At 63.8% G+C, this 55,429-nt stretch carries 54 protein-coding genes and 1 pseudogene (1 of these 55 cut by a window edge); 28 read left to right on the top strand and 27 right to left on the bottom strand.

What is annotated here, in order from left to right:
* The 3 genes from AB7535_RS23980 to AB7535_RS23970 form a co-directional block, all read left to right on the top strand.
* Positions 1–314, top strand: partial view of a MarC family protein gene (locus AB7535_RS23980; protein WP_071911716.1) — the 3' portion only. The gene continues 313 nt to the left of window position 1, outside the view; only the last 314 of its 627 coding nucleotides appear in the window; the start codon falls outside the window, past its left edge; its stop codon occupies positions 312–314.
* A 170-nt stretch (positions 315–484) separates the two neighbouring features.
* Entirely contained in the window at positions 485–1,138 is a 654-nt protein-coding gene (locus tag AB7535_RS23975; protein ID WP_439037009.1) for an L-fuculose-phosphate aldolase, read from the top strand.
* Positions 1,139–1,151: 13 nt separating this feature from the next.
* Entirely contained in the window at positions 1,152–2,939 is a 1,788-nt protein-coding gene (locus tag AB7535_RS23970; protein ID WP_135215162.1) for a chloride channel protein, read from the top strand.
* Positions 2,940–3,005: 66 nt separating this feature from the next.
* Here AB7535_RS23970 and AB7535_RS23965 read toward each other — a convergent pair whose 3' ends face one another.
* A complete protein-coding gene (locus tag AB7535_RS23965; RefSeq protein WP_014493668.1) occupies positions 3,006–3,263 on the bottom strand; it encodes a DUF2798 domain-containing protein in 258 nt (85 codons plus the stop codon).
* A 289-nt stretch (positions 3,264–3,552) separates the two neighbouring features.
* Here AB7535_RS23965 and AB7535_RS23960 point away from each other — a divergent pair, with 289 nt between their 5' ends.
* The 3 genes from AB7535_RS23960 (at position 3,553) to AB7535_RS23950 (ending at position 7,070) form a co-directional block, all read left to right on the top strand.
* A complete protein-coding gene (locus AB7535_RS23960; RefSeq protein ID WP_135215161.1) occupies positions 3,553–3,948 on the top strand; it encodes a hypothetical protein in 396 nt (131 codons plus the stop codon).
* 258 nt (positions 3,949–4,206) lie between these two features.
* On the top strand, positions 4,207–6,132 hold the full coding sequence (locus AB7535_RS23955; RefSeq protein WP_085405704.1) for an AI-2E family transporter: 1,926 nt from the start codon (positions 4,207–4,209) through the stop codon (positions 6,130–6,132).
* A 437-nt stretch (positions 6,133–6,569) separates the two neighbouring features.
* On the top strand, positions 6,570–7,070 hold the full coding sequence (locus tag AB7535_RS23950) for a hypothetical protein (RefSeq protein ID WP_071911727.1): 501 nt from the start codon (positions 6,570–6,572) through the stop codon (positions 7,068–7,070).
* 532 nt (positions 7,071–7,602) lie between these two features.
* On the opposite strand, the gene AB7535_RS23945 is transcribed toward AB7535_RS23950, so the two are convergent.
* Positions 7,603–7,818, bottom strand: coding sequence for a hypothetical protein (locus AB7535_RS23945; RefSeq protein WP_085405705.1), 216 nt, complete (start codon positions 7,816–7,818; stop codon positions 7,603–7,605).
* Here AB7535_RS23945 and AB7535_RS23940 point away from each other — a divergent pair.
* The 5 genes from AB7535_RS23940 (at position 7,799) to uraD (ending at position 10,691) form a co-directional block, all read left to right on the top strand.
* Complete coding sequence (locus tag AB7535_RS23940) at positions 7,799–8,044, top strand: hypothetical protein (RefSeq protein WP_135215160.1); 246 nt, start codon at positions 7,799–7,801, stop codon at positions 8,042–8,044. The genes AB7535_RS23945 and AB7535_RS23940 overlap by 20 nt on opposite strands.
* 27 nt (positions 8,045–8,071) lie before the next feature.
* On the top strand, positions 8,072–8,359 hold the full coding sequence (locus AB7535_RS23935; RefSeq protein WP_085405707.1) for a hypothetical protein: 288 nt from the start codon (positions 8,072–8,074) through the stop codon (positions 8,357–8,359).
* 89 nt (positions 8,360–8,448) lie between these two features.
* Entirely contained in the window at positions 8,449–8,862 is a 414-nt protein-coding gene (locus AB7535_RS23930; RefSeq protein WP_014493672.1) for a DUF3830 family protein, read from the top strand.
* Positions 8,863–9,798, top strand: coding sequence for an allantoinase PuuE (gene puuE / locus AB7535_RS23925; protein WP_085405709.1), 936 nt, complete (start codon positions 8,863–8,865; stop codon positions 9,796–9,798).
* Positions 9,799–9,803: 5 nt separating this feature from the next.
* Positions 9,804–10,691 (top strand): 2-oxo-4-hydroxy-4-carboxy-5-ureidoimidazoline decarboxylase, encoded by an 888-nt coding sequence (gene uraD / locus AB7535_RS23920; protein ID WP_135215159.1) that lies wholly within the window; start codon positions 9,804–9,806, stop codon positions 10,689–10,691.
* On the opposite strand, the gene AB7535_RS23915 is transcribed toward uraD, so the two are convergent.
* Positions 10,688–13,414: a molybdopterin-dependent oxidoreductase gene (locus AB7535_RS23915; RefSeq protein ID WP_135215158.1), complete on the bottom strand. Its 2,727-nt coding sequence runs from the start codon at positions 13,412–13,414 to the stop codon at positions 10,688–10,690. The genes uraD and AB7535_RS23915 overlap by 4 nt on opposite strands.
* Positions 13,411–14,238 (bottom strand): FAD binding domain-containing protein, encoded by an 828-nt coding sequence (locus AB7535_RS23910; RefSeq protein ID WP_135215157.1) that lies wholly within the window; start codon positions 14,236–14,238, stop codon positions 13,411–13,413. Before AB7535_RS23910 ends, AB7535_RS23915 begins: the two co-directional genes overlap by 4 nt.
* 151 nt (positions 14,239–14,389) lie before the next feature.
* Between AB7535_RS23910 and AB7535_RS23905 the strand changes: the two genes are divergently transcribed.
* The gene (locus AB7535_RS23905) at positions 14,390–15,739 is read left to right on the top strand and encodes an 8-oxoguanine deaminase (protein WP_135215156.1); all 1,350 of its coding nucleotides are present in this window, start codon (positions 14,390–14,392) and stop codon (positions 15,737–15,739) included.
* A 108-nt stretch (positions 15,740–15,847) separates the two neighbouring features.
* Here AB7535_RS23905 and AB7535_RS23900 read toward each other — a convergent pair whose 3' ends face one another.
* The 4 genes from AB7535_RS23900 to AB7535_RS23885 all read right to left on the bottom strand — a co-directional run bounded on the left by AB7535_RS23900 (position 15,848) and on the right by AB7535_RS23885 (position 20,553).
* On the bottom strand, positions 15,848–16,924 hold the full coding sequence (locus AB7535_RS23900; protein WP_038957603.1) for a BMP family ABC transporter substrate-binding protein: 1,077 nt from the start codon (positions 16,922–16,924) through the stop codon (positions 15,848–15,850).
* 78 nt (positions 16,925–17,002) lie between these two features.
* Entirely contained in the window at positions 17,003–17,920 is a 918-nt protein-coding gene (locus AB7535_RS23895; RefSeq protein WP_135215155.1) for an ABC transporter permease, read from the bottom strand.
* Positions 17,907–18,998, bottom strand: coding sequence for an ABC transporter permease (locus AB7535_RS23890; RefSeq protein WP_135215154.1), 1,092 nt, complete (start codon positions 18,996–18,998; stop codon positions 17,907–17,909). The genes AB7535_RS23895 and AB7535_RS23890 overlap by 14 nt, the downstream gene beginning before the upstream one ends.
* Positions 18,982–20,553: an ABC transporter ATP-binding protein gene (locus AB7535_RS23885; RefSeq protein WP_439037008.1), complete on the bottom strand. Its 1,572-nt coding sequence runs from the start codon at positions 20,551–20,553 to the stop codon at positions 18,982–18,984. Before AB7535_RS23885 ends, AB7535_RS23890 begins: the two co-directional genes overlap by 17 nt.
* A gap of 574 nt (positions 20,554–21,127) precedes the next feature.
* Between AB7535_RS23885 and AB7535_RS23880 the strand changes: the two genes are divergently transcribed.
* Entirely contained in the window at positions 21,128–22,237 is a 1,110-nt protein-coding gene (locus AB7535_RS23880; protein ID WP_439037007.1) for a hypothetical protein, read from the top strand.
* Positions 22,238–22,426: 189 nt separating this feature from the next.
* Here the strand turns inward: AB7535_RS23880 and AB7535_RS23875 are convergent, their stop codons facing one another.
* From AB7535_RS23875 to AB7535_RS23850, 6 genes are read right to left on the bottom strand one after another with little or no spacing between them, the layout of a single operon-like run.
* A complete protein-coding gene (locus tag AB7535_RS23875) occupies positions 22,427–22,912 on the bottom strand; it encodes a nucleoside deaminase (RefSeq protein ID WP_439037006.1) in 486 nt (161 codons plus the stop codon).
* Between the two features lie 13 nt (positions 22,913–22,925).
* On the bottom strand, positions 22,926–24,458 hold the full coding sequence (locus AB7535_RS23870; protein ID WP_439037005.1) for an ABC transporter ATP-binding protein: 1,533 nt from the start codon (positions 24,456–24,458) through the stop codon (positions 22,926–22,928).
* On the bottom strand, positions 24,455–25,138 hold the full coding sequence (gene biuH / locus AB7535_RS23865; RefSeq protein ID WP_439037004.1) for a biuret amidohydrolase: 684 nt from the start codon (positions 25,136–25,138) through the stop codon (positions 24,455–24,457). The genes AB7535_RS23870 and biuH overlap by 4 nt, the downstream gene beginning before the upstream one ends.
* A gap of 11 nt (positions 25,139–25,149) precedes the next feature.
* On the bottom strand, positions 25,150–26,076 hold the full coding sequence (locus AB7535_RS23860) for an ABC transporter permease (RefSeq protein WP_439037003.1): 927 nt from the start codon (positions 26,074–26,076) through the stop codon (positions 25,150–25,152).
* Position 26,077: 1 nt separating this feature from the next.
* Positions 26,078–27,190, bottom strand: coding sequence for an ABC transporter permease (locus tag AB7535_RS23855; protein WP_439037002.1), 1,113 nt, complete (start codon positions 27,188–27,190; stop codon positions 26,078–26,080).
* Positions 27,187–28,299 (bottom strand): BMP family ABC transporter substrate-binding protein, encoded by a 1,113-nt coding sequence (locus AB7535_RS23850; protein WP_135215146.1) that lies wholly within the window; start codon positions 28,297–28,299, stop codon positions 27,187–27,189. Before AB7535_RS23850 ends, AB7535_RS23855 begins: the two co-directional genes overlap by 4 nt.
* 395 nt (positions 28,300–28,694) lie before the next feature.
* Here AB7535_RS23850 and AB7535_RS23845 point away from each other — a divergent pair, with 395 nt between their 5' ends.
* Positions 28,695–29,969, top strand: a complete 1,275-nt coding sequence (locus AB7535_RS23845) for an allantoate amidohydrolase (protein WP_439037001.1) — start codon at positions 28,695–28,697, stop codon at positions 29,967–29,969.
* Positions 29,970–30,070: 101 nt separating this feature from the next.
* A complete protein-coding gene (locus AB7535_RS23840) occupies positions 30,071–31,444 on the top strand; it encodes a hypothetical protein (RefSeq protein WP_439037363.1) in 1,374 nt (457 codons plus the stop codon).
* 8 nt (positions 31,445–31,452) lie between these two features.
* On the opposite strand, the gene AB7535_RS23835 is transcribed toward AB7535_RS23840, so the two are convergent.
* Positions 31,453–32,772, bottom strand: a complete 1,320-nt coding sequence (locus AB7535_RS23835) for a dicarboxylate/amino acid:cation symporter (protein WP_085405730.1) — start codon at positions 32,770–32,772, stop codon at positions 31,453–31,455.
* Positions 32,773–32,954: 182 nt separating this feature from the next.
* Between AB7535_RS23835 and map the strand changes: the two genes are divergently transcribed.
* Positions 32,955–33,707: a type I methionyl aminopeptidase gene (gene map / locus AB7535_RS23830; RefSeq protein WP_135215180.1), complete on the top strand. Its 753-nt coding sequence runs from the start codon at positions 32,955–32,957 to the stop codon at positions 33,705–33,707.
* Between the two features lie 86 nt (positions 33,708–33,793).
* On the opposite strand, the gene AB7535_RS23825 is transcribed toward map, so the two are convergent.
* Positions 33,794–34,015, bottom strand: coding sequence for a hypothetical protein (locus AB7535_RS23825; protein ID WP_439037000.1), 222 nt, complete (start codon positions 34,013–34,015; stop codon positions 33,794–33,796).
* A 365-nt stretch (positions 34,016–34,380) separates the two neighbouring features.
* Between AB7535_RS23825 and AB7535_RS23820 the strand changes: the two genes are divergently transcribed.
* The gene (locus tag AB7535_RS23820; RefSeq protein WP_028152900.1) at positions 34,381–34,563 is read left to right on the top strand and encodes a hypothetical protein; all 183 of its coding nucleotides are present in this window, start codon (positions 34,381–34,383) and stop codon (positions 34,561–34,563) included.
* A gap of 25 nt (positions 34,564–34,588) precedes the next feature.
* On the opposite strand, the gene AB7535_RS23815 is transcribed toward AB7535_RS23820, so the two are convergent.
* From AB7535_RS23815 to AB7535_RS23805, 3 genes are all read right to left on the bottom strand, one after another.
* Positions 34,589–35,968 carry a vWA domain-containing protein gene (locus AB7535_RS23815; RefSeq protein WP_439036999.1) on the bottom strand — a complete coding sequence of 460 codons (1,380 nt, stop codon included), beginning with the start codon at positions 35,966–35,968 and terminating at the stop codon, positions 34,589–34,591.
* 5 nt (positions 35,969–35,973) lie between these two features.
* Positions 35,974–36,921: an AAA family ATPase gene (locus AB7535_RS23810; protein ID WP_063982035.1), complete on the bottom strand. Its 948-nt coding sequence runs from the start codon at positions 36,919–36,921 to the stop codon at positions 35,974–35,976.
* A gap of 146 nt (positions 36,922–37,067) precedes the next feature.
* On the bottom strand, positions 37,068–37,265 hold the full coding sequence (locus tag AB7535_RS23805; protein ID WP_028152902.1) for a hypothetical protein: 198 nt from the start codon (positions 37,263–37,265) through the stop codon (positions 37,068–37,070).
* Positions 37,266–37,492: 227 nt separating this feature from the next.
* On the opposite strand from AB7535_RS23805, the gene AB7535_RS23800 reads away from it, so the two are divergent.
* Positions 37,493–38,467 carry a quinone oxidoreductase family protein gene (locus AB7535_RS23800; RefSeq protein ID WP_166100260.1) on the top strand — a complete coding sequence of 325 codons (975 nt, stop codon included), beginning with the start codon at positions 37,493–37,495 and terminating at the stop codon, positions 38,465–38,467.
* 39 nt (positions 38,468–38,506) lie between these two features.
* Here the strand turns inward: AB7535_RS23800 and AB7535_RS23795 are convergent.
* Both AB7535_RS23795 and AB7535_RS23790 read right to left on the bottom strand, forming a co-directional pair.
* Positions 38,507–38,783, bottom strand: a pseudogene (locus AB7535_RS23795) (hypothetical protein).
* Between the two features lie 98 nt (positions 38,784–38,881).
* Positions 38,882–39,490, bottom strand: coding sequence for a S24 family peptidase (locus tag AB7535_RS23790; protein ID WP_028152904.1), 609 nt, complete (start codon positions 39,488–39,490; stop codon positions 38,882–38,884).
* Positions 39,491–39,656: 166 nt separating this feature from the next.
* On the opposite strand from AB7535_RS23790, the gene AB7535_RS23785 reads away from it, so the two are divergent.
* Together AB7535_RS23785 and AB7535_RS23780 are read left to right on the top strand one after the other, a co-directional pair.
* Entirely contained in the window at positions 39,657–40,187 is a 531-nt protein-coding gene (locus tag AB7535_RS23785) for a GcrA family cell cycle regulator (RefSeq protein WP_439036998.1), read from the top strand.
* A 39-nt stretch (positions 40,188–40,226) separates the two neighbouring features.
* Complete coding sequence (locus tag AB7535_RS23780; protein ID WP_063982039.1) at positions 40,227–40,799, top strand: hypothetical protein; 573 nt, start codon at positions 40,227–40,229, stop codon at positions 40,797–40,799.
* Between the two features lie 50 nt (positions 40,800–40,849).
* On the opposite strand, the gene AB7535_RS23775 is transcribed toward AB7535_RS23780, so the two are convergent.
* Positions 40,850–41,206 (bottom strand): hypothetical protein, encoded by a 357-nt coding sequence (locus AB7535_RS23775; RefSeq protein WP_166100246.1) that lies wholly within the window; start codon positions 41,204–41,206, stop codon positions 40,850–40,852.
* A 680-nt stretch (positions 41,207–41,886) separates the two neighbouring features.
* On the opposite strand from AB7535_RS23775, the gene AB7535_RS23770 reads away from it, so the two are divergent.
* The gene (locus tag AB7535_RS23770) at positions 41,887–42,072 is read left to right on the top strand and encodes a hypothetical protein (protein WP_063982041.1); all 186 of its coding nucleotides are present in this window, start codon (positions 41,887–41,889) and stop codon (positions 42,070–42,072) included.
* A 143-nt stretch (positions 42,073–42,215) separates the two neighbouring features.
* A complete protein-coding gene (locus AB7535_RS23765; protein WP_014493705.1) occupies positions 42,216–42,557 on the top strand; it encodes a phasin in 342 nt (113 codons plus the stop codon).
* Positions 42,558–42,607: 50 nt separating this feature from the next.
* Here the strand turns inward: AB7535_RS23765 and AB7535_RS23760 are convergent, their stop codons facing one another.
* The 3 genes from AB7535_RS23760 to AB7535_RS23750 all read right to left on the bottom strand — a co-directional run bounded on the left by AB7535_RS23760 (position 42,608) and on the right by AB7535_RS23750 (position 45,638).
* Positions 42,608–42,784, bottom strand: coding sequence for a hypothetical protein (locus AB7535_RS23760; RefSeq protein WP_439036997.1), 177 nt, complete (start codon positions 42,782–42,784; stop codon positions 42,608–42,610).
* Positions 42,785–42,862: 78 nt separating this feature from the next.
* Positions 42,863–43,693, bottom strand: coding sequence for an alpha/beta hydrolase (locus AB7535_RS23755; RefSeq protein WP_063982042.1), 831 nt, complete (start codon positions 43,691–43,693; stop codon positions 42,863–42,865).
* A gap of 148 nt (positions 43,694–43,841) precedes the next feature.
* Positions 43,842–45,638: a ShlB/FhaC/HecB family hemolysin secretion/activation protein gene (locus AB7535_RS23750; protein WP_439036996.1), complete on the bottom strand. Its 1,797-nt coding sequence runs from the start codon at positions 45,636–45,638 to the stop codon at positions 43,842–43,844.
* 131 nt (positions 45,639–45,769) lie between these two features.
* On the opposite strand from AB7535_RS23750, the gene AB7535_RS23745 reads away from it, so the two are divergent.
* Together AB7535_RS23745 and AB7535_RS23740 are read left to right on the top strand one after the other, a co-directional pair.
* Positions 45,770–47,017, top strand: coding sequence for a FecR family protein (locus tag AB7535_RS23745; RefSeq protein ID WP_439036995.1), 1,248 nt, complete (start codon positions 45,770–45,772; stop codon positions 47,015–47,017).
* 61 nt (positions 47,018–47,078) lie between these two features.
* Entirely contained in the window at positions 47,079–49,823 is a 2,745-nt protein-coding gene (locus tag AB7535_RS23740) for an EAL domain-containing protein (RefSeq protein ID WP_439036994.1), read from the top strand.
* Between the two features lie 19 nt (positions 49,824–49,842).
* Here the strand turns inward: AB7535_RS23740 and AB7535_RS23735 are convergent, their stop codons facing one another.
* The gene (locus tag AB7535_RS23735; protein ID WP_071911781.1) at positions 49,843–50,103 is read right to left on the bottom strand and encodes a hypothetical protein; all 261 of its coding nucleotides are present in this window, start codon (positions 50,101–50,103) and stop codon (positions 49,843–49,845) included.
* 266 nt (positions 50,104–50,369) lie between these two features.
* Between AB7535_RS23735 and rocF the strand changes: the two genes are divergently transcribed.
* The 4 genes from rocF (at position 50,370) to AB7535_RS23715 (ending at position 53,706) form a co-directional block, all read left to right on the top strand.
* Entirely contained in the window at positions 50,370–51,347 is a 978-nt protein-coding gene (gene rocF, locus AB7535_RS23730; protein WP_439036993.1) for an arginase, read from the top strand.
* A gap of 160 nt (positions 51,348–51,507) precedes the next feature.
* The gene (gene soxC, locus AB7535_RS23725) at positions 51,508–52,779 is read left to right on the top strand and encodes a sulfite dehydrogenase (protein ID WP_439036992.1); all 1,272 of its coding nucleotides are present in this window, start codon (positions 51,508–51,510) and stop codon (positions 52,777–52,779) included.
* Positions 52,766–53,308 carry a c-type cytochrome gene (locus AB7535_RS23720; protein WP_354123883.1) on the top strand — a complete coding sequence of 181 codons (543 nt, stop codon included), beginning with the start codon at positions 52,766–52,768 and terminating at the stop codon, positions 53,306–53,308. Before soxC ends, AB7535_RS23720 begins: the two co-directional genes overlap by 14 nt.
* Positions 53,309–53,421: 113 nt before the next feature.
* Positions 53,422–53,706 (top strand): hypothetical protein, encoded by a 285-nt coding sequence (locus AB7535_RS23715; protein WP_439036991.1) that lies wholly within the window; start codon positions 53,422–53,424, stop codon positions 53,704–53,706.
* 113 nt (positions 53,707–53,819) lie between these two features.
* Here AB7535_RS23715 and AB7535_RS23710 read toward each other — a convergent pair whose 3' ends face one another.
* On the bottom strand, positions 53,820–55,187 hold the full coding sequence (locus AB7535_RS23710) for an NRAMP family divalent metal transporter (RefSeq protein WP_439035345.1): 1,368 nt from the start codon (positions 55,185–55,187) through the stop codon (positions 53,820–53,822).
* Positions 55,188–55,429 lie beyond the last annotated feature (242 nt).

The raw sequence follows: 55,429 nt of genomic DNA, 5'->3' as shown, positions 1-55,429 counted from the left end.
CCTCGGAGCATGCCTCCGACGTCGCGGTGTTTCCGCTGGCCATCCCGATGATGGCCGGTCCCGGCGCGATCGCGACCACGCTGCTGCTGACGGGCAATGCCGGCTATGGGGCCAAGCTCGCGATCATCATCGCGGTCGTCGTCTCCGTCTGCCTGCTCTGCATGCTGTGCTTCGTCTCCGCGAGCCTGATCGCGCGCACCCTCGGGCGCACCGGAAATGCCGTGCTCTCACGCGTGCTTGGCATGCTGCTCGCGGCCTATTCGGTGCAGTTCGTGATCAACGGAATTGCGGCCGTCCGGGCGAGCTTTTCGTAAACCTGCGACAATCTGCTAATATACTGATTTTACAACTGGTTTCTTGATGTAACGGTACAGCCGGCAAGGCAGCGGCCAATCCCGGCCGCTTTCTCTTGCGCTGCCACATTGCTTTGACGTACTCCCGGTCTAACAAACGCCCATCGCCAAAAAGTCGAGATGAAATCGGGATGTCGATGACAGCGGACGAACTCGCAAAGCGACAGGCCATAATCGACGCGTGCCGCCGCATGAACGCGCTCGGCATCAACCAGGGCACCTCGGGCAATATCAGCGTCCGGCATGTGGACGGGCTTCTGGTCACGCCGACCAGCGTGCCCTATGACGCCATGACGCCCGACCAGATCGTGTTCATGGCGATGGACGGTTCGCATGCCCCCGGTCAGAAGCCCTCCAGTGAGTGGCGCTTCCACCGCGACATCCTGAAATCGCGGCCCGACGTCAACGCCGTCGTCCACGCTCATCCCACCTATTGCACCATCCTGGCGATCATGGGCATGGAGATTCCGCCCGTGCACTACATGATCGCGGCCGCCGGCGGTGACAGTATCCGTTGCGCACCCTATGCCACCTTCGGAACGGCGGAGCTGTCCGAGCATGCGCTGCGGGCGCTGGAGAGCCGGCTCGCCTGTCTGCTCGACCATCACGGCATGATCACGGTCGGCAAGACGCTGGACAAGGCGATGTGGCTCGCCGTCGAGGTCGAGACGCTGGCGCGGCAGTATCACGGCTGCCTCCAGATCGGAAAACCGCCACTGCTGTCGAGTGCCGAGATCGAACGTGTCAGCCAGCGCATGGCCGGCTACGGCATGTCGGAAGGTTAGGGCGGGCAAAAAGGTGTTCGCGCGGATCAGACACATCGCCGATCGCAAGGGATCGAACCGCGTCATGGTTCGCCTGCGCGCGCTCTTGCGCAGCAACGAGTTCTACCTGATCCCGCTGGCGCTCGTGATCGGCACGCTTACCGGTGCCATCGTGACGCTGATGGCCGAGATAGCGCAGATTGCCCATATGGTGATCTACGGCATTCCCGTCGATGTTCGCCTATCCGCCCACGCCCGGGTCAGCCCCTGGGCGGCCCTGATCGCGCCCGCGCTCGGCGGACTGGCGCTCGGTATCATGGAGTGGTGGCGGCGGCGGCTGAAGATCTCCAACGCGGTCGACCCGATCGAGGCGAACGCGCTGCGCGGCGGCAATCTGTCGATGCGCGACAGCATGGTGGTGTCGAGCCAGACGCTGATCTCGAACGGCTGCGGCGCCTCGGTCGGCCTCGAGGCCGGCTACACCCAGATCGGCTCGGGGATCGCTTCACTGCTCGGCAAGTTCTTCAATCTGCGCCGCAACGATTTGCGCCTGATCGTCGGTTGCGGCGCCGCCGCTGCGATCGCAGCGGCGTTTGGCGCGCCGATCACCGGCGCGTTCTATGCCTGCGAGCTGATCGTCGGCGTCTATTCGGTCGGCAGCGCCGCGCCGATCCTGGCGGCCTCGCTTGCTGGCGCGCTGACCGCGCAATGGCTCGGCGGCGCGCCGTACTCTATCGAGATACCGAAGGTCAGCGCGGTCGGCGTCGAGCAATATCTGGCATTGATCGGGCTTGCGCTCATTACCAGCGGCGTCGGCATCGCCGTGATGCGGTCGTCTTCGATGTTCGAGCGCCTGTTTGTCTGGCTGCCGGTCTGGCTGCGCCCGGTGATCGGCGGCCTTATCGTCGGCAGCTTTGCCATCGTCACGCCGCAGGTGCTCGCGGCCGGCCACGGCGCCATGGTGCTGGATCTGTTTCACGACATGACGATCGGCCTGATCGCGATCATCATCGCCTTGAAGGTGACGGCCTGCCTGATCTCGCTCGCCTCGGGTTTCCGCGGCGGTCTGTTCTTTGCCTCGTTGTTCGTCGGCAGCCTGATCGGAAAGTTCTTCGCTGCGGTTCTTTTGCTCATCAGCCCGGAATTCGTGATCGACCCGCTGGTCGCGATGCTGACGGGTATGGCGACGCTCGGCGTCGCCATCGTTGGCGGCCCCTTGACCATGTCGTTCCTCGTGCTGGAAATGACTCGCAATGTCGACGTCACCGCCGTGGTGCTGGCCGGCTGCATCGTCACCTCGATCTGCGTCCGCTTCATGTTCGGCCATTCCTTCTCGACCTGGCGCCTGCATCTGCGCGGCGAGACCATCCGCAGCGCCAACGACGTCGGCTGGCTGCGCAACCTCACGGTCGAGCGGCTGATGCGCTCCGACGTCGGCAAGGTGCCATCGACCACGACGATCGCCGCCGTGCGCGGTGAATTCGCGCTGGGCTCGCGGCCCGGCATCGTCATCGTCAACAATGCCGACGAATATGTCGGCCTCGTCCTGCTGCCCGACCTGTTCTCCAGCGATCTCGACAGCATCGCCGACGACATCCAGGTGATCGAGCTCGCCCGCCTGACCGAGATCGTGCTGATCCCGGAAATGAACGTGAAGTCGGCGATGGCCGTGTTCGACGAGGCGGAAGCCGAGATGCTGGCGGTGGTCGATTCCACCGACAGCCGCAAGGTGGTCGGCTTCCTCACCGAGACGTTTGCCCGCCGCCGCTATGTCGAGGAGATCGACAAGGCAACGCGCGGCGTGCTCGGGGCGCTGTCGTAGGATCACTCCCGCAGGCGCAATCATGGAAGCGGGACGGCGTGCTTCGTGTGCCGCCGTCCGCGCCGGCTATCGGCCTGGTTGAGATGGGGAAGCGACGACGCACGCCACGATCCGTCGGACCAGTGGCAGCACCATCAGCAGCGTGGGAAAGGCGACGAGCCATGACAGCGCCCAGGCGCCCGGCCAGGTCGCGAGGAACGCCGGCGTCGCGCCGAGGCTCCGGAGCGTCGAAATGACCGACACCACGGCCGTCATGAGGATGGACAGCACAAATGGCATCACGATCGGCGCATAGCGCGCCGGCAGTTTGCGAACCGCAATCATCTGATTTCTCTTGAGGAAAAGGACGCGTCAGTCACGTTGAACCTGCGAAAATGCATCGATCCCGACGGCGTCGGTTGATGCGTTGGTTCACGTGAAACGCTTACGGCGACCGAAAAACGGCGCGGCTGTTCATTATCCGCTCAGGTTGAGTGGTTCAAGCTGCATCTGGTCGTTCGGTTTACAATCGTTCGAAGCGTGGCAGATTGCCGCGATCACGAAACTTTTCAATGGTTTGCACGTTGTGGATCGTTTCATATTTTGACTTTGAGCGAGAGCAAAGGACGGTGAGATGAGCGATAGGCCCGTAAATTCCAGGTTTGGCCGCAACACCGCATTGGCTGCGTTTGCGAGTCTGGCTCTGGCGACAGCTTCCGTCTCGCCCTCGTCTGCGGCAGCGGCCGGTTCGCCGACCGTCAGCGCGAACTCTGCGACGTCTAGCAGATCCGTTGCGACCGATTTCAGCGCCGCCCGCCGCCACCGCTACTATCGCCGGGGTCCAAATGCGGCAGGGCTTGCCTTCATGGGCGTGGCGGCAGGTCTGATCGGAGGTGCGATCGCAGAGAGCCGGCGCCAGGAGTACTACGAGAATCGCTATTATGACGGCCCGGGTCCTTACTATGGTGGTCAGGGATATTATGGCGGCGGTCCCTATTACGGTCCGCGTGGCTACTATCAGCCTTATTAGGCGCCTGTTCTCGCCGTAGCCCGGATTGCACGGAGCGTGTCATCGTGCGGCGGCTTCGCGCCGACCCGTTGGCTCCGTCCGGGCTACGCGTCTCTGTGTTGCCCGACGGCAAAATACCCGAGAGGGCGTCAACCCGCGCGCTATGAGACGAGCTAGCGACATTGAACGGCATGCTCGGGCTGTCGGAACAAGTTCGTTCGGTGTAGGATGGTGTCGCGAAGGAGAATTCACCCACGTATGGGATGAATGAGCCGCGCCATGGAAGAGAAATCTCCTCAAATGAGATTGGCACAGCCGCGGGGGACTGTGCTGACGAATATGGCCGTCGCAGCGTTGATAATTGCTGCGCTCTATTTCGGTCGTGAAATTTTTGTTCCCTTCGCGTTAGCAGTTCTCCTGAGTTTCGTTATGGCGCCCTTCGTGATGCGCTTACGTTCCTGGCGAATTCCGCGCACGATTTCTGTGCTGGTGGTCGTCTTCATCGGATTCTCGATCATATTTAGTCTAGGCGGTCTTATGGTTTCGCAGGCGACCCGGCTCGCCACCAAGCTGCCAGGCTATCAACAAACATTGAGTGACAAGATCGAAAGCCTGCGCGGCTTAATGGGCGGCGGCTCTGGAACATTGGAGCAGGCGTCGACAGTTCTGAAAGAATTGAAGACAGAGTTGCAGAATCGAGATGGGGCCGGTCGACCTACTGACGGCGAACTCACCAGACAGCCCTCAGACAAGCCGATACCCATACCCGTTGAGGTAAGGCAACCCGATCCTGGTGCTCTGTCGACGTTTGGCGCAATCATCCAGCCACTGATTTCACCTTTAACGACGACAGGGATCGTCGTGATCTTTGTTGTCTTTGTCCTGCTGCAACGGGAAGATCTGAGGAATCGGCTTGTCCGACTGGCCGGATCCGCGGATATTCAACGCACGACTGCGGCCCTGGACGACGCCGGTAAGCGTCTGAGCAAGCTCTTTCTTACCCAGATCGCGTTCAATGGCGTGTTCGGTCTTGCAATAGGCTTAGGTCTTGAATTCATCGGTGTCCCCTCGGCTCCGCTATGGGGTCTGATCGCGATGATTATGCGATTTGTACCGTATATCGGTGCATTGATATCTGCGGTATTCCCTCTCATTCTCGCGGCGGCGGTGGGCACGGGCTGGCAGATGCTGATACTTACGGCGGCATTGTTCGTCGTGCTTGAGTTGCTCGCAGGACAGGTCCTCGAACCCTTGATTTTTGGGCATAGCTCGGGTCTTTCCCCGATTGCAATTATCCTGTCAGCGTCATTCTGGACGTGGCTTTGGGGGCCGGTCGGACTGGTGTTGGCCACGCCCTTAACAATTTGTCTCGTCGTCCTTGGGCGGCATGTCGATCGCCTCAAATTTCTTGACGTTATGCTTGGCGACCGACCACCGCTGACGCCGCCGCAACTGGCTTATCAACGAATGCTGGCGGGAGATCCCATTGAAGCGGTGGAACAGGCACATGAATACCTGAATGACTCGTCGCTTGAGAATTATTATGACGACATCCTCTTGAAAGGCCTGAGACTCGCGGAGGCCGACCGTCAATTGGGTCACCTCGATCAGGACCGATTAAATCGGGTAGTCTCAACGGTGGAAGAATTGGTCGCTGAGCTGGGGGCACACCATGACGTGGAAGCAACAGGACCCAGTTCCCCGGATCTAAGCTCAAGCCCCGGAGCTGCCATTACATTCGAGCGAGCAGGCTCCGAGCATGCTTTGATTCCGGAGCCGCCGACCTCGTCTATTTCGGTCGTTTGCATCCCTGGTGCCGGGCGACTCGATGAGGCGACGGCGCTTGTGCTGGCGCAGCTTCTGCGGTACCGCGGGATTCAGGCAATTGCGGAAAAGGCTGATGCTTCATCAATGTCGAAATTGCTTTCGCTCGAATTGGCGAACACCGCGCTTGTATGTGTCTGCTATCTGAGTCAGCCGTCCACCGCCAAGATTCAGCACGTCGTTCGAGGGCTCAGTAAAAGGATTGGCGCAACCCGTATCCTGTTCGCTTTGCTGGGAACGGGAGCCGCAGAAACGGTGGGAAACGCTTCCAACGCGTTGGTAGCAAGCGGGTCGTTCGGTGCAGCCTTGGAAGCAGTCGTTCACGTGACCTCCGCGCAACCTGATGCGTCGGATCAGGCGAAGGCAGCTGCTCCGGCGTAAAAACGAATCTTTTGCTCCTCTGGATTGCCGGGCGTCGCTGAGCGACCATCCGCATCGGTCACCGGGTCCTGCGGAGAGCAAAAGGATGGGCGGGGACCGCGCGACGGTGACACTTGCGAATATTTGCCATCGCGCACCGCACATTTGGCCGGACCCAAAAGCTTCAGCAGGGACAATAGCGATCATTGCGACACGCGCGTGGAATGTCCACTCACGCCTCACAAGCAAAACATTCAGTTTGCACGGCCGCCATGACCCTTTGACCTAGGTCAATACTCTCAACGTGGGTTTACCTTGGAAGTAGCAACTATCGGAGCGACTGCACTCTTCGCCTGTATCTTGTGCGTAACGCCGATATCGCTCTTATGTCGCGCAAGCGAAACGTGTCGTGGTCTGTGGCAAGCAGCCTGAGCTAATCACGCAAGGAGGAGCTGTACATGGGTATCCTTGACGAGTTAATGGGCGGTGGGCAACGCCAGAAAGAGTATCGGGATTTCGTTGATCGATACGAACAAGGAAATCCGTCGGAGGGTTATTCCGATCAAGAGGTTCTCAAACGGTATGGTGATGTGTCACACGCCGTGCCGTCTGACCAGTACGCGCAGGCAGCGATAGAAGCGTTGGGCAAGCTTTCGCCGGAAGAACGGGCGGCGTTCGTGAAGATGCTGCAGGAGCGAGCCGCCGCGCGCGGCGTGGCGCTACCGGGACAAGTGGCCCCCGAACCGAAGGAACTGGGCGAGGTGCTCACCGATCTGCATGGGAGGCCCGGTCAGCTCCGGGATATCCTCGCCAGTGGCGATGCCCAGCCTCACGAGCAAGCCCAACCGTCGAACCCGATCATCGACATACTTGCGTCCCCGCAGGCAAAGGCCGTGCTCGCGGGGATCGCGGCCATGGTGGTCAAGCGTGTCATGCAGGGTTCATCCCGAACCGCGTAGCGCATGCGAGGCCCGCAGCCAAAGTCCGGTTGGGGTCATTCGGTTGACCTACCGGCAAGTCCGGGCAAGGTTCGCTATGCCGCCAAAAAAGCGGTAGCGAGTTATCCTGTCGCGACGCAACAGGAATGAACACGATGACCGAGAGCGACGGCCCGCCCATCGCCAAAGGGTCTGCGATTGTCAGCGCGTCGGCCATTGGTGCGTCTGCAGCACTCGCTGTCATCGCCCGGCTTGACCGGGCGATCTAGCATTCCAGAGAGGGCTGTGATTGAGCCGAGAGGCCGCGGCGTACTGGATTCCCCGCCTGCGCGGGGAATGACAATGGCACTTGGAGGACGCCGCCGCTGCCTCATACTCCGTCTCGTGCCCCGGACGCAGCGCAGCGCTCTTGCGGTGTGCTGCAGAGCCGCAGCCCATGTCTCCGCATTCTACCGTGTCGCTTTCTCGGTCCCGGCTCTGCGCAGCAACGCTTGCGCGTTGCAGCGCGTCCGGGACACGAGAGACGTCGCAGCAACCGCGTTCTACGCCCGTATCACCGTCCCGCCGGTGCCGACAGCGCGCCGTTGGCGTAGCGCTGCCAGTCGGGTGTGGTCGGCTGCGACGGCCAGAACGCGTTGGAGTCGCGGACCGACTGGGTGATCGGGGCGGGGTGTGCCTTGCTTCTGTGGTGGCGGTCGCTCGCGGCGGCGGTCTGGATGGTGGCGGCGGCAATCAGGGTGGCGCCGAGAATGGCAAAGGTCTTTCGCATGGTTGTTTCTCCCGTGACGGCGATTCAGGCTGCGAGAAAAATGTCGCCTGTGTTCGCGGTCGTGGCTGACATGGCGATGTGTCCTGCCGAATATCAGCCGGGCCGGTTTCACGATCCGAAGCGCGGCCATCACGTTGGGGCGAGCAAATTTTCTAGCGCCGGCCAAATATTCGGCAATCGCGCCCGCAGCGCCGGTGGACTTGCCCCCGGCAATCCGGTTCAATGAGGCGAATTGAGTTCTCAGGCGACAACGATGTCGAAATATCTGCTGGTCCTTGTCCTGATCGCCTCGCCGGCGGCCGCGCAGGTTAAGCTCACGCCAAAGACCTCGGCAGCGCATCCAGACCCGTGCGCCCCGATCGGGCGGACCGCGGACGGCAAGCTGGTCTACTCCATGAAATGCGAGAACCTGCCGGCGCCGCCTCCACCTCCGCCACAGGCGGAACTGAAGGAGGCGCCCCCTTCGGCCGCGCCTGCCGCCGAGCCCGAGCCGGAGGTGCGGCGGAGTGGTATTTTCGGCTGGTCCTACGACCGCAGATGACGGGCCGCGCCACTTGCGCGAAGCCCGATGGAATGCTCTTTGCTTGAAAATTCCCCGTGGGCCTTTGGCCCCCGATCCAGAGAGATGAGATGAGCAAACTCGTTATCCGCGCCGGCGACTTCACCTTCGATGCCCGCTTCGAGGAGCAACTGGCGCCCAAGACCGTCGCTGCGTTCCGCAAGGCGCTGCCGTTCGAAAGCCACATCATCCATGTGCGCTGGAGCGGCGAGGGCGTGTGGATGCCGCTCGGCGATCTCGATTTCGGCGTCGGCTACGAGAACCACACCAGCTATCCCGCGCCGGGTCAGATCATCCTCTATCCCGGCGGCATCAGCGAGACCGAGATCCTGCTCGCCTATGGCGGCGTGCACTTCGCCAGCAAAATGGGCCAGCTCGCCGGCAACCATTTCATCACGCTGACCTCGGGCCTCGAGAATCTCGCGACCCTCGGCAAGAGCGTGCTGTGGAAGGGCGCCCTGCCGATCCGCTTCGAGGAAGTCTGAGTGACGGATACTCGCTACCCGCGCGATCTCCGCGGTTACGGCCGCAACCCGCCGCATCCGCAATGGCCCGACAATGCGCGGGTCGCGGTGCAGTTCGTCGTCAATTTCGAGGAGGGCGGCGAGAACAACATCTTGCACGGCGATCGCACCTCGGAAGCGTTTTTGTCCGACGTCCTCGGCGCGCAGCCCTGGCCGGGCAAGCGTCACGCCAATATCGAGTCGATGTTCGAATATGGCTCGCGCGCCGGCTTCTGGCGGCTGTGGCGGGTGTTCAACGAGCGGAAGTGGCCGACCACCGTGTTCGGCGTTGCCACCGCGCTGAAGCGGAATCCCGAGATTGTCGCGGCGATGAAGGAGTCAGGCTGGGACATCGCAAGCCACAGCCTGAAATGGATCGAGCACAAGGACATGACCGAGGCGCAGGAGCGTGCCGAGATCGCCGAGTCCATTCGCGTCCACACCGAGGCGACGGGCTCGCGGCCGCTCGGCTGGTACACCGGGCGCTCCTCGATCAACACCAACCGCCTCCTGATGGAGGAGGGCGGCTTCCTCTATCTCTGCGACTCCTATGCCGACGATCTGCCCTACTGGGTCAAGGGCGCGAACGGCAAGCAGCTCATCATTCCCTATACGCTTGACGCCAACGACATGCGCTTCATCAACCCGCAGGGGTTTGCCGAAGGCGAGCAGTTCTTCACCTATCTGAAGGACGCCTTCGACGTGCTCTATGCCGAGGGCGAGACCGCGCCGAAGATGATGTCGGTGGGGCTGCACTGCCGCCTTGCCGGCCGGCCCGGCCGTGCCGCGGGACTGATCCGCTTCCTCGACTATATCGGCAAGCACGATCGCGTCTGGGTGCCGACGCGGCTCCAGATCGCGCAGCACTGGCACGACAAGCATGCCCATCTTGCCGCCGACGCATTCGAGATCGGGTGAGGACGATGGCGCAAATCTCGCTCGCCGATCTCAATGCTGCTGATAAGGCCAGCTTTGTCGCGGCCCTCGCCAACGTCGTCGAATATTCACCGTGGATTGCGGAGAAACTCGCCGGGCAGCGCCCGTTCGCCGGTATCAACCAGTTGCACTCAGCGCTGATGGCAGCGATCCAGAGCGCCGAGCCCGACGTGCAGCTCGCGCTGATCCGGGCGCATCCCGATCTCGCCAACAAGACCCAGCGTGCAGCGGGGCTCACTGCAGAATCGACCGACGAGCAGAACAGCGCCGGCCTCGACCGGCTGTCGGAGGCCGAATACGCGGCGTTCGAGCGCGTCAACAATGCGTACCGCGACAAGTTCGGCTTCCCCTATATCGTCTGCGTGCGCCGTCACACCAGGGATTCCGTGCTGCGCGACTTCGAGACGCGGCTGCGCAATATCGCCAAGACCGAGACGCGGCGTGCGATCGAGGAGATCGGCCGCATCTCGGCGCTGCGGCTCGATCAGCTCGTCGTCGCCGACGACAAGCTGAAAGTGCATGGCCGGCTTTCCACGCATGTGCTCGACAATCACGCCGGAAAGCCTGCAGCCGGCATCCCGGTGGAGCTCGTCGAGCTCGCGAGCCTCGGTGAGAGCCGCGTGATCGCGCGCGCAATCACCAATGCCGATGGCCGCACCGACCAGCCGCTGATCGGCGGCCGTCCGCTGCCGATCGGCCGCTACGAGCTCAAATTCAGCGTTGCCAAATATTACGCCGAGCGCAACGTGCCGCTGTCAGACCCGCCGTTCCTCGACGAGATCCCGCTGCGCTTTGCGATCAGCGAGCCGGAAAGCCACTACCATGTGCCGCTGCTGGTCACGCCGTGGAGCTACTCGACCTATCGCGGAAGTTAATTCCCAAACTTCTCGTGCAGCGCCGGAAACAGCCGGTCCGGCTTGAACGGCGGCGCGGTGAAGCGGATGCCGGTGGCATCCGCGATCGCATTGCCGAGCGCGGCGGTGACCGGATTGTACGGGCTCTCGCTCATCGACTTGGCGCCGAGCGGCCCGATCGTGTCGGAGGTCTCGGCAAAGAAGACCTCCGTGCGCGGAACGTCTGCGAAGGAGGGCAGGTGGTAGTCGCGGAATTTCGGGTTGGTGACGCGACCGGTCGCGTCGATCACCATCTCCTCGTAGAGCGCCGCCCCGATTGCCTGCGCGACGCCGCCCTCGACCTGGCCGCGGCACTGCATGGGATTGGCGACGACGCCGGCGTCCGCCGCCTGCACGCTCCGGAGAATCTTGATCTCGCCGGTGCCCTTGTTCACGGCGACGCGAAAGCCCTGGACGTTGAAGCCGACCGAGCGCGGCGTCCCCTCGGAATTGCCGCGGGCCGCGAACGGCTGCCCGCGTTCGCGCGCAAGCTTCGCGAGTTCTGCAAACGACATCCGCCGGACGCCGCTGACGACGGCTTCGTCGTCGAGCGTGCAGCTCGCGGCGTCGCACAGCCAGGCGCTGGCGGCCACCGCTCTCAGCTCGGTCGCAAGCTGCATAGCGGCTGCATGCGTTGCCTTGCCGGCAACGAAGGTGCCTGCACTGCCATAGGCGCCGGTGTCGTGACCGCCATGGGCGGTATCGGACTGGCGCAGGCAGATGCGGTCGACGGTGGTTGCGAGCGTCGTCGCCGCGATCTGCCGGTGCACGGTGCTGGTGCCGTTGCCGAACTCGGCGGTGCCGACGGTGAGGTCGAAGCCGCCGTCGTCGTTGAGCGCGATCATCGCATCCGCGAGATGGCCGGCCGGCGGCACCGTGTCGATCATGGTCAGTGCCACGCCGTCGCCGATCAGCCACTCCGGCGTCAGGTCCGGCTGCGGGCCATCGGCCTGCATGGCGCGTTCGACGAGGTCGAGGCACTGGTCGAGCCCGTAGGAGCCATAGAGCACGTCGTGAAATTCGGACGGCGGCGGTGACAGCATGGGATCGCCTGGTTTGACGACGTTGCGCCGGCGCATGTCGTAGGGGCTGATGCCGAGCTGCCGTGCCAATTCGTCGATCGCGGCTTCGATCGCGATCTGCGTTTGAGGCAGGCCGTAGCCGCGAAACGCGCCCGACGGCACCGTGTTGGTGTAGACGGCGAAGCCGTCGACCTTCTTGTTCGGACAGTTGTAGACGGCGATGGACTCGGACAGCGAGTGGAACATCACGGGGCCGGCATGATTGCCGTAGGCGCCGGTGTTGGAGAGCACCTCCAGCTGGAGCGCGGTGAGCCGGCCGTCGGCATCGGCACCGGCCTTGATGTGGACCCGCATCGGATGCCGCGTCGAGGTCGCGATGAACTGCTCCTCGCGGGTCAGCTCCAGCTTGACCGGTCGTCCGGTCTTGAGCGTCGCGAGCGCCAGAATGTCCTCGACGAACATCTCCTGCTTGCCGCCAAAGCCGCCGCCGACGCGTTCGCAGAACACGCGGACCTTGTCCATGGGGAGCCCAAAGATGTCCGACAGCGCGCGGCGGGTCAGGAACGGCACCTGCGTCGAGGTGCGGACATTGAGCACGCCGGAAGCGTCGAGCCAGGCGAGGCCGCCATGGGTCTCCAGTGCCGCATGCTGCACGCGGTGGCTGTGGAAGGTGGCCTCATAGGTGACGGCGGACGTGGCGAGTGCCGCCGCCACGTCGCCGTATTCGCCGTGCGTCTCCGCCGCGAGGTTACGCTGGGGATCGGCGATGCGGTTCGCGGTAGTGCGGTCAGGATGAATGACAGGTGCACCCGGTACCATCGCCTGCTCCGGGTCGATCAGCGCAGGCAGGATTTCGTAATCGACCTTCAGCCGCCGGCACGCCTCCTCGGCGGCGGCCTCGCTCTCGGCGACGACGGCGGCGACCTTCTGGCCGATGAAGCGGACGACGTCATCGAGGATGCGGGTATCCTCCGGATCCATCCAGTCCTTCTCATGCCGCGCGGTCGAGATCAGCACCGACGGCGCATCCTCATGCGTCAAGACCGCGTGCACGCCGGGCACGCGTAGCGCGTCCGACTTGTCGATCGCGACGATTTTCGCGTGGGCGTGCGGCGAACGCTGCAGCTTGATGTGCAGCAGGCCGTCGATCTGGGTGTCGAAGGTGTAGCGCGCCTTGCCGCGCACGACGTCGGGGCCTGCCGGGGCCGGAAGGCTGCGGCCGAAGGCAGCGCCGGCCTCGACGCTCTCCTCGACATTGGTCTTGCCGAGCAGTGCGTCCTCGATCGAGCGATAACCGGTGCAGCGGCAGATATTGCCCTTCAGCGCCGATCCGAGGTCGGTGCGCTGCGCCTGGTTCAGCGAGGCGCAGGTCAGGATCATGCCGGCGGTGCAGAAGCCGCATTGGAAGCCCTGCGCATCGAGGAAGGCCTGCTGCATCGGATGCGCGCCGTGGTCGCCAGCGAGGCCTTCGATCGTGGTGACGGCGCGCCCTTCGGCGCGGAACGCCGGGATCAGGCAGCTATGCACCGGCTCGCCGTCGAGCAGCACGGTGCAGGCGCCGCAATCGCCGGCATCGCAGCCCTTCTTCACGCCGAAATGGCCGAGCTCGCGCAGGAACGTGCGCAGGCACTGGCCGGCGCGCGGCTCTTGCGGGAACGTCTTGCCGTTGACCTCGAAACTCATGACGACGTCGTCCCCACGAGTTCGCCGCGAATCTCCTCGGCGAGCCGTAGCGTCATATGCTTGCGCCAGATCAGCTTGCCGTGGATGTCAGTGTGGTACAGATCATCCGGGATCTGCTGCGCGATCGCGTCGCGAAGCGCGCCCGCGTCCGGAGCCTTCTGAAAGGACAGCTGGATCGGTCGCACGGTCGATGCGGTCACCGACAGCGTCAGCGTGCCATCGCTATCCAGGCTGCCGATCAGAAGCGCCGCAGAGCGGCCGACCGGCGCCAGCGAGATCTGGCGAAAGGCCGTGCGGCGCTTCAGCGCGGCAACCGGGATATCGATCTGCCGGATCAGGTCGCCTGGCGTCAGGCGGTTGCGCTGGTTGCCGGTGACGAAGTCGACGACGGGTATCTTCTCTTCACCGCCGTTGGCCTTCCAGATGATGCAGACGCCGTCCAGCGCTGATGTGAGCGAGATCATCGGTCCCGCCGGCAGCGACATGCAGAGATTGCCGCCGACGGTCGCGGTCTTCCAGATCTTGAATGACGCAAGGAACGCCCGGCAGCACTGGCCGATCAGCGGGGCTGCGAGCCAGTCGGGCGGGCAGGCGAAACCGTCGAGCTGCGTGATGGTGCAGGTGGCGGAGATGGTGAGATGGGTGTCGGTGATCGTGAGCGCCGGCCATTTCAGGTCAGTGAGATCGATCAGCCGCTTCAGGTGGACCTGGGGCTCCGAGAACAGCCAGGTGCCGCCAGCGAGCCAAGCATCACCTTCCCCCCAGGCGGGCAGCTGCGCGCGCGTTTGCGGATGGGCCACCGTCGTGATGGTATTCAAATCCATGGCTGCGCCAAAGCTTCCGCCCGGTGAATCGTACAGATGAGTCTTGCAAGACCGGAGCCAAGTCGCAACAAGCAAGTCGTAGCATGAAGGTGATCGGGCCCACGGCCGCCTTGCCGGCCTTGTCATCAGCGGATGTGAGGAGACCACGATCATGAGCGATGCAAAGCCGATCTGGATCAGGGATCCCCTTGCCATCCTCGCTGATGGTGCCGAGCGCGGGATCGTGGTGAGTGATGGCCGGATTGTCGAGCTCGTGCCGGCCGGTGGCAGGCCTGCGACGGCGGATGTCGCGGTGTTCGACGCGGGCGAGCATGTCGTCCTGCCGGGCCTGATCAACACACATCATCATTTCTACCAGACGCTGACGCGGGCGCTGCCGGCGGCGATGGACCGCGAGCTGTTTCCCTGGCTCCAGGCGCTCTATCCGGTGTGGGCGAGGATGACGCCTGAAGCACTCGAGCTCGGCGTCACCGTGGCGATGTCCGAGCTCCTGCTCTCGGGCTGCACCACCACAACGGATCACCACTATGTGTTCCCGGCGGGGCTCGAGGAGTCCGTCGACATCGAGGTCGCAGTCGCAAATCGGCTCGGTGTCCGGGTGCTACTCACGCGCGGCTCGATGAACCTGTCGCAGCGCGACGGCGGCCTGCCGCCTGACGGCGTCGTACAGGACGAGGACACGATCCTCGCCGACAGCGCGCGGGTGGTTGCAAAGCATCACCAGCGCGGCGCGGATGCGATGGTGCAGATCGCGCTGGCGCCATGTTCACCTTTCTCGGTGACGACGTCCCTGATGCGCGCCACCGCCGATCTCGCCAACAAGCTCGACGTCCGCCTGCACACCCATCTCGCCGAGACCGAGGACGAGACCAAATTCTGCCAGCAGATGTATGGCTGCCGTCCGCTCGACTATCTCGAGCAATGCGGATGGCTCAATGCGCGGACCTGGCTCGCCCACGGCATCTTCTTCAATGCGGAGGAGATGAAGCGGCTCGGCAAGGCGAAGACGACCATCAGCCATTGCGCGTGCAGCAATCAGATTTTGGCGTCGGGCTGCTGCCCGGTGTGCGAGATGGAGGAGGCCGGTGTCGGCATCGGCATCGGCGTCGACGGTTCGGCGTCGAATGACGGATCGAACCTGATGCAGGAGGTGCGGGCGGCGTTCCTGCTGCAGCGGGCGCGCTACGGAGTGGCCAAGGTCAGCCACAAGGATGCGCTGCGCTGGGCGACCAAGGGCTCGGCGGCCTGCGTCGGCCGGCCGGAACTGGGTGAGATCGCCGTCGGCAAGGCTGCCGATCTCGCCCTGTTCAAGCTCGACGAGCTGCGCTTCTCCGGTCACGGCGATCCGCTGGCCGCGCTGGTGCTGTGCGGGGCGCATCGGGCCGACCGGGTGATGGTGGCGGGACAATGGGCCGTGATCGACGGCGCGATCCCGGGACTGGATGTTCCCGATCTCATTCGCCGCCACAGTTCCGCGGCGCGGGCGATGCAGGCGGGATAATCCGGGCAAAAAGAAAGAGGGGGCGACCACAAGTGCCGGGTGCTTCTGGCCACCCCCTCCGAACCTCCTCCGGGAGGAGCAGGTGATCTAGGCAATGCAAGAAGCGTGCTACTTGCCCGGAAGCTTGTCGTCGATGCCCTTGACGTAGAAATTCATGCCGAGGATCTGGCCGTCATCGAGGTGATCGCCACCTTTGCACTCGACCGGCTTGCCGTCCTGCCCAATGACCGGGCACTTGAACGGATGCAGCTTGCCCGCTGTGATTGCGGCCTGGGCATCCTCGGCGAGCTTCTTCACGTCGTCAGGCATGTTGGTGTAGGGCGCCATCGCGAACATATGGCTGTCGAGGCCACCCCAGCTGTCCTCGGACTTCCAGGTGCCGGCGAGCTCGGCCTTGACGCGCTCGATGTAATAAGGGCCCCAGGTGTCCAGGATCGAGGTGAGCTGGGTCTTCGGCCCGAACTTGATCATCTCGGAATCCTGGCCGAAGGCGAGCTTGCCGCGTTCGCTGGCAATCTGCATCGCCGCCGGCGAATCCGTGTGCTGCATGATCACGTCGGCGCCCTGGTCGATCAGCGCCTTGGCGGCGTCGGCCTCCTTGCCCGGGTCGAACCAGGTATTGGCCCAGATGATCTTGACCTTGATATTCGGGTTGATGGTCTGCGCCGCCAGGATCGTCGCGTTGATGCCGGAGACGACCTCCGGAATCGGGAACGAGCCGATATAGCCGAGCACGCCGGACTTCGACATCTTGGCCGCGATCAGGCCCTGGATGTAGCGGCCCTGCCACCATTTGGCCGAGTAGGTCGACATGTTCGGGTTGCGCTTGTAGCCAGTGGCGTGCTCGAAATGCACGTTCGGATATTTCTTGGCGACTTTCAGCGTCGGGTCCATGTAGCCGAACGAGGTCGTGAAGATCAGCTTGTTGCCGGCGCGGACGAGCTGCTCGATGGAGCGCTCGGCGTCGGGACCTTCGGGCACGTTCTCGAGATAGGTGGTCTCGATCTTGTCCCCCAGCTCCTTCACCAGGGCCTGGCGCGCGAGGTCGTGCTGGTAGGTCCAGCCCAAGTCTCCGATCGGACCCAGATAGATGAAGCCGACTTTCAGCTTGTCGGCGGCGGAGGCTGCGCTGACGCTTCCGGCAAGCAAAAGCCCGGCAGCCAGCGCAAGAAGTGATTTCCTCATCATCAATCTCCAAACATCAGGGGACAGCCACGATCCGCAACGTGCGCGCCCCATCGCGCCCGCCGCGGAAATGAAACGCTAGCGGTCCGGCACGAACACGGTGCCGAGCGCGGCCGGCGCGGTCGAGCCGCCGGTGCGCGCGCGTGAGAGCAGGACCAGGACGATGACGGTTGCGAGGTAAGGCAGCGCCGACATGAATTGCGAGGGAATGCCGACGCCCCAGCCCTGAGCGTGGAGTTGCAGGATCGTCACCGCGCCGAACAGATAAGCGCCGACCACGAGCCGGCCCGGCCGCCAGGACGAAAACACGACCAGCGCCAGCGCGATCCAGCCGCGCCCCGCGGTCATGCCGGGAATGAAGAACGGCGTGTAGGCGAGCGGCAGATAGGCGCCGGCAAGGCCTGCGCAGGCGCCGCCGAACATCACGGCGAAGGTGCGGATGCGCAGCACGGGGTAGCCGAGCGCATGCGCGGAGACATGATTGTCGCCGCAGGCGCGCAAGATCAACCCCGCCCGCGTGCGGTACAGGAACCACCAGACGCCGACGACGAGCGCGATGGAGAAATAGACGAAGGCGTCCTCGCCGAACAGCACCCGGCCAATCAGCGGCATGTCCGTGAGGCCGGGAATATAGAGGTGCATCGCGGGCGTGATGCGCTCGCCGACGAAGCCGGCGCCGATCAGGCCGGACAGGCCGACGCCGAGGATGGTCAGCGCGAGACCCGTTGCAACCTGGTTGACGGCGAGCCCGAGCGTCATCAGCGCGAACACCAGCGACATCAGCGTGCCCGCGACGATGCCGAACAGCGCGCCGATGAAGATCGAGCCGGTCAGCCACGCGCCGGCAAAGCCGCAAGCCGCGCCGACGATCATCATGCCCTCGACGCCGAGATTGAGGACACCGGAGCGCTCGGTGACGAGCTCGCCGGTCGCCGCGATCAGGAGCGGCGTGGATGCGGCGAGCACGGCGAGGATGATGGCTTCAACCAGTTCCACGGGCCACCTGTCGGTTCGGGAAAACCAGCTTGAAGCGATAGAGAATGAGCGAATCGCAGGCGAGCACGTAGAACAGCAGAATGCCCTGGAATACCTTGGTGACGTCCAACGGGATCTTCATCGCGATCTGCGCCTGCTCGCCGCCGATAAAGGTCAATGCGAGGAAAAGGCCTGCAATTAATATTCCAAGCGGGTTCAGCCGGCCGAGGAAGGCGACGATGATCGCGGTAAAGCCGTAGCCGGGCGAGATGCCGGGCTGAAGATGCCCGACCGGACCCGCGACCTCGATGATGCCGGCAAGGCCTGCGAGCGCGCCTGACACAGCGAAAGTCAGGATGACCAACTGGTTGGCGTTGAAGCCGCCGAACCGTGCGGCGCGCGGCGCCGCGCCGACCACGCGAATCTCGAAGCCCTTGATGGTTCGGCCGAGCAGGATCGCGGCGGCCGCGACGACGAGCAGGGCGATGATCGAGCCGAGATGCAGCCGGCCGCCTTCGATCAGCAGCGGCACCGTTGCGACCGGATCGAACTCCGCGGTGGTAGGGAAGTTGAATCCATGCGGATCGCGCCAGGGTCCACGTACGAGATAGTCGAGAAAGAGGTCGGCGACATAGACCAGCATCAGGCTGGTCAGGATTTCGCTGGCGCCGAACTTCACCTTGCAAATCGCCGGGATCAGCGCATAGAGCGCGCCCGCTGCGGCGGCGAGCACGAGCATCGCCGGCAGCACCCAGGCCCCGGCATCGGTGCCCTGCGTCTTCACTGCGATCCAGCTTCCGGCCACCGCGCCGATCAGGAATTGGCCCTCGGCGCCGATGTTCCACGTGTTGGCGAGATAGCAGAGCGACAACCCGATCGCGATCATCACCAGCGGCGTGGCCTTCACTGCGATCTCCTGGAGCGAATAGCCGTCGGTCAGAGGGGCGATGAAATAGGCATGCAGCGCGAGTAGCGGATTCTTGCCGAGGATCGCGAACAGGATGATCATGGTCACGATCGTGAGCCCGATCGCGATCAGCGGCGAGACCAGCGCGATCGTGTTGGAGCGCTCGACGCGCTTCTCAAGCACCAACTGCATGCGCGGCCTCCTTCGGCTCCAGGCTGCTGCCCCCCATCAACAGGCCGAGTTTTTCGCGCGTGGCTTCGCTCGTTGCAAGCGGCGTCGACAGCCGGCCATGGAACATCACGGCGATGCGGTCGGCGATTTCGGCGAGCTCGTCGAGATCCTGGCTGGTGACGAGCACGGCGGCGCCTGCGGTAGCGAGATCAAGCAGCGCCTGACGGATCACGGCGGCGGCGCCGGCATCGACGCCCCATGTCGGTTGGCTCACCACCAGCACCGCGGGGTTGCGCAGGATCTCGCGGCCGACGATGAACTTTTGCAAATTGCCGCCGGACAGGCTCGCAGCTTCCGGATCCCGCTTGGCCTTGCGAACGTCGAACGTTTCCGTCGCGCGATCCACGGTCTTCAGTGTCGCCGCGGTGTCGATGAAGCCGTGATGGACCATGCCGCTGGCGGCGTGGCCGGTGAGCAGCGCGTTCTCCGACAGCTTCATGCGCGGCGCGGTGCCGTGGCCCAGCCGTTCCTCCGGGACGAAGGCCGCGCCCAGTTTGCGGCGCTGGGTGATCGAGAGGTGGCCGGCGGCGATGCCTTCGATCACGACGGTGCCGGGGTCCTTCGACAGGCGTTCGCCGGAGAGCGCGGCGAACAACTCGTCCTGGCCATTGCCGGCGACGCCGGCGATGCCGAGGATCTCGCCGCCCTTCAGCTCGAATGAGATGTGCTCGAGCCGCACGCCATGCGCCTCGCTCGGCGCGAGTGAAAGGTCGTTGACGACGAGCCGCGGCACGGTGGTCTTGCGGCCTGCCGGTGCCTTCACTTCCCTGATCTCGCCGCCGACCATCATCCGCGCGAGCGAGGCCGCGGTCTCGAGCCGGGGATTGCAGGTCTCGACCTTCTTGCCGCCGCGCAGGATCGTGGCGGTGTCGCAGAGCCGCTTCACTTCGTCGAGCTTGTGGCTGATGTAGAGGATGGCGCGGCCTTCGGCCTTGAGGCGTTCCAGCACGATGAAGAGCCGGTCGGCTTCCTGCGGTGTCAGCACGGCGGTCGGCTCGTCCAGGATCAGGAATTTCGGATCCTGCATCAGCGCGCGGACGATCTCGATGCGCTGGCGCTCTCCGACCGACAATTGCCAGACCTCGCGCCTGGGATCGAGCGGCAGTCCATAGGTCTTCGACACCTGCTCCAGCCGGGCTGACATGTCCTTGAAGGATTCCCTGCCGTCGAGGCCGAGCGCGACGTTCTCGGCAACGGTGAGATTGTCGAACAGCGAGAAATGCTGGAACACCATGCCGATGCCGCGGCTGCGCGCCTCTGACGGACCCGACAGCACGATGGGGTGGCCCTGCCAGCGGATCTCGCCGGCGCTGGGCTGGATCAGCCCGTAGATCGCTTTGACCAGCGTCGACTTGCCGGCGCCGTTCTCGCCGAGCAGGGCATGGATCTGTTTCGGCTGGATCTCGATGCTGATGGAGTCGTTGGCGAGGAAATCACCATAGCGCTTGGTGAGCCCGATCGTCTGAAGCAGAGGGGGCTCGCCGGAATGCAGGTCGTTGGACGTCTGATCTAACATTCGCTGATGCGCTGGCACGGGGTGAAGTGCCTCAATTGTGGGCTAGTTTGAACCGTCGCGTAAGATGTGAAAAAGCGTCATCCCTTGCTCAACGCTTCGGCAGGCGGTCTATGTCGCGAGTCGCGGCCCTTGTCAGTCGATGATCGTCTCCAACCGACATTCGGGAGAGCCATTGCGGCGGCCTCCTGCGAGAGACGCCTGTTGCAAATTTGTGACGGCTCAAACCAAATCGGAACCCGCTGTGCAGGCCTGACGTGAAGTTGAGCAAAGTCGCACCTGCGCGCGTATGCAATTCCCGACCGGGCCAACGGCCGCTGTCGTCAATTGTGTCTGCATTCTTGCGCCGCCACAAAAGACAAATGAAATCAAACGGGAATCTTCGGCATCGCGTCACCGCACGCACGCAGCAGCGAAACGGAAAAAATCCTCGAATTCCTGGGTTGAAAGGCCGCCTCCTGCCGAAACAAGCGGCATGCCTTGAAAAAAGTTGAGGCTTCTCACTCCGGGAGATCGGCGCAAGTGTCGCACCCAAGGGGCGTTCATTTTTACGTGTCCAAACTTGGGGGTATTCAGGATGTCGTTTGGTTTCAAGGCAATCGCAGCCGCGGCGCTGTCGATTGCTACACTCGCTACCAGTGGCGTGGCTCAGGCAGCGGACCTGCCGGTCAAGGCTGCCAAGAAAGCGTCGGACGTCCCGTTCTTCCTGGTGATCGACAACCGCGTCACGTTCTCCTGGATGCCCAAGGGCACTGACCCCGGCATGTGGAGCGTCAATCCGAACGGCAGCATCAACGGTACGACCGCCAAGCAGGTCTATTCGTTCACGCACTTCGACCTCTGGGCCTACGGCACCAACTTCTTCACCATCTCGATGTTCAAGTCGGGTCATAACGACCCTGCTTCGCCCTGTATCGCACCTGGTCTGTCCTCCTCCTTCGGTGCAGCCGACTGCGCCGGCGCGACCGAGATCTACGGCCTGTTCCGCTCGACCTTCGGCTGGAACCAGCTCTTCAACACCAAGGCCTTCACCACGGGGCCGCTGCAGAACATTTCGTTTGAAGTCGGTATGGATGGCAATTCCGAGAACACTTTCTTGGCGCCCGCGAAGCGGGACGTCGTTGCCGGTCTCCAGTTCGCCTTCGATCTTCCTTACAAGGGCTACATCAACGTCGCGCCCTTGATGTACTGGGAGTTCTCCAACCACAACGCCTTCACTCAGTGCGGCAGCGGTTTTGCTGGCCCCCTCCCGGGTGTGAGCTGTAACTCCGATGGCAATGTCAGCTACAACCCGACCTGGGCCGTCGAAATCAACTACTACATGGACCTCGGCTTCCTGCCGCCGGGCATGCAGTTCTGGTCCATCAGCGGCCGCGCGGGCTGGTATGGAGCGAAGGGCGACTCGAACGGCCTTCCCGCGCTCTCCGGCCCTGGCCGGTTCTCTACTGCTTCCAAGGTCGAGTTGAACAGCGAACCGATCCGTCTGACCTTCGACGCTTCGAAGGCCGCCTGGGGTGACAAGTACTCGCACTTCGTCGACCTCTGGGTCGCCTACCGCTACTGGCAGAACAAGTTCGGCCTCGACCACAACGCCATGCCCGGCGTCTGCACGGTCGCCGCGACCGGCCAGAGCACCAACAGCTGCACCGAGTCCACGGTGTACGGTGGCGTCACTGTGAAGTTCTGATCGGCCGAAGGTCTTCAGGTTAGGATGGCGCCGCGCATGTCCGCGCGGCTCCATCGGCGTTTGTGAGAGCGTAGGGTGGGCAAAGGCGCAACGCGCCGTGCCCACCATCTCTCCGAGCGGTTGGGATTGGTGGGCACGCTTCGCTTTGCCCACCCTACGAAGCCTACGAAGCCGAGTATGTGGCGCCGCCTACCTCGTCCACACGCCGTCGTGCAGCGCTTCGGCTTCGTCCTCGAGCAACGGCCCCACAACTTCCGTCGGCCTCTGGCCGCTGGCAAAGACCTCGCGGCACGGCAAATCGAGCGTCGGGTTCTCCGGATGGTTGCCGGTGACGCCGCGCAGGCGGTGCTCGCTGAGGCCGTAAACCACGCGGCCGATGCCGGCCCAGTAGATCGCACCGGCGCACATCGCGCAGGGTTCTGCGGAGGAATAGAGCGTGGATGTCGCCAGCACCTCGCGGCTGAGCGTACGGCAGGCCTGCGTGGCCGCGAGGCGCTCGGCATGCGCAGTGCCGTCGTGGTCGGGCATGTAGCCGTTCTCGGTCTCGATCAGCGCGTTGCCCTCGGCATCGACGACGACGCAGCCGAACGGATGGTTGCCATGGGTGAGCGAGCGGCGGGCGACCGTGAAGGACAGGCGGAGGAAGTGTTCGTCGCGCTCGGATCCGCCGCTCATCGCTCGTCCCTGGTCAATGCCCCGCCATATGCCGGCCGACCACGGTCAGATCGGCTTCGCTGGTTCGTGCTTCATACACGAATTCGCCGTGGAACATCACCACCAGCCGATCGGAGAGTTCGAGCAATTCGTCGAGGTCCTCGCTGACGAGCAGCACGGCGGCGCCACGGTTGCGAGCGGCCATGATCTCGGCGTGGATCTGCGCCACCGCCGCGAAGTCGAGGCCGAAGCAGGGATTGGCCGCGATCAGCACCTCGACGTTGCCGCCAAGCTCGCGCGCCAGCACGGCGCGCTGGACGTTGCCGCCCGACAGCGCCGCGATCGGCGTATCGGGCGTGCGGGTCTTGATCTTGTACTGCACGATTTTCTTCTTTGCATCGTCCCGGAAGGCGCCGCGGTTGAGCCACCAGCCGAGGCTGGCGAAGGGCGCGCGGTCGAATTCGCGGAAGGCGATGTTGTCGGCGACGCTCATGCCGCCGACGCAGGCGTTCTTGAGCGGCTCCTCGGGCAGGAGCGACATCTTGTGGCGGCGCATCTCCTCGCGGCTGGCGTGATAGGGATCGCCTGCGACGCGGATCTCGCCGCTCTCGGCTTCGCGCTGGCCGGCCAGCACCTCGACAAGCTGACGCTGGCCGTTGCCGGAGACGCCAGCGATGCCGACGATCTCGCCGGCGCGTACGGTGAGCGAGACGTCGTGCACGGCAATGGCGCCTGCGTCATCGAGTGCGCGGACTTTTGCCAATTCCAGCCGGGCCTGGCCGGCTTCGCCGGTGCGCGGCGGCTGCACGGTCAGCTCCTCGGCGCCGATCATGGTTCGCGCCATCGCATCCGGTGTGAGTTCGGAAACCTTGCCGGCACCTGCGAGCTTGCCGCGGCGCAGGATCGTGACGTCGTCGGCGAAGGCCATGACCTCGCGGAATTTGTGCGTGATCATCAGGATGGTCAGTTCGCCCTTGACGACCATGTCGCGGAGCATGCCAAGAACTTCGTCGGCCTCCGCCGGCGTCAGCACCGAGGTCGGCTCGTCCAGGATCAGGAAGCGGCGCTTCAGATAGAGCTGCTTGAGGATCTCGCATTTCTGCCGCTCCCCGGCGGAGATGTCGGAGACCTTGGCGCCGAGCGGCACCTTGAACGGCATCCGCGCCAGAAAAGCCTCGAGCTCCTTCATCTCCTTCGACCAGTTCACCACGGCCGGCACATCGTCGCGGGCCAGCACGAGGTTTTCGGCGACCGTCATGGCCGGCACCAGGGTAAAATGCTGGTAGACCATGCCGAGGCCGAGCGCGTGAGCGTCCTTTGGATTTGCGATCGCCTGCTCGCGGCCGCCGACGAGGATGTCGCCTTCGGTCGCGTGGTAATAGCCCATGATGCATTTGACGAGCGTCGACTTGCCGGCGCCGTTCTCGCCGAGCAGCGCGTGGAACGAGCCCGGCCGCACCTTCAGCTCGACATTGTCGAGCGCGAGGAAGTCGCCGAAGCGCATGGTCATGGCGATGGCGTCGACGCCGAAGGCGCCTGCTGGCGGCGGCGTTTCGCCGATGATCACGAAATAGCTCCGATGAAGGCGTCCGACGTCGAGACCGCGCCGAACACGCCGCCCTGCATCTTGATCATCTTCAGGGCATGGTCGTGATTGCTCTTGTCGGTGGCGCCGCAGCAATCGTGCAGCAGGACGCATTCGAAGCCGCGGTCGTTGGCCTCGCGCATGGTGGTGTGAACGCAGACGTCGGTCGTGATGCCCGTCAGCACGATATTCTCGATGCCACGCACGCGCAGGATCAGCTCCAGGTCGGTGGCGCAGAACGAGCCCTTGCCGGGCTTGTCGATGATCGGCTCGCCCGGCAGTGGTGCAAGCTCTTCGATGATGTCCCAGCCCGGCTCGCCGCGCACCAGGATACGGCCGCAGGGACCAGGATCGCCGATGCCGGCGCCGATCTGGCGCGAGCGCCAGCGCTTGTTGGCGGGAAGGTCGGAGAGATCGGGGCGATGACCCTCGCGGGTATGGATGATGTGAAAGCCTTGGGCGCGCATGGCCGCGAGCAGCTTCTTGATCGGCTCGATCGGCGCCCGCGTCAGCGAGAGGTCGTAGCCCATCTTGTCGACATAGCCGCCGATGCCGCAGAAATCGGTCTGCATGTCGATGATGACGAGCGCGGTGTTTTGGGAGCGGAGATCGCCATTGTAGGGCCAGGCGTAGGGCTCGGACTTGATATAGCGCTCGGGCATGATTTCGCTCTCTAGCGGGTGATCGACAATTCGGCCGGGGCTCCGGTCAGCGTGCGTTTCGGCGAGCAGGTGATGATCATGATCGCCAGCGTCAGGATGTAGGGGGCGGCGTTGAAGAGGTGATAGCCGGAGGTGACGCCGACCGATTGCAGTGCGGGGCCCAGGGCCGCGGCGCCGCCGAAGGCGAGCGAGGCCCACAGGCAGAGCAGGGGATCCCAGCGCGCGAAGATCACGAGCGCCACGGCGGTGATGCCTTGTCCCGAGGACAGGCCTTCGTTCCAGCTTCCGGGATAGAACAGCGACAGGAACGAGCCGCCGATGCCGGCGAGGAAGCCCCCGACCATGGTCGCGCGCAGGCGGATCAGCAACACGGAATGGCCCATCGCGCGCGCGGCATCGGAGCTCTCGCCGGCGGTGCGGATCAAAAGGCCCCAGCGCGTGGTGCGGAAGGCCCAATAGAGGATTGGCGCGAGCGCGACGCCGATCAGGAACAGGACGTTGACGCGCAGCGCGGCGCGGACCTGCGGGGTGTCGCTCCACCAGCCAAAATCGATCGCGGGCAGCCGCGGCGCGGTGGGCTCGATCAGCGGCTTGCCGAGATAGAAGGCAAGGCCGGTGCCGAACAGCATCAGCGCGATGCCGACCGCGATATCGTTGACGCGCGGCAGCGAGCAGATACCGGCGTGCAATGCCCCCAGCAGTGCACCTGTAATGCCGGCGGCGAGCACGCCAAGCCAGGGCGATCCCGTGAGATACGAGATGCCGTAGGCACTCATCGCGCCCATCACCAGCGTGCCCTCGAGGCCGAGATTGATGCGGCCGGAGCGCTCGGTGATGCATTCGCCTAGGCTCACGAACAGGAACGGCGTCGAGACGCGGATGGCGCCGCCGAGCACGGCGAGGGGGACAGTCCAGAGGCCGATCGATCCGTCTGCCATCTCAGGATTTTCCCTTCAACAATCCAATGCGGCCGTAAAGTGCATCGCTGGCCAGCACGAAGACGAAGATGATGCCCTGAAGCACCAGAACGGATGCGTCGGGCAATCCGAGGCGGCGCTGCAAAAGGCCGCCGCTGGCGCTGATGCCGCCGAGCAGGATCGCGACGGGAATGATCGCGAGCGGATTCTGCCGGGCGAGGAAGGCGACGAGAATGCCGGTGAAGCCGTAGCCCGCCGCAAGGTTGGCGTTGGTGCGTCCCTGCACCGCGGCGACCTCGACCATGCCGGCGAGGCCCGCGGCGCCGCCGGCGAGGAAGCAGATGGTCAGGATCAGCTTGCTGACGCCGAGACCGACGATCTTTGCGGCGCGGATGTTGCCGCCGGCGACGCGCGCGGCGAAGCCGAACACGGTGTGATAGATCAGGACGTAGGCGGCGATCGCGGCGATCAGGCCGAAGACGAGGCCCCAATGCACGTCGGTGCCGGGAATGCTGCCGATCATGTTGGCGGCGCCGATCTCGCGCGTCGACGGCTTGTTGAGGCTGGCGGGATCGCGCATCAGCCCCTCAACAAGATGATTGAGGATCGCGAGCGCGATGTAGACGAGCAGCAGGCTCGAGATGGTCTCGTTGACGCCGCGATACTGGCGCAGCGCGCCCGACAGCATGATCCACAGGCCGCCGCCGACTACGCCGCCGATGACCATGGAAATTTGCACGACGAGCGGCGGCATGCCCTGAAGCGCCAGCGCGGCGCTGGTCGCCGACAACGCGCCGATCAGGAGCGCGCCTTCGCCGCCGATGATGACCATGCCGAGCTGTGCCGGCAGTGCGGTGCAGAGCGCGGTGAGGATCAGCGGCGCAGCACGCGTCAACGTATTCTGCCAGGAGAACCAGGTGCCGAAAGCGCCGTAGTACATGTAGAAATAGAGGTCGAGCGGGTTCTTGCCGAACATCGCGACGAAGATGCCGAAGATCACGAGCGCGCCGGCCAGCGCCGCGCCCGGGATCAGGATATATTCGATTGTCGCGCCATGGCGCTGAAGAAAGCCGGGACCGGCGGCCGAGGCAATTGTCCCGGCCGCTTCAGTGGAATCCGCGGCTTCCGTTGTCACGAAGTCGCTCCGATCACGCCGTCGACCAGGTAGTCCATCTTCTCCAGCTCAGGATCCTTCTGGCCGCGATCTGTGCCGGCTGCGATCACCGTCTTGCCCTTGTTGTCGACCAGCCCGCCCTTGAAGATGGCGTAGCCCTCCGCCGACAGGAATTTGGCCTTGACCTCGTCGGCGTGCTTGCGCGCTTCGGCGGAGACTGCCTCACCGTAGGGCGAGGTCTTGACGATCTCTTCCTTGAGTCCGCCGCGATAGAAGTTCGGGATGTTTTCGCCGGCGGCGATCATCTTGACGAACTTCGGATAGAGCGCTTCCCAATTCCACTCGGCGCCGGTGAGATACGCCTTCGGCGCCAGCGGCGACTGGTTGGTGTGATAGCCGCAGACGAAGGCGCCGCGGCGCGCCGCGTTCTCGACCATGGTCTTCGGACCGTCGACGTGGCAGGTGAGCACGTCGACGCCCTGATCGATCAGGCTGTTGGTGGCTTCGGCCTCCTTGACCGGCATCGACCAATCGCCAGTGAAAATGACCTGCGTGGTGGCCTTGGGATTGGCGAGCCTGGCGCCGAGCGCGAAGGCGTTGATGTTGCGCAGCACCTGCGGGATCGGCTTGGCGGCAACGAAGCCGAGCTTGCCGCTCTTGGAGGTGTAGCCGGCGACGATGCCCGAAATGTACTGGGCCTCGTCGATATAGCCAAAATAGCTGCCGGCGTTCTTTGGATCCTTGTCGCTCCACAGGCCGCCGCAGTGCTCGAAGCGCAGCTTCGGGAACTTGGTGGCCATCTTGATCATGTGAGGGTTGTAGTAGCCGAACGAGGTCGGGAAGAGCAGGGTGGCGCCGTCGAGGTTGATCATCGACTCGATCGTCTTCTCGACCGCGTCGGTCTCCGGCACCTTCTCTTCCTCGACGACCTTCAGCCCCGGAATTTTCTTCAGTGCCGCCGCGCCCTGCGCATGCGCCTGGTTGTAGCCGTAGTCGTCGCGCGAGCCGACATAGATGAAGCCGATGGTGGTATCGGCCGCGAAGGCGGGACGGACGCCCGCTGCCGCACCGAGGGTCAGCGCCGCGCCGCCCTGCAACAAATGACGTCGTGAAATCTTGCCGAAATCCATTGCTCGCTCCCCTTGGCGGATGTCCCGCCTTAATCTCGCGGCCGCGCCGGTCTGGCGGAGCCTGGGGATAAGATGTCGCAAGCTTCGTGCCAGAGGCCACGGAGTGATCAATTGATCTGAAGTCGTTGAAAAGTATCGTGTTTATAAATTTTCAGAATTCTGCCGAGTAAACCGTCAGATTAATTTTTGAGCAAAATATAGAAGTTGTATGCAATGGAGTTGAACAGCCAGGCTAGGTCGCGTGCGTGCATGACGGGAGCTACGGTCTGCCGGCCGCATTCATGCTACCCACGCGCGGATCGGGACCGCGGTCGTGATTTTTTGCTGGCACCGAACTTGTATCGATCGCCGCCAGGACCGCCGCCGCGGTCCCAAGAGATGGGAAGCTCGCCGAGATGGTTGCTGGTAACGCCGTTCAGAATGCATCGCTCGGCGAGGAGATCGTGCGACGGATCGACGAGCTCGCCGCGATCTCGGAAGACGGCGACAAGCTCACCCGCATCTATCTCACCAACGAGCTGCGCAAGGCCGCTGACCTCATCCTGGGCTGGATGCGCGAAGCCGGCATGAGCGCGCATCTCGATGCGATCGGGAATGTCTGCGGACGCTACGAAGGCGAGCAGGCGGGGGCGCCCTGCCTGATGCTCGGCTCGCACTACGACACGGTGCGCGATGCCGGCAAATGGGACGGGCCGCTGGGGGTGATCACGGCGATCGCCTGCGTCGCCGATCTCAACCGTCGCGGCAAGCGCCTGCCGTTCGCGATCGAGGTGATCGGCTTTGCCGATGAAGAGGGGGTACGTTTCGCCTCGACGCTGCTCGGAAGCCGGGCGGTGGCGGGCACCTTCGACGAGAGCGTCCTGAACACGCGCGACCGCGACGGCGTGTCGATGCGCGATGCGCTCGTCGCGTTCGGCCTCGATCCCGATCACATCGGCGCGGCCGCGCGGGCCCGGCGCGAACTGCTCGCCTATCTCGAATTGCACATCGAGCAGGGCCCGGTGCTGGAAGCCCGGAACCTGCCCGTCGGGGTCGTCACTGCGATTGCGGGCGCGACACGGCTCGCTGCGCGGCTGACCGGCATGGCCGGTCATGCCGGCACCGTGCCGATGGCGTTGCGCCGTGATGCGCTCGCCGGCGCGGCCGAATGCATCGGCGCGATCGAGCAGTTTTGCCGCACCGACGCGGGCGGGCTGGTCGGCACCGTCGGCTATATCCAGGCGAGGCCCGGCGCGACCAATGTCATCCCGGGCGAAGTGTCGTTCACCATCGACATGCGGGCACCGACCGACATGCATCGCAAGCGCGCGGTCGCCGACGTCGTCCGCCAGATCGAGGCCATCGCCAAGCGCCGGCAATTGGTGCTCCAGCTCGACGTCACTCACGAGAACCGCACCGCGCCTTGCGCACCCTGGCTGAAGGACCAGATCGCGCAGGCGATCGCCGCCGAAGGCGCGTCGGTGTTCGAGCTGCCGAGCGGGGCAGGGCACGACGGCATGGCGATGATCGATATCGCCGATGTCGGCATGATCTTCGTCCGCTGCCGCGGCGGCATCAGCCACCACCCTGACGAGCACGTCGAGCTCGCCGATGCCGACGCCGGCGCGCGCGTGCTGCTGCGGGTGATCGAGAATTTCAGGCCGCAGGAGGGCCGTGCCGGCGCGAACTGATAGCATGAAGCCCGCAAGTCACCGGGTAGAGATACGAATCAGTCATGTTTAAAATGGTGGCCGCCATCACGGGGTCACGAGACATCAGCCGATTGACGCATATGAACAGCGACATCTCTTTTCCATCACATCGTGAGAACCGGTTCTACCAGGGGATGGCTGCGACCTTTGTCGCCAACGCGCTTCAGGCGGTCAATTTTCTCGGTGATCGCTTCCTGAGACAATCGCATCATGCGTTGTCGAACATAGAGGACCTCTACCGGCACTCGATGGACAGCGCCTTTTCGGTGACCGAGGCTTTCCTCGTCACGGGAGCGCCGCACGCCTCCGCCTATTACCCGCGCGACTTCGCCTGGTTTTATCCCGACGTTCTCGATCCCGAAACCATCATGGATTCGCAGGACGCAGTGCGCCGGGCGCGCCTGCTCGAAAAGAGCGTTCGCCTCCTGCTGGAGGCGGTTCGCGCCGACGTGGTCACGACGACCATCGTCCCTGCGGGACGTGGACGGTACCTCGGCGTGAATTATTTCTCGCGGCCCTCGGACACGCTGCTCGGCATTCTCGCCGGTCTCCAGCAGATGATAGGTGCCGACGAGAGAGCGTCTTCCTATCTGGCGATGTCGCAATGCGCACATGCCGGCCGCCTGTTGCTGGCCGAGTATGGCGCAGACCTGAAGCGAGCGATCCTCCGGCTTGCGAGCGAACTGGAGCCATTTGACACTGATGGCACCAGGTATTTGCTATGCGATGCCGGGGGGCCTCGCTCTGCGGCAACGGATACGCGGGCCGAGCGCAGGCGCTTCGTCACCAACGCCTGCGTCTACACGACGTTCGTGTGGGGCGTGCAGCTCGGGATCGTCGACGAGAACGAACTGAAGCGGCTGCTCGGTCGCGACCTTGCGCAGTACAAGCGAGATCTGCTCCGTTTGTTCGGCAAGGACGGCTATATCAGGCATTCGCTTGACGGCCCGGCGGGCGCACCGGTGTCCTTGGTGGCCCTGGATTTCGTCAGCGTGCATCGCGGCTTCTGGGACATGAACGATGCTAGCGAGCGGGCGCTGTTTGCGGCTACGACGGATCTGATCATCGCCGAGCCGCGATTTCGCATCCCCAGCACGTTCCACTTCCTGGTGTCCGCGGACAATCCACGGAACAAGATGATCCACAAGATCGCGGCGCCGGCCTATCAGGGGCGTTCGTCGTGGCCGACATTCAATGTCGAATTCGCGGATCGGATGCTGGATTTTGATGAAGCCTCAGGGAGCGATACCTATCGGGCTTGCGCGCAGGGGATATTGAAGGACATTCGGACCGCGACCGAGGTCCATGGCGGGTACCAGGAGCTGATCTCGGAACAGGGGCTGAAGTATCGCACCTGGGCGTATAAGGGCGCCGTGGCGCACTCCTGGTTTCCACGCTTCCTGTCGGTCTGGAGGAGGGCGTATGGAACGCCACTCCTCCAGTGGAATGATTGATCGGCGGCCTACCCCGCCGTCACGTCCACCAGTTCGCCGCCCTCCAGCACCTTGGCCGCCTTGGCGCGGTCGAGGTCGCCTTCCCAGGCGGCTACCACCACCGTCGCTACGCAATTGCCGACGAGGTTGCCGAGTGCGCGGGCCATGCCGATGAACCAATCGACCGACAGCACCAGCACGAGGCCGATGGCGGGAATGCTCGGCACCGCGTTGAGCGTCGCGGCCAGGATCACGATCGCCGAGCCCGGCACGCCGTGCGCGCCCTTCGACGTGATCAGCGAGACGCCGAGCACCAGCAGGAGATCGCCGAAGGACAGCGGCGTGTTGGTCGCCTGCGCGATGAAGACGACGGCGAGCGTCAGGTAGATCGAGAAAGCGTCGAGGTTGAAGGAATAGCCGGTCGGGATGACGAGGCCGACGACGGAATCCTTCACGCCCATCCGCTCCAGTTTCTTCATGATCTGCGGCAGCACGGCATCGGAGGACGCGGTCGCGAGCACAATGGTCAACTCTTCGCGCAGGTAAGCGAGGAATTTGAGGATGTTGATTCCGGCGAGCGCCATCACGCCGCCGAGCACGCCCAGCACGAAGATGCCGACCGAGACGTAGAACAGCATCACCAGCGAAACGAGCTGCTTCAGCGAGCCGACACCGTATTTGCCGACGGTATAGGCGACCGCGCCGAGCACGCCGAGCGGCGCGACCCGCACGATCAGCCCCATGACCCGAAACAGCACGGTGGAGGCCGCGTCGATGATCGATGTGACCAGCGCGCCCTTCTCGCCACCGACGAGCGCAAGGCCGACACCGAACAGGACCGCGAAGAACAGCACCTGGAGCACGTCGTTGCGCGACAGCGCATCGAAGGAGGTGCTGGGGATCACGTTCATCAGGAAGGCGCCGATGCCGCCGCCGGACAGCTTGTGCGCGTTATCGGCATAGGAGTTGAGCGCCTTGGCGTCGAGCGTCGAGGGATCGATGTTCATGCCGTGGCCGGGACCGAAGAGATAGGCGAGCAGCAGACCGACCACGAGGGCGACCGTCGTCATCACCTCGAAATAGACCAGCGCCTTGACGCCGACCCGGCCGACCTTCTTGAGGTCGCCGGCACCGGCAATGCCGTGCACGACGACGCAGAACACGATCGGGGCTACGATCATCGAGATCAGCTTCAGGAAGGCGTCGCTGAGGATCTTGAGCCCGATGGCGAAGTCCGGAACGGCCATCCCCAGGATGACGCCAAGCACCAGCGCGGCGAGGACCTGGACGAACAGCGAGGTGTAGAGCGGCTTCGGCTCGGCGGTAGGTGCCGCGGTGATGGTCGACATGGTGGACTCCCCCGGTTTGACGCGTCTTGGACGTCAAAAAGGAGCAACAACCGTGCCAGATTGTCGCGGCCTGGTCTTGGAAGTGATCCAGGGCGCCGCATAATCCGGGATTCTTGTGCGCGCTCTTCCGTTTGCAAGTCGGCATCGCAACAGCTATGTCCCGGCTTTCGCAAGAGCTTGATATGACAATCTCGAATGAGAACGATCTGATCTGCCTGAAAGAGGTCGGGCGTATCGTCGCCAATGCCCTTGAGGCGATGGGGAAGGCCCTCGAGCCCGGCATGACCACCGCGGAACTCGACCGGATCGGACGAGAGCTCCTTGAGGCCGCCGGAGCGCGTTCGGCGCCGGAACTGGCCTATGCCTTTCCTGGCGCAACCTGCATCAGCGTGAACGAAGAGATCGCTCATGGCATCCCGGGTGCCCGGCGGATCGAGCGTGGCGACCTCGTCAACATCGACGTCTCGGCCGAGAAGAGCGGCTTCTTTGCCGATACGGGAGCCTCGTTCGCCGTTCCGCCCGTGACCCGTTCGATCGAGCGTCTTTGCAGGGATGGTCGGCGGGCGATGTGGACGGGCCTGCGGCAGGTCGGAGCCGGCAAACCGATTGCCGGCATCGGTCAGGCCATCGGGACGTTTGCGCGGAAAAACGGCTACATGCTCGTCAAGAACCTAGCCAGTCACGGTGTCGGCTTGTCGCTCCACGAGGAGCCGACGGAGATCGCGACATGGCCCGATCGCTCCGAGCGCCGCATCATGAGCGATGGTTTGGTGTTCACCGTCGAGCCATTCCTGTCGCTCGGCGCGGAGTGGGCCGAGAACGGTGATGATGATCCTTGGACGCTCTACAGCAACCCCGAGGCGCCAACCGTTCAGTACGAGCACACGGTTATCGCAACCCGAAATGGACCTTTGATCGTTACGTTGGCGGGTTGAGGTCATCCCCGCGACACGCCGTCAGCGGGAACGCAAAAGACAATTTTCAGGCGATCATGCAGAGCTGTTGCGCGCGGACAGTCTCGTCACGCCACGAGATCCAGTAGCCGGCACGATCCGCGCACCAGCACCTTGCGTCCCGTCGGCGTCATCGAAGGTACGCCGTCACTGACAACAACGAGACCGAGCTTGACGAGACCTTCGACGAGATAGGCCTTCGAGAGGCGAACATTCGACACGGGGTTGCGAAGCGCTTTCAGCGCTTCCCATTGGTCCGGCGAAAGATCGAAGTCGATGTCGTTGCTCATGTTGCCTCAAGCGATAGTCCAAGTTCGCGAGCCCCTGTTAGCGGCGCCGCATGAACACCATGCGACGACAATGAGTCGGGAATTCGGTAAGCTGTTTAGAACCTCTCTTCACGAATTGCCGCACTTCATTGCGCCACAACAGTTAAGATCGTTCGCGCACGAAAATCGTCCCGGTCTCCGATCACTAATTGATGATGTGAGCTTGATCGTGCGGCGAGAGCTACCGCAGTGCACGGGAAGCATCACTGTCCCATTGCGCGTCGCGATATGCACAGAAATCGTGAAGCGAGGACGATTGGACTCTGACTGGACTCTGCTACGTTGATTCGCAGGGGATTGGCTTCACACGACAGGAGTGTGAGTGCATGAACAGGCTGATGGCAATTCGCAGTCAGGAATTCCTCTGCCGAGAGCGCGCCGCGCTGGATTCGGAGCGACGGGCGTTCTGGCTCGCGCAGGCCCAGGAATGGGAGCAGCGCGCGCTCGACGAAATTGCGCATCACTTTCGGGAGTGCAACCTCGTCCAGGCCGAGCTGACTGCCGCCTGACGCCAGCGGCGGACGTGATTGCCGTCTACTGATAAGTCGCCACGATGTCGGACACGGCGCGTTCGAGCTGCTGTGCGGTGGCGCATTGGCGCACGACAGTGCAGAAGGTCGCGTAGCGCGGCATCTCGGAATCACCGAAGCCCCAGGCGAGCCGTCCTTCGGGATTGAGCCAGACCACGCGCTTCGAGCGTTCGGAGATGCGGCGCAAGATGTCGGCGCGCGGGTCGAGATTGTTGCTGCGGGCGTCACCGAGCACGATCACCGTGGTCTGCGGCGTCAGCGTGCTCATAAACTCCTTCTCGAAATCGACGAGAGAGGAGCCGTAGTCGGATGAGCCGAAGCCGACCTTGGACATGATCTCGGCCATCGCCTCTTCCGGCGACTTCTTCTCCAGGATCTCGCTGACCTCGATCAGATGCGAGGAGAAGGCGAAGGAGTGGACGTCGTCGACCACCTCGTGCAGCGAGTGGATCAGGAGCAGGAAGAAATCGGAGACCTGCGCGACCGAGCCTGAGACGTCGCAGATTGCGACGATCTTCGGCCGGTCGCGGTGCTTGCGCTTCCACGCGGTGAGGAAGGGCACGCCGCCCCAGGCGGCGTTGCGGCGCAGTGTGCGACGGACGTCGAGATGGCCGCGGCGCTGACGCTTGCGCGGCTTCGAGTAGCGCTCGCGCAGGCGCCGCGCGATCTGGCGGATGAGAGCGCGCATCTCCGCGACCTGGCGCCGCTCGATGCGGGCGAGCGGCGCGTTGCGCAGGATCTCGTTGCGGAGGTTTTCGGCCTCTTCGCGGGCATAAAGCGCAAGGCCTTGCGAGACCGTGTCGCGGACTGCTTCGCGCAACGCGTCCAGCGCGCCGCGCAGACGCTCGGCCAGCGACGGATTGGTCGCGGTGGGCGCGTCGAGATCGTCGCGCAGGCGCTGAAGGCCCATGGCGTCGAGGATGCGGCTGGAAAAGATCCCGCGCTGAGTCGAATAGCGGATGTCGGACAGCGCAGCCACACCGGAAGCGCTGGCGATCGCGGCTGCGATCGCGTTGCGATCCTGCGACAGCAGCATCTGCGCAAGCGGGCCCAATGCTTCGGAAGCCTGGCCTTCGCCTGCTTCACTGGCCGAGCTGGGTGAGGGGGTCTGATCCGCGTCCTGCGATGCGTCGTCGTTGTCGTCGGCCTCGGGTTGATCCTGCCGCGGCTCTGGTTGGCTGAAGAAGAGATCAAAGCAGTCGCCGAGGGCGAGCTTCTCGTCCTGCGACTTGGCGAGCGTCAGGAGCAGCGCATCGCGCAGGATAGCCCGGTCGGAAAAGCCGACCTCCTTGACCGCGCGCATCGCATCGATGCTTTCGGCGGGCGAGACATGCACGCCGGCACCGCGCGCCGCTCGAAAGAAACGATGGAGATTCTCGCGCATCGGCGTCAACCGAAGACGTTGGACCGTGCCGCCTTGGCAATGAAGGTCGTAACTTGCGGCGTTGCTGCCTCGATGTCGGCCTCGTACTTCAGGAGCACATTGAGCGTGTCCTTGACGATGTCCGTATCGAGCTCCGTGGCCTGAAGTAGAACCAGGACGCGCGCCCAGTCGATGGTCTCACTGACCGAAGGCAGCTTCTTCAGGTCGAGCGAGCGGATCTCGTGGATGAAGCCGACCATCTGCCGGCGCAGCGCCTGCGAGATGCCGGAGACGCGGCTCTCGACGATGCGTTCTTCGAGCCGTTGCTCGGGGAAGCCGATATGCAGATGCAGGCAGCGCCGCTTCAGGGCGTCGCCGAGGTCCCGCTCGCTGTTCGAGGTGAGGATCACCGTCGGCGGCGTGATCGCCGCGACCGTGCCGAGCTCCGGGATCGTGACCTGGAAATCGGAGAGGATTTCCAGCAGCAGCGATTCGAACTCGGCATCCGACTTGTCGATCTCGTCGATCAGCAGCACGCAGCCGCCCGGCTGCTCCAGCGCCTGGAGCAGTGGCCGTGGCTCGACGAACTCCTTGGAGAAGAACACGTCGCCAAAATCGTGGAGCTGCTCGAGCGCGGCATGCAGCGTCTGCGCGCCGCCGAGGACTTCGCCGAGCTTGTCCTTGAGGATCTGGGTGTAGAGAAGCTGTTTTGCGTATTTCCACTCGTAGAGCGCCTTGGCCTCGTCGAGGCCCTCGTAGCACTGCAGGCGGATCATCTTCATGCCGCGCCAGGCAGCAATGGCCTTGGCAAGCTCGGTCTTGCCGACGCCCGCGGGGCCTTCGACCAGGATCGGTTTCTCGATCTGCTGCGACAAATAGACGGCGGTCGCGATCTGCCGGCTCGCGATATAGCCCTGCGCGGCGAGGCCGCTCTCCACTGCCTCGATCGAGGTCGAGGCCTTCTGTTCAGCCACGAAAGGGCGCTCCCAAAGGTCTTGCTTGAGGCTTGTTCTGCCTGCGTTCCCGGCAAAGAACAAGCCTCGTTTGGGACGGCCTGACCCGCGCAGAACGTCGCTTTTTCCGTTCAGCGCAAATACTTAAGCGATGGCTGATCGTGCGGTCAGTGCCGCAGCTCCGGCTTGCGGATGGTCTGCCGGACTTCCGCGCCGCAGTCCGCGCATTCATAGACGAAGTCGATCCTGGCAAGGCCCCAATGCGGTTCGACCTCGCGGACATACATCGGCAGGAACCCCATGCAGGCGGGACAAATTACAGGCGCGATTTCGATGTCCTGATGATGCTGTACATAAGCTGGCATCTCGGCTCTCCTTCGCAGGCGACCACCAAACCCCGCGAAAAGGCTACTGCCGGAACGCGCCGGTGCCGTCATCAACTCTTTCGAACAGAGGCGGAACGGCGGGCGTTTGTCGTTCGCTGTGACATTCTTGTTACGTCTCTGTACTGTAACGGGCCGACCGAATTCCTATTTCACAGGCCGATCCGTTTTCCGCGGACCTTCACTGCAACAATAAGGGAGCAACGCCCATGACGCATGCCATTCGCTTTCACAAGACCGGCGGTCCTGAAGTCCTGGTCTGGGAGGAGGTCAGTGTCGGCAAGCCCGGGCCTGGCGAGGCGCGCATCCGCCACACTGCCGTCGGTCTCAATTTCGTCGACATCTACAATCGCTCCGGCGTGTATCCGGCACAATTGCCGAGCGGTCTTGGCAGCGAGGCGGCCGGAATCGTCGAGGAAGTCGGCTCGGGTGTCACCGATCTGCAGCCGGGCGATCGCGTCGCCTATGGTGCATCGCCGCTCGGTGCCTATTCCGAGGCGCGGCTGATCCCGGCCGACCGGTTGTTGAAGCTGCCTGATGGTGTCGATGACAAGACCGCGGCGGCCATGATGCTGAAGGGGCTCACCACCCAATACCTGATCCGGCAGACCTATCGCGTGAAGGCCGGCGACACCATCCTGCTCCATGCCGCGGCCGGCGGCGTCGGTCTGATCCTGAGCCAGTGGGCAAAACATCTCGGCGCGACAGTGATCGGCACCGTCAGTAGCGACGAGAAGGCAAAGCTCGCCAAGGCACATGGCTGCGATCATGTGATCATCTATTCGCGCGAGGATTTCGTGAAGCGCGTGGACGAGATCACGGGCGGCAAGAAGGTGCCGGTGGTCTATGATTCCGTCGGCAAGGATACGTTCCTGAAGTCGCTGGATTGTCTTGCGCCGCTCGGTGTTGCCGCGCTGTTCGGTGCGTCCTCCGGCGCTGTCGAGCCGCTCAACCTCGGTCTGCTCGCGCAGAAGGGCTCGCTCTACGTCACCCGTCCGACGCTGTTCACCTACGCTGCCAAGCGCGAGGCCCTGGTCGCGATGGCGAACGAGCTGTTCGACGTCGTGAAGTCCGGCGCGGTCAAGATCGAGGTGCACCAGACCTATCCGTTGAAGGACGCCGCCAAGGCGCATGCCGATCTCGCCGCGCGCAAGACCACGGGCTCGACCGTCCTCACGGTGTGATCGCCAGCCGGGCAGTGACGCAGGCCGTTTGGGCCTGCGTCACGTCTTCTCGTGCTTGCGCAGGTCGTGGGCGTGATCGAGACGGATCGCCTGGAGGTCGACTTCTTCAGGCGGAACCTGGGGGAGGGCGGCCTCGGTCAGGATGGCCTCGGTCACGTCCTCGACCGCATTCTCCGCGATTTCGTGGATGAACGAGATGTTTCGATATTCACCCGAAGCGACGCGGGAGATGACCTCGCGCCTTGTGATTTCGGGATCGACGACGCGCCTCGCGTCCGCGCCGCCCATAGTCGATCATCACGACGAAATACTGCATGAAACGATCCTGCCGCGCCCGTAGCCGGGAGCGCGACAGAGTATTTCCGAAAAACAGAATTAAGTCAAGGATGATTTCCAAAAATCGGAAATCGACCTTTATTTGCTCTTCTTGCGAGGGCGTGCCGACTTGGCGCGCAGCCGCTCGAGTTGACCCTTGGGCATGGACAGGCAGATCTCGCCGACCCACTCGAGCTTGACGCCGACGATCGGCTTGGCGTTGAAGCTGTTGAGATTGACGACGGAGGGAGTTTTCCCGCGTTCGATGGTCTTCAAATAGCGTTCACCGGTCTTGAGCCGGACCACGGCCTCTTCACCGTAGAAGCTCGACAGCGGATGGCGCTGGTCCTTGTAGACGACGATCACGTCGCCGCTCTCGTATTTGGGCAGCATCGAATCGCCAACGATCTCGAAGGCGACGGTCTCTTCCATGATCGGGAACGGCAGCGCGATATCGCCGAGGCCTTCCGGGGGAACCTGTTCATAATCGGGCTCGATCACCGCGCCGGCCCCGACGCGGCCCATGATCGGCGCGAGATTGAGCTCGAGATATTCCATGATCGGAATGATTTCGGACGCCTTCACCAGGCGCTCGCCGCCCAGGATCTCCGACACCGCGCCGGGCCGCACGCCCATGGCCGCCGCCAGGCCGCCCTTGCTTTTGCCCGTCTTCTCCAGGCCCCGCTCGATCATTGCAACGTCCAACATGGTGATTCCCTCGATTGCCCATCGTCCCGCCTCTTGTAATCCGAAATTCGGAATTGATGCAATTATGAATATCAGAATTGTCGCTTGACAGTTGCTTCGGAATAACGGAATGTAGGCGCCGCCTCGCGATCGAACGATCGGAGGAGGCGCATCACAGGACAGCAGCATGGAACCGGGTCATTGGCCGTCGGAGCACTCCGACGCGCTTCGCGACTATTTACTCAAGGGAATGTCTTATGCGGAGATCGGAAGACAGATAAACGGAAGGTTTGGAACGGCTTACACACGCAACGCGGTGGCCGGCCGCGCCAAGCGGCTTGGACTCGCGGCACCGGCGCGGATGACGAGTCCATCGATCGTGCCGTCCTTGCCGTCAGGAGCCTGTCTCATCGGGCCGCCCCGTGCGGCGGTGCCGAACCTGAACTTGCCACCGAAATCCGCAATGAAGCCCGCGCGTGTCAAGTTGCGCTGTGTCGGCGTCCAGCCCCGCTTGGTCGCGCTGGGCGAACTCGGGCGCGACGACTGCCGCTATCCCTATGGTGGCGACAAGGACGGGGAGGGGATCGCCTTCTGCGGCCATCCGCGCCAGCCGGGCTTCAGCTATTGCACGCCGCATGCTCGCCTGACGCGAAGGTCTGACGCCGCGTCCGCTCGCGCCGCCGGTCCCGTCGTCTTGAGGCTGATCTCAGCCGCCTGACGGGACCACTATCCATCCAATTTTGCGAGGAGTATCCGAGTGGCAGGTGCACGACGCAACAAGTCCTACAGATTGACTGGAATCTACGATCGGCGCTCGCGCGAGGTGCCGTTCAATGCAGAGGTGGCGGAGGTCGAGGTCGACAATCCGCTGGCGCTCGATGCCGGCGAGAAGATCGTCGCCGTCCGCTCGATCCGCGGCGATCCGCTCGGCCGGTTGCACGCGCATCATCAGATCGACGAGGCGCAGTATCGCGGCGGGCGCGCCTTCCAGAACGACTGGGAGAGGGCGGAGCGCGGGCCCCAGGCGGTGGACCCGACGCGCGAATATGTCGATGGCACGCGCTCGCGCGAGCCCGTCACCGAGGACCAGCGCCAGGCTGTGCTGCGCCTCAACCGGGTCGAGCGCGAACTCGGTACCGACGGCGCCGCGCTGGTGCACGACGTCCTGGTGCTGGGGCTGACCATGGATCAGATCGGGGAGCGGCGCGCTGTTCGTACCCAGCGCTGGAACGACTATTTCGCGCGGCGCTTTCGCGAATGCCTGGACCGACTGGCGCTGATCTACGGCTTTGCGACGGAAGGCCGGGCTCGGCGCGCCAAGCAGCGTTGAGAGTAGTGGTGCGCCTGCGGGTCTCGCCGCAGGCGCGCCCGGGCCGCTTGTTACGGATGCGGCACGATCTGGTAAGGCGTCGTGTAGGGCTCGACACGGAGAGACGCGTTGGCCAAGAGCCCGATCTTCGCGGTCGGCGCCTGTTGCAATTCACCGTTCGGGCCGCGATGCACGTTGTACTGCCAGACCGTGAGATCGCCCTTCTGCGCCAGCGCGTGCGCAACCGCGCTCGCATCATTGCCGCCGAGCGCCTGGAGCTCCTCCGCCGACAATCCGACGACGATTTCGTCCTTGATGGTGACGATCTTGAACAGATTCATCCTGGTCTCCTGCGCCCATGCGCCTGGTATCGAGAAAGTGAGAAGCGCGACGGCGCCGCCCTTGATGAGATCGCAGCGGGAAAGCATGCTGTCGTCCTTTGGTGCTGAGGCGCGCCCGAATCGAGAAGTCCGTCAGCCATGGCGCCCGTGGTCCGCGTGGCCGCATCGCAACCGCTTGGTCGTTCAACCTTGAACGACGGTTCATTGGCGGAGATATCTTCGAACCGATGAACCCTGGTGCGGGGAACCGCGTCCAAGCCGAGCAGCTCAAGGGGGGCTTCACTGGCAAACGGATCAAGACGCTGCAGGCCGGCTGCGCGGCTCGACGTTCATTTCGCCGACGATACAACCGCCGAGGTCGGACTCAACAATTACGTGTATACGCCGAGGAAACTTTAATCTGGCCTCGTTCACACCGGAAACACGGCGAAACGCCGCACCGATTGACAGCGACCGAGGCCGTGTGCGTGAGTGATGCCGCTTCTTGACGCAGGTGGGTGACGACGGTCCATATTCCTGTTATCCGGAATTGCCGTGCTGCGATGCGGACGAAGCATCGCTACGGCGACGGTTGGGCTTGCCGGAAGGGTTGTTTCTTGACATAATTGCAACCTGTTCGGTTGAGCCAGTATATGGTTCAGCGTGTTAACCCACCGGGTGCCCCGGCCGAGATCTCAGGGTCACCATGGCGTCCGGTCATGGTGTTCGGTTCTCGAGCGAGACCTCGACGTCTGATCACGAGGGCCGATGCTTGTCATAGGTGCGAGATGAAAAACCTCAATTTCGCGGCTGAACTGCACCTTAAGCTCGGCGCGCCTGCAAGCAGCACCGTTGAAAGTCTGCGCCTGCTTCGCGCGTTCCTGAAGCTCGGGCCTCGACAGCGTTTCGAGGTCATCAAGCTGGTCGAAGACCTCGGCACCGAAGAAACCCTTCCCGAGCACCCCCTGTCCTGACCCCAGCCGCGCGCCGGCCGTACGCCTCGTCCCTCGTTTTCCTGCCGGAGCGGACCGCCGGGCGACGTTTGCCCCCAGGCTGCCGCTGGAATGCGGTCCGGCAAGTGTGGTATTCAGTTGGGAAAAAGGGGAGGAGTATGACCATGATCGAACCGAAGCTCGAAGTCCCGGCCGAACTGCGCGACCTGGCCGAAAAGACGATCGACCAGGCGGAACAGGCATTCGGCATGTTTTTCGAAGCTGCCACCAAGTCGATGACGTCGGTTCCCGGAGCGGGTACCGAAGTGTCCAAGCAGGCGCTCGCGTTCACTGAGCAGAACATGAAGTCGGCGTTCGAGCACGCGCGCAAGCTCGTGCATGCCACCGACCTTCAGGAAGCGATGCGAATCCAGTCCGACTTCCTGCGCAGCCAGTTCACCAGCGCCGGCGACCACATGCGCCAGATGACCGGCAGTTTCATGCAGCCCGGCAAGGGAAAGTCCTGAGTTCCAGTGTGCGCCGCGTGCCCGCAAATTGATCCTGCGTGATGCCGCGCTCAGCCGCAGCACGATCCTGGAAATTGCGAGAGATCGATGCGGGCGATGATCGACCGCAGCAGCTTGCGGGTTGCACGATAGAGATGCCGTGCGATTGCCGGTGTGCTCGCAGCTGGCAGGCCAAGGCCTGCCGTCTCGAGACGTTTCGCATCAAGGCTTTCGATGGAGTGCGACACGTGCCTCTCCGGGATGGTGAGGCCCTTCCTATCGTCGCCACCCTGGAGCTGCCTTGATCTGCCGCAAAGGGGGCCCGGCTAGTAGTCGCCGGGGTTCATGATCATCGGGCTTCTGGTGTCAGCCGGCGCGAGCGAGCTGCTGGCACTGTCACGCAGGAAGCGGTCGAGTGTCGCCTGGATCTTCTCCTTGACCGCATCGGGACCGCGATCGCTCATCTCGGTGTGCTGAGCACCGGTATGGACGATGTCGATGCCGCGCGCTTTGGCCTCTTCAGGCGTCGGCAGCACGCCCGGGTCGGTCTGGAAATGCGGATCCTTGGAGCGGAACGACAGGATCTTCAGGTTGTCGCTGAGCACGAAGGGCACCCGCAGATTGTCGAGCGTGATCACCTTCGACACGATCTCCGGGTGCTGATGGGCGACATACATCGAGACGTCGCCACCGTTGGAATGGCCGACGAGGGTGATGTGGTCGTAGTCGGTGTTTTCCTGCCGTCGCTTCAGTTCGGCCAGGGCGAAAAGGATGTTGGCCTCGCAGCGGATATAGACCTCGCGCCGCCCGACATATTGCTGACCGACATGGGTCATCAACGGCGGATCGCTCGGCAGGTCCTGCTGGATGCTGGCAACGAGATAACCGCGCGCCGCGAGCACGTTGGCGAGGAAGGAATACTCGGTCGCCTTGACGGTGTTGCCGTTGCTGATGATGGCGAGCGGGAGCTTCCAGAGCCCGAGATTGGCCTTGGTCTCGTAGTCGCGCCGCACCGCGATCTCGACCGAGATCGGCCGTTGGCGCGAGGCATCGAACAGGGTCAAAATCTCATGTCGGATCGCGAACCGGCTGACCACGAAATACTGGCCGACGCCGAGCACGCAGAGAAAGGCCAGGATTGCAAACACCCTCTTCATGGTTCCGTCCCAATCACTTTCGACTGAAAATGGTCATTGCAAGCCCCTGGATCGAGCGATCGTGAGCAGGTTACGGGATTAAATTTAGGCAAGTCTGTGAGCAAGGCCGCAAAAGAGCCGCATGCCGGGTGTGCTCAAAGCGCGGCAGCTAGAGGCAGCCGCCCCTGCCGCGTTCGGGGCAGAGCCGGAATGCGCTCGAGAGGGTGAACAGGAAGCGTGGGCTGCGGCGCTCGTTGTCTGGCGCCCGGTAGCTCAAGGGGACGGCCACGCCGAGATCGGCTTGAAGATCGTCCGGCAGAAAGAACCGCACGCCGGCTCCGGCCGATGTCAGCGACAGGCCGTCGCTCAGGCGGTAGCCGTCGTTCCAGACTGCGCCGGCGTCGCCAAAGGCGTAGAGCTGATAGCCGGCCCAGTAGCGGAAATTGAGCTTCTGGTCGAAGCGCAGCTCGAGCGAGCCGGCAATACCGTTGTCGCCGCTGATCTCGGCTGCGCCATAGCCCCGGCCGAAAGCCGCGCCGCCGAGATAGAATTGCTGCGAAATGAACAGCGGCCGCGATGCCGTCTGGCTGGCGGCGGACAGCTTGAGCGACCAGGCCTCGTTGAGGGTCTGATAGCGCGTGAACCAGAGGTTCAGCACCGAGAAGTTCGACGCGGCGCCGGCGCGGGATAGTAGATCGTCGTCGAAATGCGAGGCACCGAAGATGTCGAGACCCTGGCGGTAGATCAGCGTCGCGAAATTGGTGCCGCCGAAGCGATCCTGGAGTCGGTAATCGGCGGTCAGGCTCGCGGTCCTGATGTGGTCGTCGTACCAGGGGCCGTAAAGATCGTGCTCGGACACGTTGCTGAAGGTCCCGGCCAAGGTCAGCGTCAACGCCGATGATTGCGACATGAAGGGCACGGTGCTTGCCCGCAGCTCGAACGCCTCTGTCGTGGTGATGTCGCTGTCGAGGCGGCGGGCGTCACCCGGCCGGACCGCGCTGTACAGGACGGAAGCGCCGAGGCGCACGCCGTCGACGCCGACGGGCGCGTCATAGGATAATCGCGCAAAGCCAAGCTCACGCGGGTCGTTGGCAATGGTCGACAGGTTGACCGCCAGCGTATCGCCGGGCGTGAGGTAGGAGTTGAAAGCGCCGGTCGCGTAGGTCTGCCACGGGCCGACCGACGATGAGCCCAAATTATCCAGGCCGAACGACGAGAAGACGTGCCAGGTTTTCAAATGGACGATGAGGCGAAAGCGGCCGGTGGCACCGCCGATCTCCTCGAGCGCGGTGTCGGTGATCCGGATGCCCGGCCCGCTGTTGATGAGGAAGAGCTGACGTTCGAGCGTTGCCAGGCGCGACGGCTGCTCGGCGAGAACCGGCCCCAGCATCGGCCTCACGCCAAACTGCTCGGCGCCGTCGCCTTTCAGCTCGGCCTGCACGATGGCGCCTTCAATCACCTGGATCCGGACGCGACCGTCGGCGATGTCCTGCGGCGGCACGATCGCCCGGCTCAGATGAAAGCCGTCTGCGCGGTAGAGATCGCTGATCGCGCCGGCGATCGCGGCGAGGTCGGCTTGCGAGACCTTCTTTCCGAGATAGGGCTGATAGGCTGCGGCGATGCGATCGCGGGGAATGGCTTGGGCGCCGCTGACATCGATCCCGCGCAACACGAATTGTGGTTTCGTATCCCCGCCTGTGTTGGGCCGGCCGACCGCCGGCAGCGTGACCGGAGGACGGCTCAGCGATTCCTGCTCGGTTTGGTTTTCAAAGTATTTCTCGGGCTGCCGCGGATCGAAGCCGGGCTGGTTCGCCTGTTGAGCGAACGCCTGCGAAATTCCCGTGAAAATCGGTGCCGCCAGCACCAGTGCAACGAGGAGATGCCGCTTCTCAATGCGCGCAGCGAGCCGCTCACCGTAGTTTAACGGAGCGGTGCCCAGGAGCCGGTAAGAGTTCGTTAGCTGCATGATTTTTCTTAGTTTTTTATGGTCAATGATTGGTTAATGCAGCCATTGGACTTGCCGGTTCCCGCTAATTCTCTCTTGAGTGATTTCGGATACGCCTCAGGACTGGCTGTAATGCGGGACTGAGGATCGTGATGCTGGGCAGAGTTGGAATGCGGTGCGCCTTCGTGGCCGCGCTGATCCTGGGTACGGCCTCGTTCGCATCTGCCGCGGACGATGGCGTCTGGTCAGTCAGCAAGTCCTCGGGTGAGGTCTGGCTTGCCGCCAACGGCGCGCAGCCTGTGTCGTTGACCCAGGAAGGGACGCTGAAGGCTGGTGATACCATTCGCACCGGACGCAACGGACGCGTGCTGCTCGTCCGCGGCGAGGAATCGATTTTGATCTCCCCGAACTCGGTGGTCGGTTTGCCGGCCGAGAAGAAGGAAGGGCTCTCGACCACCATCATCCAGCAGGCGGGTTCGATCCTGCTCGAGGTCGAGAAGCGCAACGTCAAGCATTTCGAGGTCGAGACGCCGTATCTCGCCGCCGTGGTCAAGGGAACGCAATTCAGCGTCACCGTGAATGCTGGCAGCACCAAGGTCGGCGTGCTCCGCGGCCAGGTTGAAGTCTCCGACTTCAAGTCCGGACAGATCGCACAGGTCATGCCGGGACAGGCCGCCACCTCCTTTGAGCACGGCAAGCCCGGCCTCAGCCTGAGTGGTGCCGGGACCTTCAATCCGATCGAGCACGGCAAGCCGCGCGCCTCGACGATCGAGCGTGTCCCGGTGCCGAAATCGGGCCTGTCGGCACCGCGCAATGCGGCGAACGGCCATGCGATCCATGCGCTTGGTCCGATCGACAAGGGGACCAAGGCGGCCGGCGCGCCGGCGCAATCGCATCAAGCGGCCGGCGGTCAGGCGCCCAAAGGTGGCGTCGTGCGCATCTCCAGTTCGCTCGGCGAGGTCAAGCTGAACGTCCACAAGGTCACGAACGGGCTCGCCCACGGCGCCGTGACAACGGGGCACGTGCGCAACGCGAACGCCAGCACCGGGACCGAGACGGTGTGGAGCGATACGAAGGCGAGCACGACGACCACGGCCGCCAACAGCTCCAACGTCACGGCGGTTACGGTGAGCAGCAGTGCACCCGCGGCCAGTGCCACGTCGACGTCGTCAAATACGACGACGACTGTTGCGACCACCTCTGGTTCGACCAGCGATGTGTCCGGCGGAAGCTCTGGGAGCGCAAGCAACGGGACTGGCGCGACCAGCAACGGAAGCGGTGGCACCGGCAATAATGGCAACAACGGCAACGGGAACAGCGGAAACGGGAATAACGGCAGCAACGGTAACGGCAATCATGGCCACCACTACGGTTGGTATTGGGGCAAAGGCCATCGCTAGGACCGTGTCGTCGGTATAGGGGAGCGCCAGGCGGCAGGGACCGCCGGTGCAGGGGAGCAAAGTGAAACGTCATCGGCCGCATATTCTCGTCATGATCGCGCTTGCGGTCGTGCTGTCCACGGGGTGGCACGGCGCGCTTCGCAACGCGCTCACCGATCTGCGCTTCGCCTGGCAATCGCGTACGGCCAGCGGCAATGTCGTCGTGGTGGCCATCGACGCCCCCTCGATCGACCAGATCGGGATATGGCCCTGGCCGCGCCGGCTCCACGCGGAACTGTTGCACAGGCTCGAGGCGGCGGGGGCACAGGACGTCGCCTTCGACGTCGATTTCAGCACACCATCGGATCCGGCCTCAGACGAGGCCCTCGTCACGGCGCTTCGGGAGGTCGGCGGTTCGACGATCCTGCCCTCCTTCAAGCAGCCGACGCCGAATGGTGGCGCGGTTCACATCAATCGTCCACTGAAGCCGTTCAGCAACCAGTCGTGGCCGGCCGTCGTCAATGTTGCGATCGAGTCCGACGGGCTCGTGCGCCGCTATCCGGTCGGAGAGAAGCTTGGCGATGCCGTGATGCCGTCGATGGCCGTCGTGCTGGCCGGGCAGGATGCCAATCGGCGCCCGCCCTTCCTGATCGATTTCGGCATTCGTGCGGCCTCCATCCCAAGTGTCTCCTATTTTGACGTGCTGCGCGGCGATGCCGCGACCTTGGACAAGCTGAGAGACAAGAAGATCATCGTCGGTGCTACCGCGCTCGAACTGGGCGACCGGTTCAGCGTTCCCAACGGCAAGAGCGTCTCTGGACCCGTCCTCCAGGCCCTGGCGGCGGAATCGATCCTCCAGAACCGGATGCTGCGCTGGACGTCCGATGCCGGCATGATCATTGGCTTGGGCCTGATCTGCCTGGCGATGATGTATTCGTGGCGCCGTTCCGCACCGGGCGTCCGTGTCACCATCCTCGTCGCCGCAGGAGCGGGCGTGGAACTTGCCGCTGCGCTCGTGCAGGCAAGCTGGCCGCTCATCATCGACACGTCGCTGTTTCACATTGCGATCATTGCCTATCTGACCGCGATTGCACTCGACGAGATCGATTTCCGTAGTCTCCTGGGACGTATTGCCGAGAGCCGCTTTCATCGTATCGCGATGTCGCTCGGCGACGGTCTGATCTGCACCGACGAGGATCACCGGATCACGGTGTGGAATCCGGGCGCCAGCGCGATCTTCGGCTACATGCCGACCGAAATGATCGGACGTCCGTTCGAAACGCTCTGTGCGGAGCCCGCCGGCGGTGGCGCAAAGGCATTTGCCATGCGCGATGCTGCGCGCCAGGCGCTGTTGGTGCCCGGCGGTGCCGTCGTCGTCGAGTTCCAGGGGCGGCGGAAGAACGGCGAGACGTTCCCGGTCGAAGCGAGCTTTTCGGGCTGGCAGGGCACGGACGGCTTCCAGTACGGAGCGATCCTGCGCGACATCTCGGTCCGCAAGCGCGAAGCCGAACGCGTCAGGTATCTTGCCGAACATGACGCGTTGACCGGTCTTGCCAACCGCAACATGCTGCATGCGAGCCTCGCCAATCTGATCGCCGCGGCGGAGCCGCGATCGTCCGACGTCGCGCTGCTTGTGCTCGGCCTCGATGGCTTCCAGCAGATCAACGACATGCTTGGACATTCGGCCGGCGACCTCGTGCTGCGGGCCGTCGCGGAGCGCCTCCGGACCAAGGTCGGTGGCAAGGCGGTCGTAGCCCGGCTCAGCGGCGACGAGTTCGCCATCGCGCTTGATTGTACGGAGGCTGACGAGCCGATTGTGGAGTTTGCCGAGCGGATCGCGCGCGCGTTCGAAGCGCCGCTCGCAACGGGCGCGCGCCAACATCGCGTCAGGATCAGCATCGGCGTCGCCGTCTATCCGGAAGGTGGGCACAACGCCGACGATCTTCTCGGCAATGGTCATCTGGCGCTGAGCAAGGCAAAGATGACGCGGCGCGGCAGCCACGTGATCTTCGAGAGTGCGATCAGGCAGGAGCTGGAAAACCGGCTGACATTGGAGAGCGAACTGGCGCTTGCCGCGGATCGCGGCGAGTTCGAACTGTTCTATCAGCCACAGGTTCGGCTGGTCGACGGCAGCCTGCTCGGGGCCGAAGCGCTCATCCGTTGGCGGCATCCCGCGCGCGGCTATGTCTCGCCCGGGGAATTCATGCCGGTGGTCAACACCTCGTCCCTGTCCGAGCGGATCGCGAACTGGGTGATGGAGACCGCCTGTCGGCAGGCGCGAGCCTGGGAATTGTCCGGAAACAGCGTGCGCGTCGCGATCAACCTCTCGCCGTCGCAGCTCGAGTCCGGCGACCTCGCGCATTCCGTTGCGGCGCTGCTCGCGGAGACGGGGCTCACGCCGTCGCTGCTCGAGCTCGAAGTCACCGAGGATATCCTGCTGCATGACGAAAGCCGCGTGCTCGACATGTTCGAGCGGATCCAGCAGCTCGGCGTCCGCGTTCTGTTCGACGATTTCGGCACGGGCTATGCGAGCCTGAGCTATCTGAAGAAGTTTCCGCTCGACGGGCTCAAGATCGACCGGTCGTTCGTGCTTGACCTGCTCGCCGATTCCGACGACGCCGCGATCGTCGGCTCGACCATCGGTCTCAGCAAGCAGCTCGGGCTCACTGTCGTGGCGGAAGGCATCGAGAACCGTGCCACGGCCGACTTCCTGGTCAGCATGGGATGCGAGGAAGGGCAGGGATATTTCTTCGGCCGTCCGATGCCCGCCGAGGCGTTCGAGAGGCAATTCCTGCCGGCTGAACTCGAAGCCGTCAGCGCGGCCTGAACCGCTTCAACTCCGACCGCTAGCGCCGGCGTGCGACCGCCACGCCAAAGAGGAAGGCGACGAACAGGCTGGCCAAGGGCGCTTCGCGCGTGATTGCCGCGACTGTCGCGAGCGGCCGGCCGGGTTTTCGTGCTTCGTCGATTGCGGCAGTGAGGCGATCGACCGCGGCGTGCAGGCCGCCTGCCACCTCGCCAATGGTGCGGGACACGTCGGTTGCTGCGTCGATGGCACGCTCGGCCATGCCGGGCGGGGGATTGGGCTGCGGTATGTCCGTGCTCAAGATCGCGACCTCCGGAATTGGCGAAGAGATGGAGGCCGGCACCTTTGGCTATCCGCGCGTGCGCTCGTTTTGAACAGCGGGTCGAGAGACCTTTGGCTATCCGCGACAGGCGCCGTTTTGAACGGCGGATGCCGGCCCTGTAAACAAAATGCGGCGTCCGGGAATTTGTTCCGGGCGCGCGAGCCCTTTCGTCCGGTAATCCCGGGAAACGACGGATGCGAATCTCTGTTAGGCTGGCGGAGGCTTGCTGATCTCAGGAGATTGCCGTGACCGATCGGATCATGACGGATCAAGGCCGGCGCATCGCCTTGCTCGGCGCGCCCATCGACATGGGAGCTTCGCAGCGCGGCACATTGATGGGCCCCGCAGCGCTGCGCACCGCCGGCCTTGCGCCACTGCTCGAAGGCCTTGATTTCGAAGTTGTCGATTATGGCGATCTCTCCGTGGCGGAGGTCAGGGACCTCGCTGACAGGCCGCCCGAAAAAGCCAACCACTATCGCGAAATCCAGCGCTGGACGCGCCTGCTGAGCCGCAGAGGCCATGAGATCGCACAGACCGGCGCGTTGCCGATCTTCCTCGGCGGCGATCACACATTGTCGATGGGCTCGGTGAATGCCATGGCGCGCCACTGGCAGGAGCGCGGACGCGAGCTGTTCGTGCTCTGGCTCGACGCCCATGCCGACTACAACACGCCCGAGACGACGATCACCGCAAACATGCACGGCATGTCGGCGGCGTTCTTGTGTGGCGAGCCCGGCCTCGACGGATTGCTCGGCGATGATCCGCGCGCCTCGATTGATCCCGACAGGCTGGACCTGTTCGGCGCGCGTTCGATCGATAAGCTCGAAAAGGAATTGATGCGCACACGCCGGATCAGGGTTGTCGACATGCGCCAGATCGACGAGTTCGGCGTCGCCGTGCTGATCCGGCGCGTCATCGAGCGCGTCAAGGCGTGCGATGGCGTGCTCCATGTCAGCTTCGATGTCGATTTCCTCGATCCGTGTGTGGCGCCGGGGGTCGGCACCACGGTGCCGGGCGGAGCGACCTATCGCGAGGCGCATCTGATCATGGAGCTGCTTCATGATTCCGGCCTGGTCGGATCGGTCGACATCGTCGAGCTCAATCCGTTCCTGGACGAGCGCGGTCGCACCGCGCGCACTGCGGTCGAGCTGATCGGCAGCCTGTTCGGACAGCAGATCACCGACCGCCCGACGCCGAGTAACGCGATCGCTCCGGGCGAGTGAAACTGAGAGCTGTCTTGCATCGCGAAGAACGGAATGACTGTTGCGGCTGGCTGATCTAGACCAGTCCTGGTCGAAATCGCCTGTTTTTGAAATAGGTGCGGATTGCAAACGCCCTTCGCGGAGGGTTTGATGCGGGTCGCGCTTCAGCCGAGGATCCGCAATGAGCAGCACGATCGACGCCGCGGGAAAATCCGCGAGAACAACACGCCGTCGCTTCCTGCAAGGCGGCACCGCGGTGGCGGGCGGCGCCGTTCTGGGCGCTGGTGCGTCGGCCGCGGCGGAGACGGACAACCTTCCGCCCAACATTCCCGAATGGATGAAGGCGCCGGGCGAGCCGATGGGAGCCCAGCCCTATGGCGCGCCGTCACCGTTCGAGAAGGGCGTCGTCAAGAACATCTCGAAGACTCTCAAGCAGTACATATCGGCCTCCAGCCGGACGCCATTGCAGGAGCTCGACGGCATCATCACGCCGAATGGACTGTTCTACGAGCGGCATCATGGCGGTGTTCCGACCATCGACCCGGCGCAGCATCGGTTGATGATGCACGGCCTCGTCGAGCGGCCTCTGATCTTCACGATGGACGATCTCAGGCGCTTCCCGTCGGAGTCGCGCATCCACTTCCTCGAATGCTCCGGCAATCCCGGTTACACCAAGCCCTATGGCAAGACGGCATCGGACCTCGTGGGTCTGGTGAGTTGCGCCGAATGGACCGGCGTGAGCCTGAAGCTCGTGCTCCAGGAGGCCGGATTGAAACCGGACGCCAAATGGGTCGTCGCCGAAGGCGCTGACGCCGCCGCGCTGACGCGCAGCATTCCGATCGAGAAATGCCTCGAGGACGCCCTTCTGGTCTACAGCCAGAACGGCGAGCGGTTGCGTCCGCAGCAGGGCTATCCCTTGCGGCTGTTTCTGCCGGGCTTCGAAGGCAATATGAGCGTGAAGTGGCTGCGCCGCCTGCACGTGACCGCGGAGCCCATTTATTCGCGCGAAGAGACCTCGAAATACACCGATCTCTTGCCCGACGGCACGGCGCGCGAGTTTTCCTTCTACATGGAAGCGAAGTCGATCATTACGCGCCCCTCGGGCGGTCATCGCCTGAGCGCGCCCGGCTTCCACGAGATCACCGGCATCGCCTGGAGCGGACATGGCAAGATCAAGCGTGTCGAGGTGTCGGTCGATGACGGCAAGAGCTGGCAGGACGCGCGATTGCAGGAGCCGGTGTTGACGCGCGCCCTCACGCGCTTCCGCCTGCCTTGGCAATGGGACGGCAAGCCGGCCGTGATCCAGAGCCGCGCCGTCGACGAAACCGGCTATGTGCAGCCGACGCTGGCCGAGCTGCTCGCGGTGCGCGGCGAGAACTATTTCTACCACAACAACGCGATCTGGCCCTGGCGCATCGCGGCCGACGGCGAGGTGACCAATGCGCTGGCGTGAGACCTGCGGCGTTGCCGTCGCAATCGCGCTGGGTGCCTTCGCGAGCGAAGCGCAGGCGCAAAGCCCTTATGGAATCGGTCGCCCTGCGACGGCTGCGGAGATCGCGGGCTGGAATATCGATGTCGGACGTGACGGCCGCAATCTACCGCAGGGAGGCGGTTCGGTCAGCCATGGGCGCGAGGTGTTCGCCCAGCAATGTGCTTCGTGCCATGGCGATAAAGGCGAGGGTGGCTTGGGTGACCGGCTCGCCGGTGGGCAGGGCACGATCGCAACGGCCAAGCCGATCCGCACCGTCGGCAGCTATTGGCCTTATGCGCCGACGCTGTTCGATTATATCCGCCGCGCCATGCCGCAGAACGCGCCGCAGTCGCTGAGCGACGATGACGTCTATGCGGTGTCCGCCTATATCCTGAACCTGAACGGGCTGGTGGGAGCCGATGCGACACTCGATGCCAAATCGCTTTCGGCTGTCAAAATGCCGAACCGCGACAGCTTCGTCGGCGACGCGCGCCCGGACGTGAAAAAGTGATCGCATCGGAACGATCGGTTCCGCGTAGTGGCTCAGAACTTGCTTAAGCGAAGGGCGGAACTCGCAGGATGCGTTTGAGTTAACCCGCGAGAGGAAACAGCACGGGTCCTTCGATGACAACACATCGCTTCGCAAACTCCATGTCCTCGGCGCTTCGCCATCCCGGCGTGATCGCGCTGATCGTGGCCGGCTTGACGATTGCTGCGATGGTGATCGTCGATCACGGGCCGTGGAACCGCGCCAAGACTCAGCCGGCTCATGTTGCGATGTATGCGACGACGGGCGAGGCCGCACATGCCGCCGGCGCCAAGGTGCTTCCCACCGCACCGAAGTCGCCGGTCGAGCCGGAGCGGTCGGGGCCGAAGACATCTCCGACCGTCAATCCCGTGACGCCGTAATACGGTTCATCAGCGTGCCGGCCGTGCTCGCGGCCTTCGTCGTTGTCGCGTCGCAGATCTTGGCGCCGCAGATCTTGGCGTCGCAGGTCTCGGCGTCGCTGTCGCCGGTCTGGTCAGCCGATCGCGGACGAGCCGAGCAGAGCGAGGACGGCCAGCGCCATGATCGCGGTGCCGAGCCAGCCCAGCGCGACCAGCCGTGAGCGGGCCTTGAAGCGGCCCATGATCGCACGGCTCGAGACGATCAGCATCATCATGGCCATGACCGGCACGGCAACGATGCCGTTGAGCACCGCGCTCCATACCAGCATGTGAATCGAGTCGATGCCGGTGAAGCCGAGACCGAAGCCGATGATGGTTGCGGCCGCGATGATGGCGTAGAAGCCGACCGCCTTTTCCGGCTTCGCCTCCAGCGTGGCGTGCCAGCCGAAAGTCTCAGCAACGGCGTAAGCCGCCGAGCCCGCGAGTACCGGGATCGCCAGAAGGCCGGTGCCGATGATGCCGAGCGCGAACAGCGCGAAGGTGAAATCGCCGGCGAGCGGACGCAGCGCTTCGGCCGCTTCCGTCGCCGAGTTGATCCTGGTGATGCCATTGCCGTTCAGCACGGCCGCCGTGGTCAGGATGATGAAGAAGGCGATGCTGTTGGAGAGCAGCATGCCGACGATGGTGTCGGCCTTGATGCGCGCGATTTCAGGGGCGCCCCCGGTTGGAAGGTCGCGCAGCGGCTTGTCGCGCTTGCCCTGGTTCATCTCCTCGACTTCTTGCGAGGCCTGCCAGAAGAAGAGATAGGGGCTGATGGTGGTGCCGAGCACGGCGACGACCATCAGGAAATAGTCGGCGCTGATCGTCGCCTTCGGCCATACCGCGGCGAGCAACGCGGTGCTCCACGGGATCTCCACGGTGAAGGCGGTGGCGACATAGGCGAACAGCGTCAGCGTCAGGAATTTCAGCACCGGCGAATAGCGGCGATAGGGCACGAACACCTGGAGCAGGGTCGAACCCGCCGCGAAGATCAGGGCGTGCTCGTGATTGAGCCCGCCGATGACCAGCGAGAGCGCCTCCGCCATCGCGGCGATGTCGGCGGCGATGTTGAAGGTGTTGGCGATGACGAGCAGCGAGACGAGCCCCAGCACGATCCAGCGCGGCGCGAGCTGCAGGACGTTGGCGGCGAGCCCTTTGCCGGTGACCCGGCCGATGCGAGCGCTGACGAGCTGAATCGCGATCATGAACGGCAGGGTCAGAAACACCGTCCAGAGCAGCCCGTAGCCGAATTGCGCACCCGCCTGCGAATAGGTGGCGATGCCCGACGGATCGTCGTCGGCTGCGCCGGTGATGAGCCCGGGCCCCAGCCGTTGCAGCAGCCCCGGTCCGGACTTCGCCGATCCTTTGGGGCTGTCGTGCTTGGCGGCGTGCTGCTTCGATCGGTTTGACAGGGGCTGACCTTCCGGCTTCCGGAATTGCGAAGTGTGCTTCAAGCGCGTCATGGCCGCAAAGTTCCTGCGTCGGCCAGCGCCCGCGCCGTCCGCTGACGCCAACGCCCCGTCATCCTTTGACACGTCGGGCAAAACACTTGTAGAGTGATACCATCACAGAGATCGTCGAGCCCGCACCGTCACCGGTTGCGGGCTCTTCCTTTTCCCTCCGTTCAAAACGGTCGCCAGCCTCTCGCGCGAGAAGATGTCGCCGACAGTCGGCCGATCCCTGGACACGGAAGCCGTCGGCGATC

The organism is Bradyrhizobium sp. 956_D2_N1_4, assembly GCF_052076025.1.
Taxonomy (GTDB): domain Bacteria; phylum Pseudomonadota; class Alphaproteobacteria; order Rhizobiales; family Xanthobacteraceae; genus Bradyrhizobium; species Bradyrhizobium barranii.
Note: the sequence above shows the minus strand (reverse complement) of the source record. Positions and strands in the feature narration are given on the sequence as shown.

What these genes read in the sequence shown, in the direction of transcription:
- AB7535_RS23965 (WP_014493668.1), bottom strand. Translation starts at nt 3,263, where the DNA reads ATGATTGCGGTTCGCAAACTGCCGGCGCGCTATGCGCCGATCGTGATG.
- AB7535_RS23715 (WP_439036991.1), top strand. Translation starts at nt 53,422, where the DNA reads ATGACAACACATCGCTTCGCAAACTCCATGTCCTCGGCGCTTCGCCAT.
- AB7535_RS23880 (WP_439037007.1), top strand. Translation starts at nt 21,128, where the DNA reads ATGTCGTTTGGTTTCAAGGCAATCGCAGCCGCGGCGCTGTCGATTGCT.
- AB7535_RS23900 (WP_038957603.1), bottom strand. Translation starts at nt 16,924, where the DNA reads ATGAGGAAATCACTTCTTGCGCTGGCTGCCGGGCTTTTGCTTGCCGGA.
- AB7535_RS23820 (WP_028152900.1), top strand. Translation starts at nt 34,381, where the DNA reads ATGAACAGGCTGATGGCAATTCGCAGTCAGGAATTCCTCTGCCGAGAG.
- map (WP_135215180.1), top strand. Translation starts at nt 32,955, where the DNA reads ATGACAATCTCGAATGAGAACGATCTGATCTGCCTGAAAGAGGTCGGG.
- AB7535_RS23960 (WP_135215161.1), top strand. Translation starts at nt 3,553, where the DNA reads ATGAGCGATAGGCCCGTAAATTCCAGGTTTGGCCGCAACACCGCATTG.
- AB7535_RS23910 (WP_135215157.1), bottom strand. Translation starts at nt 14,238, where the DNA reads ATGGATTTGAATACCATCACGACGGTGGCCCATCCGCAAACGCGCGCG.
- AB7535_RS23720 (WP_354123883.1), top strand. Translation starts at nt 52,766, where the DNA reads ATGCGCTGGCGTGAGACCTGCGGCGTTGCCGTCGCAATCGCGCTGGGT.
- AB7535_RS23775 (WP_166100246.1), bottom strand. Translation starts at nt 41,206, where the DNA reads ATGCTTTCCCGCTGCGATCTCATCAAGGGCGGCGCCGTCGCGCTTCTC.
- AB7535_RS23885 (WP_439037008.1), bottom strand. Translation starts at nt 20,553, where the DNA reads ATGTTAGATCAGACGTCCAACGACCTGCATTCCGGCGAGCCCCCTCTG.
- AB7535_RS23890 (WP_135215154.1), bottom strand. Translation starts at nt 18,998, where the DNA reads ATGCAGTTGGTGCTTGAGAAGCGCGTCGAGCGCTCCAACACGATCGCG.
- AB7535_RS23875 (WP_439037006.1), bottom strand. Translation starts at nt 22,912, where the DNA reads ATGAGCGGCGGATCCGAGCGCGACGAACACTTCCTCCGCCTGTCCTTC.
- AB7535_RS23835 (WP_085405730.1), bottom strand. Translation starts at nt 32,772, where the DNA reads ATGTCGACCATCACCGCGGCACCTACCGCCGAGCCGAAGCCGCTCTAC.
- AB7535_RS23905 (WP_135215156.1), top strand. Translation starts at nt 14,390, where the DNA reads ATGAGCGATGCAAAGCCGATCTGGATCAGGGATCCCCTTGCCATCCTC.
- AB7535_RS23955 (WP_085405704.1), top strand. Translation starts at nt 4,207, where the DNA reads ATGGAAGAGAAATCTCCTCAAATGAGATTGGCACAGCCGCGGGGGACT.
- soxC (WP_439036992.1), top strand. Translation starts at nt 51,508, where the DNA reads ATGAGCAGCACGATCGACGCCGCGGGAAAATCCGCGAGAACAACACGC.
- AB7535_RS23915 (WP_135215158.1), bottom strand. Translation starts at nt 13,414, where the DNA reads ATGAGTTTCGAGGTCAACGGCAAGACGTTCCCGCAAGAGCCGCGCGCC.
- AB7535_RS23850 (WP_135215146.1), bottom strand. Translation starts at nt 28,299, where the DNA reads ATGGATTTCGGCAAGATTTCACGACGTCATTTGTTGCAGGGCGGCGCG.
- AB7535_RS23815 (WP_439036999.1), bottom strand. Translation starts at nt 35,968, where the DNA reads ATGCGCGAGAATCTCCATCGTTTCTTTCGAGCGGCGCGCGGTGCCGGC.
- AB7535_RS23745 (WP_439036995.1), top strand. Translation starts at nt 45,770, where the DNA reads ATGCTGGGCAGAGTTGGAATGCGGTGCGCCTTCGTGGCCGCGCTGATC.
- AB7535_RS23975 (WP_439037009.1), top strand. Translation starts at nt 485, where the DNA reads ATGTCGATGACAGCGGACGAACTCGCAAAGCGACAGGCCATAATCGAC.
- AB7535_RS23755 (WP_063982042.1), bottom strand. Translation starts at nt 43,693, where the DNA reads ATGAAGAGGGTGTTTGCAATCCTGGCCTTTCTCTGCGTGCTCGGCGTC.
- AB7535_RS23800 (WP_166100260.1), top strand. Translation starts at nt 37,493, where the DNA reads ATGACGCATGCCATTCGCTTTCACAAGACCGGCGGTCCTGAAGTCCTG.
- AB7535_RS23750 (WP_439036996.1), bottom strand. Translation starts at nt 45,638, where the DNA reads ATGCAGCTAACGAACTCTTACCGGCTCCTGGGCACCGCTCCGTTAAAC.
- AB7535_RS23825 (WP_439037000.1), bottom strand. Translation starts at nt 34,015, where the DNA reads ATGAGCAACGACATCGACTTCGATCTTTCGCCGGACCAATGGGAAGCG.
- AB7535_RS23845 (WP_439037001.1), top strand. Translation starts at nt 28,695, where the DNA reads ATGGTTGCTGGTAACGCCGTTCAGAATGCATCGCTCGGCGAGGAGATC.
- AB7535_RS23940 (WP_135215160.1), top strand. Translation starts at nt 7,799, where the DNA reads ATGGCAAAGGTCTTTCGCATGGTTGTTTCTCCCGTGACGGCGATTCAG.
- uraD (WP_135215159.1), top strand. Translation starts at nt 9,804, where the DNA reads ATGGCGCAAATCTCGCTCGCCGATCTCAATGCTGCTGATAAGGCCAGC.
- AB7535_RS23785 (WP_439036998.1), top strand. Translation starts at nt 39,657, where the DNA reads ATGGAACCGGGTCATTGGCCGTCGGAGCACTCCGACGCGCTTCGCGAC.
- AB7535_RS23950 (WP_071911727.1), top strand. Translation starts at nt 6,570, where the DNA reads ATGGGTATCCTTGACGAGTTAATGGGCGGTGGGCAACGCCAGAAAGAG.
- AB7535_RS23770 (WP_063982041.1), top strand. Translation starts at nt 41,887, where the DNA reads ATGAAAAACCTCAATTTCGCGGCTGAACTGCACCTTAAGCTCGGCGCG.
- AB7535_RS23840 (WP_439037363.1), top strand. Translation starts at nt 30,071, where the DNA reads ATGAACAGCGACATCTCTTTTCCATCACATCGTGAGAACCGGTTCTAC.
- AB7535_RS23805 (WP_028152902.1), bottom strand. Translation starts at nt 37,265, where the DNA reads ATGCCAGCTTATGTACAGCATCATCAGGACATCGAAATCGCGCCTGTA.
- AB7535_RS23765 (WP_014493705.1), top strand. Translation starts at nt 42,216, where the DNA reads ATGATCGAACCGAAGCTCGAAGTCCCGGCCGAACTGCGCGACCTGGCC.
- AB7535_RS23930 (WP_014493672.1), top strand. Translation starts at nt 8,449, where the DNA reads ATGAGCAAACTCGTTATCCGCGCCGGCGACTTCACCTTCGATGCCCGC.
- AB7535_RS23945 (WP_085405705.1), bottom strand. Translation starts at nt 7,818, where the DNA reads ATGCGAAAGACCTTTGCCATTCTCGGCGCCACCCTGATTGCCGCCGCC.
- AB7535_RS23710 (WP_439035345.1), bottom strand. Translation starts at nt 55,187, where the DNA reads ATGACGCGCTTGAAGCACACTTCGCAATTCCGGAAGCCGGAAGGTCAG.
- AB7535_RS23790 (WP_028152904.1), bottom strand. Translation starts at nt 39,490, where the DNA reads ATGTTGGACGTTGCAATGATCGAGCGGGGCCTGGAGAAGACGGGCAAA.
- AB7535_RS23935 (WP_085405707.1), top strand. Translation starts at nt 8,072, where the DNA reads ATGTCGAAATATCTGCTGGTCCTTGTCCTGATCGCCTCGCCGGCGGCC.
- AB7535_RS23860 (WP_439037003.1), bottom strand. Translation starts at nt 26,076, where the DNA reads ATGGCAGACGGATCGATCGGCCTCTGGACTGTCCCCCTCGCCGTGCTC.
- biuH (WP_439037004.1), bottom strand. Translation starts at nt 25,138, where the DNA reads ATGCCCGAGCGCTATATCAAGTCCGAGCCCTACGCCTGGCCCTACAAT.